Here is a 43,784-nt window from a genome sequence, read left to right as displayed (position 1 = left end):
TGCAATATCGCGAAACCGACCTTGAATTCATTAATCGCCTTGCCGCCGAAGAAGGCATGGTGTATCACATTGAACATTCAAAAGGGAAACACAGTGTACTGTTCACCGATGATTCTCAAGTGATTAGCGCGCTAGATTCACCTGTGCCTTATAACGTGATGGCAAGCGGTATCAGCTCAACGCCGTATATAAAAGCATTCAGCAAGACTACTCAGTTTGAAGTCAGTGAAGCACACAGCGGTGACAACAGTTTTAAAAAACCGCAGTACACTTTTAGCCAACAAGCGGTCGCTAACGACATGGACTATCAGCGTGATACCTATCAACACTTTGACGCGCCGGGACGCTTTAAAGATGACGCTACCGGTAAAGAATTCAACCAACTGAGCCTAGATAGTTTGCGTCGCCATGCTCACACGGCCAAAGGCAAAAGTAATGAGCCGCAACTGCAAACCGGCGCGAAGTTCGAGCTAAGCGAACACACCGATGATAGCTTCAATAAACAATGGTTAGTCATTGCGAGTACTCATCAAGGCGAGCAACCACAAGCGTTAGAAGAATCCGCCGGTGGTAAACCGACCACTTACGCTAATCAATTTGAAGCCATTCCAGTCGATAAAACCTGGCGCATGCCACAAATGACCCGCCCACAAGTCGATGGCCCCATGACCGCTTACGTTGTCGGCCCTGATGGCGAAGAAATCTTTTGTGATGAATATGGATGCGTAAAACTGCATTTCCCGTGGGATCGATATTCAAATGGTGATGAGCATAGTTCATGTTGGGTGCAAGTGTCGCAAGGCTGGGCGGGTAGCCAATATGGCATGATTGCTGTTCCACGTATTGGCCAAGAAGTCATCGTGTCATTTTTAAACGGCGACCCAGACCAACCTATTGTGACCGGTCGCGCCTTTAATGCCCAAAACCTACCGCCTTACCCACTGCCAGATAATAAGACCAAAACTGTGTGGCGCAGTGAAACCCACCAAGGTGAAGGGTTTAACGAAATCAGTTTTGAAGACCAATCTGGCTCGGAGCAAGTGTATGTTCATGCGCAAAAAGATTTTAAATCGGAAACTCTCAATGACCACATTACCGATGTAAATCACGACCAGCATCTAACCGTAGAAAACAATCAATTCACTCAGATCAAAAACAATCACAATTTGACGGTAGAAGGTGAAAGCCGTAGCAAAATCGCTAAAGATCAAAACTTTGTGGTTGACGGTAATCTACAAATCAAATCTGGCTCAGTGATCGTCAATCAAGCAGCCAATGAAATCCACATAAAATCGGGCAACAAAGTCGTAATAGAAGCCGGTGCAGAAATCACCGTTAAGGTAGGTGGTAGTTTTGTAAAAGTCGATGCAGCTGGTGTTCATGTTGTCGGTGCTGGCGTGAACATTAATTCTGGTGGTAGTGCGGGAAGTGGTAGTGGCTTTAGTGGCGCAATGCCAGCCTTACCGAATGGGATAGAGGCACCGATTGTAGAAAGCACACCGCCCGCTTCAATTACTCCGAGCATGCACGCTGAAATGGTCGATTCTGGCAGTTTAATGATGGAACTTTGCAACTGTGGCATGGGGGGAATATGCAAAATTCATGGTTAAATCCTGAATGGAAAATCCAAGTATTGGACAAGGTTCCATTAATCGATATTTCCTCAAATACATCGAAGATCTACGCATTAATTGAATCATCATTAATGCCTAATTGGAAAATGGAACTCTACCAACACATCAATCAGCACCAACTCAGTGAGCCTTATAGCGATCTACTTTTCCATGGTACTCACTATCAACACTTAGAGCTCGGCCCTGTTGTCGTCGATATTACCTCCTACCCTGAGCTACAAGCCAAATGGCTAACTCAATTTGAGCAAGCCCCTTTAGGTTGCATACTTGTCGCACCTGCAAATGTTCAACAAAGTAATATTGTTGATTTGTTACGCAATAGATTAACCATCTATAAAAATGCCGCCCCCACCTTTCTTCGATACTACGAACCAAGAACCATGTTGGCATTTATCGGTGCTTTGAGTGACGAAGAAAGGCAGCACTTCTTCTATCCAATTCATGCGGTTTATTGGCATCACAACCAATGGTTTCAAGCGCAATGGTCCACACCAGAGTTCGCCCCTAAACAGCTAGATTCATGGAAAATGACACCAACTCAGATCGATAAAATGGCAGATATTATGCAACAAATTCAATCTCATGAGGCATTAGCATGAGCCAAACTTATACCGTCCAAGCAGGTGATACCTTACTGGCTATCGCAATTCAACAACAAGTCGATTTTAACCAAATATTGGCGCTTAACCCTAAATATCAGCCCAATCCAGATTTGATTTTTCCGGGAGATGTCATTGTATTACCTAGTGACCCAGAGCCTGAACCACAAGCACCACTACCAGACGTCGAACCACCACAGGTTAAACGTCCGGTATCAGACCAAGGCAGCCTAATCCACCCTCCAGCTTGTCAGGGCAAAGATATTAAAGATGTGTTGTTTTTCACTCAAGATAAAGGCTCACAATATTATTGCTTAGATGAACAAGCTATTGCGCTGTTAAACGAAGAAATCCAAGCCACTGAACAATTAATCGCCAATTTGAAAGCTGTGCAAGATAGTGCGCCCGATCCAAAAACTGCCACCGATGAAGACCACTTAGCCCATATAAAGAAGAAACAACAATGGGCTGAACAAGCGGTCAATGCAGGAGCCATTGCGATCGAAGAAACCAAAGATCAAACCTCGAAGGAGGAGACAAAGAGTAACCAACAATTGGTGAAAGCTAAGCTCAAAGAGTTAGAAAAAAGACGTCGAATAGTAGACGGTTATAACCCTATTTTTAACAATGAAAGCGCCACTCAAATATTAAAACAACGAGTGTTAGCCGATATACAAGCAACCATTGAATACAATCAAGCGCTGCAAACCAAAGCGGAAACCAAAGACCAAAAACCCAATAACTTGGGCGTTAATTTGCAAAACTTTACCAAAAATAAAACGCTTACCACCCATCCAGCTAGTCAGCATGTATTAGAAGCCTACTCGGTATCTCGTAATCAATTTGTTTATGTGCGTATCACTTATGTTGAGCGTGAACGTATTGCTTGGGATCGCCGTCCAACCAATTCGACGATGTTATCAGCATTGCGTGAGGGCAATGTGGCAGGGTTTAAAGAGGCGCTACTTAATAACATTAAAGAAACCGTCACCAAAACCATTGAAAACCCATCAATTGAAATGGTCTTTAAAGAGTGGAAAGCGGAAGGAGGTAACAGCGGTGAATGGAAAGCCAGCCACTATATTTTAAATCAAGACGGTAACACCAGATTTGCTGCCAGCTCTGAAGCACAATTATTACGCTGGGGAGCCACGGCTGCGCTAAAATCTACCTTTGAACCCACTCAAGGTAAGGTTGATATTGGTATTAAAGCGGAAGCTGCCATTGCTCTGGCTGAGGCTTCGGTCGAGTTTAAAAGTTACCTGCCTTATGAAAGTGGTTTTCCGCTGTCGCTGAGCTATAAAGATGCCAATGGTGACACCCAACACTATTCTTTTGGTCGTTTTCGAACCAATTGCACCACCAAATTAAGTTGCTTTGCTGGGGCGATGGTAACGGGCTCAGCAGGGGTAACCAACCAACCCCAAGAGCAAGAAGCCGGTCACAGTATGTTGTTGTCCCCTTCGGTAGGTATGGCAGTTAAACCTAATGGTGAAGTCGGGGTAAAAGCAGAAGGATTTGCTGGCGTACAGGCGGGCGGTCAAATCACTGGTGCGCTAGAATGGCAAGATCCAGACAAAGAAACCACCCTTAATTTTGAGCCCTTAGCGGAATTGAAGGCTGAGGGGAATTTAAATTTAGGTGTAGGCTTTGGAGGTGATTTTCAGCTTATTTTAGATACGGGTAAATTGTACCTATATTGCAATGGTCGCATTGTTTGGGGTGCAGGTGGCAGTGGTGGCTTTGGTGCCAATATTAATTTTGAAAATATTTGGAAACTGGCGCAAGTGGTGTGGCAAGGGTTGCAATATGTCGATTATCGTCAGCTAGAAAATATCAACAAAGATATGTATGAATATCTGACTCGCACCAGTTATATGGCGTTTGCCTTTAATGCTTATGAAGCCATTAGCGATCCAGCACAAGCATGGGAAAACGCTGTCAAATTGGGGACGAGAGAAGTGGATGAATGGTGGAAAAATCGGCAATATCAAAAAAATGAAGCCGACTTATTAACCCGCCGCATCCTCAACAAACAAGCCTGGTTAGAGGTTAAACCCGACAAACTGCCGCCCGAGACCATAGGTATGATGCTTGATACCTTAACTGAAACCTTTTTTGAACGCTGGGAAGAACCACAAGAGCAGGCGATTTGTTACCTGTTAGCCAGCAGCATTTCTAGCTGGCGTAAATTTGAAGAAGTATTGGCGCACATGAGCCCAGATGGCAGTAAACAAGAAGGTGAGAAAGTGTTATTTGATAACCTCGCTCGCATTAATGCGATACTCGACTGGCAACAACAAGACGACTTTAATGACTGGGTATTCAAACTGGCCCAAAAAGATAAGTTCACCAAGCTCGTTACAATTCGCTCACCATTACCCTTCACACCAAGAAAAGGGAATTCATGGAGCGATAAACGTGAGGCGGTTGAGCAACAGTTAGCAAAAATTGGCCGAGCGCCACAAGGTAGCCGCTACGTATAATCATCGACGATAAAGCAATAAGCCAACCAACTTCACGGTTGGCTTATTCATGTTTAACGCTTAACTGGCGTGCTTTGTTGCAATGCGCAACGAAAGCTAACGGATGAGTAATATCTTTTCTCTCCCGCTGAATGGAGGCGAGAAAACGTCATGGTAGTTCCCATGCCATCACGCATGACTTTTTCCGTGCCAGTTTCTGGCCCTTGAGGGTTATGCTCTGGCGAGTGCAAATAATAATCTTTAGCATACCAATCATTGACCCACTCGCTGACTTGGTTGCTCATGCCATACACCCCTAATGGATTAGGTGGAAAAGTATTTATATTCTTAGTATCAGTTGATGCATTAACCTCATCATCTTGATAATCAATATTGGTACCCAGCTCAGGGTCGTAATAATAGCCTCCTTGCAACTGGCGGTAACCATTATTGGTGGCAAAATAGTAATGTTGCCCACGGCTGCGTGCGGCATATTCCCATTGCGCTTCGGTGGGTAAATCAAACGGTAAAGCCGTCACTTGACCTAACCAGAGACAATAATCTTTGGCTTCTTGCCAGTATTGTGTAGAAGCGGCAGACATTGTTTTCTTTTTTAAGCGAGCTTTGAATTCATCCGTACCACGTTGATAGTAAGTACGATCTAATCTTTGATCGGCAACAGGAAGCCCTTCGACTTTGCGCATCACTTCCATATCTGGAAACGTGGTTTCAAACTTAGCTATTGAGTAAGAATCCAGCGTGACTTTATGAAGATAACGACCACCAGTTAAGCCACTGGTGAGCGTACTAAAACACTTGCCATCTGGTGACCAATCAATACGTTCGTAAGTTTTACTTGGAATTTCACAGGGTGCTTTAAAGTCGCCCATATCAAAACTGCCCCCTTCGACAAAAACCAAATTTTCAATGGCTTTAACTGCAACATCGGCAATTTGTTGTTTTTCTTCCGCGCTCGCGTTGGGGTATTGAGAAGCAATATTTTGCTTAATGGTATTGGCTTGCTGTCTGCTAATTTGGGTGCTGTTGATGGTAATATCTGAACGGGCATCACAGGCGGTTAACAAGGGTAATAATAGCGTTATCCCTAACCAAGTCGATTTCATAAAAATTCCATATGCTTCAATTATTTCCAATGAAAAAATTATAAATAAAAGGGCATTGAGCGGCTATAAAAACAACCGTTTATTAATTGATTTTCAGAGATAATCTTGGAAATGATGCAACAAATATCACCCCTTTCATTTTTCTTCTATCACTTTTGGTTTTAGACTTACACCGCTTCTCGCCTGTAACCACAGACCGCTCGCTTTCATGATGTAACCGAATACTCCGCCAATTAACAGTGAAGGGATAACCAACTGCCAATTTCCATCGGCGGCAAAAGTAGCACATGCGCCAATGAAGGTTCCGGGAATAAAACTCAACCAGTGTTTCTGCGCTTGAATACACATAAAAAAGGAAACCAATGCTGTCAGGATATAACCAATCACATCGCTGCCTAGCCATTGAGAACCATGAATAATAACCAGCGCCCAAAACACCCCAGAAAGGTTGGTCAGTAAGCTCACACCTAAACCTTTTAGCCCTTGAATCGGCGAGGCAAAGTAACTGGTGCAACCGAGAAAACCAGCCCAAGACAATAATCCCAAAGAAATGGCGACCCAACCCCAAATACCCGAAAGCAGTCCAGTGGTCAGTGAAATGGCAAATAATGTCGACATAAGCAGATCTTCAGTTAAAAAATGAAGAAGGGAGAGTAAAGAAGGAATAGGCTAAAAGAAGAGATTTTGATCACAGATAATATGAATGAAAAATTGCTATTACATATAAATGATAACGCAAGCGATTAACTACCATTACTTGCGTTATCGACCACTTAAGGTAGGTTAACTTACTTACGTCTCTCCCACTGAGTAATAAACACGATCGAAGCCATCATAATTGCAGCGCCTACCCATAAATTGCCTGTCGGGATCCAACCAAAAACAAGCCAACCTAAAAAGACATTAAACGGCAATTTTGCTAAATCAAATGGTTGCACAAAAGAGGCATCTGCCACGGCATAAGCTTTAACAATCGCCCATTGTGCTAACGCTGTCATTACGCCAGCACCAATCAATAATCCCCAAACACTCCAACCGGTTGGGGTAGACCACTCCGGTAATGCCAATAAGATATTAAAAGGCGTGAGTAAGATCAGCAGGTAAACCACCATGGTAGAAGGTGAATCGTTAACCGACATTTTCTTCACCATCAATGAATAACAGGCCCAGAAAAAAGCCGCACCGACAGGTAATAATGTTGCCCAACTAAACGCATCTGACCATGGCTCTAAGATAATCATCGCCCCGCCAAAGCCGGCTAAGGTTGCCATCCAACGCGCCCAGCCCACATTTTCTTTTAGTAATAACCCAGAGCCGACAGTCGCAAACAATGGTGAAGTCATTAACAATGCAATGCCTTGCCAAATTGGTACCGGATACGCCAACGCCCAAAACCAAAGTTGAATGCCGATTACTGATAAAAAGACTCGAAACGCATGCCAGCCAAAGTGTTTGGTATACAAAGAACGACGAATACCTAATGTTTTTAAGTAAGGTATGATCGCCACCAGCGCAATCGCATATTGAAGCAGAGCAACTGTGGTAGAAGGAATAGAAAAAGTGATGCTAATGTACTGGGCAGCACTGTTAACTACAGCAAAAGACAAGCCAGCAATTAGCATCCACGAGGCACCAAGCACTGGTGAGTGGTTAGGCATATTGAAAAGTTCTCATACAAAGAAATAAATTAAGCTGGGATAATAAATCACACAGATGGGAATAACTAGACCAAACCGCATTATCCCTACCGTGTGGCCTTAATTAATCTGACTGCGGATAGCTAAGGTGCTTAGTTGCTTAGTTGCTTAGTTGCTTGATATTACTGCTCATTAAACCAACGTGGTACCATCACATTCAATGAGCGAGGTTGAGTACGAATGCTAAGTTGTTCAGTCTCATACAGCTCACCATCAATCACATATTTAAAAGCGACTTCACTGGATATAGTGACGTCTTTGGCTTGCTTATGCACAAACCCCATCGGCTCTGCGGTAGGGAGCAAACCTGAGATGGCTAATTCAGATAGCGATAATAAGCGCCCCGCAACACTTTGATGACTAGGCATGTAGGTAATATCCAAAATACCATCTTGTAAATCCGGCTCTCCGCCACCTTGTGCCAGTAGTGTCGTAAAAGGAGCGGCATTGGCGACCACTAAACTACTCACGTCTAATTCTTGCGGCGTTTGTTTATCTAAAGCAATTCGAATCATTAACGTTTCATTATTGGCAATTGCACCCCATAAACCTTTTAAGTAAGCCAATTGGCCATCATTATTTTTCTCTTCACGCTCAGCGTATTCAATCATTTGTTGTTCAAAACCAATCCCAGACACCAACAGCATTAAATCGCTATTACATAAAGCGGTATCAATTTGAGTCACTTCACCATTTAAAATAGCGCCACATGCTGCTTCCACTGGAATGATTTTATTCTCAATACCATAAAGCACATGGCATAAGGCATTCGCAGTACCCAATGGTAGGATGCCAAGAACAATATCGGTATGGACTAATTGACTTGCCACTTCCGTTACAGTGCCGTCACCACCACCCGCAACAATCAAAGAAGCCCCTGAGTTAATCGCCTCTTTCGTCAGTTCGCTTGCCGATATTTCAGGTATGGTTTCTCGCACTTCTACCTGATATTTAGCTTTAAAGTTTTCTAGAATTTCATCTTTATAGGTGTCCCACTTTCCCCCACCAGAAACCGGGTTCACAATTAGCCACACGGTCTGTTCAGAAACTAATGCTCGCTGCTTATCAAGTTGCTTTAACATTTTCATTTGTTCCTTATTCAAATTGGCGGTGCTGCGAATTGATTGAATTTTTTTCATCACATCTTCAATACTCATTCTTGGGTAACGACGCAATAAATAAGCAGCCAATACAAACACCGAACGCCCACGACCTAATGCACAATGCACCACTATTTTCTTGGAGTCCGCGAGTTGAACATCCATCCAATCTAATGCTTTTAATAACTTCCGCTTTGATGGCACTTTGTGATCAAGCACTGGCAGATTGAAATACTCAAAATCACGACTGGCTTTACGGCTTTGTAATCCATGAAATTCAGCGGTGATATCTAAAATGCTGGTAATACCTTGAGCTTTTAACTCTTTTAGATCTTTGGTAAATAAGCGTCGAGCTAAGTACAACTGAGGATCAATACGTTGAATAGGCGCAACCGAATCATGAGTTCGCGCCCAATAATTATAGTAATGCGCACCAATCAAAAAAGGCGCAAGTACTAACTGGATACCATTTGGGATCACCCCGTTAGGCTTTTTACGAAATAAATGAGGGAAGTTGCATAGATAAGCGATGCTGACAATCGACAAGGATAAAGCAATCCAAGCAAGCGGAATCGACAGCCAAAAATTAGGGCATAACAAGGCCAAAACATAAAATAGAATACTGCCCGCAATATAGTATTTGGTGACTAACATTGTCTCTCCCTATATACCCAAGTGACTTCAAGATGTGCAGAATTCAGAACTCTCATTTTGAAGTTACTTGGGTATATACTTCTATCATTACAATAATAAAACCATAACATTACTTTACTAAGGGTGCCTATCATATCGTAGCCGAATTCCAGCATCGTTAAATTAAGTTTATTCTTTAAATAAATAATCACACTCGCAGCCTTAACGTTTTCATCAAAACCGGCTGAAAAAACAGAAGAAACACCGTTAATCCCACAACAAATAAATCTCATCGAAACCATAAAATTATTCTGATTTACTATTTGAAAATTCGTTTTATTATCGCCCCTGTTCTTCGCAAGAAAGTACCAACCGCCACACTCAACTGTTAACATTTACAGTGTAAACAGCCTATTTAGTGTCGCTATTCGTTAACGCAAGGTTAATGGGCGCAGGTTGCAAATCTACGAGTTTGGATGATTTCTCCCTTCATACATCCAACTCAGAAAACGTCATATTGAATAAATTAACTTATGTTCAACCTGACTCAAATCAGTGATCTCCCAAGGCTAAAATCAAAAGGAATGCTGGCTATAAGCTAGGTTGGTGAGCTAACCATTGGATCAACTGATCCATTATTTGGGACCTACTATGTTTATTAAAACTTCAGTGTCTTTCAAAAAGACGGTGTTCGCTGCATCTATGACTGTCACCACTTTGTTATCGTCTGCGGCTTTATTTACTTCAAGTAAAACTTACGCTCAAGATGAGCAAGTGCTACACGTTTATAACTGGAGCAGCTACATCGCGCCGAACACGATTAGCGATTTTGAAAAGCAAACCGGCATTAAAGTGGTATACGACGTATTTGATAGTAACGAAGTACTGGAAGCTAAACTGCTTGCAGGTCGTTCTGGTTATGACGTGGTGGTGCCATCAAATAACTTTTTAGCCAAACAGATTCGCGCGGGTGTTTTCCAAAAATTAGATCGCACTCAACTGCCTAATTGGAAAAACCTCAACCCAGAATTATTGAATGCACTATCACCAAGCGATCCAGGTAATTTATACGCGATGCCTTATTTATGGGGCACGATCGGCTTTGCTTACAACATCGATAAAGTGAAAAAAGCACTCGGTGAAGATATGCCAACCGATTCATGGGATTTGGTGTTTAACCCGCAGTACATGGAAAAACTGAAAACCTGTGGAGTGTCATTTTTGGATTCACCATCCGAAATGTTACCCGCGGCATTAAATTATTTAGGGCTCGCTACAGGCACACAAAAGCCGGAAGACATCAAACAAGCGGAAGCATTGTTCTTGTCTATTCGCGAAAACATCAGCTACTTCCACTCGTCTAAGTACATTTCAGATTTAGCGAATGGCGATATTTGTGTTGCGGTGGGTTATTCCAATGACTTATTCATTGCTCGTGACCGTGCCAATGAAGCGAATAATGGCAACAAAATTGAATACGTGATCCCAAAAGAAGGTGCAGGCAGTTACTTTGACATGATGGCGATTCCAGCCGATGCCAAAAATGTACAAGCCGCTCATGTATTTTTGAACTACTTAATGACACCAGAAGTGATTGCCAACATTACCAATGAAGTCAGTGCTGCCAATGGTAACCAAGCGGCAACACCTTTTGTAAACCAAGACATTAGTAGTAATACTGGAATTTACCCAGATGAAGCAATACTGAAAAACATATACACGATCAGCGATCTACCCGCCAAGACTCAACGTGTTATGACACGTGCTTGGACCAAGATAAAAACAGGTCGATAGCGCCGAAAGCACATACTTGAGTTGAAGTGTGATTAAGGCGTCCAGATTAGGACGCCTTTTTATTTTAAGAATAATTTAAAAGAGAGTTGAAATGGCCATCACTTCCAGTGCCTACAAAAAAGCATTAGAGCGTCAATCTAAATCAAAAGAAATCTTGGTGAAAATTGATCGTGTAAGCAAACAATTTGACGACACTCTTGCGGTCGACAACGTGTCGCTCACCATAAATAAAGGTGAAATCTTTGCTCTACTCGGTGGTTCAGGTTCAGGTAAATCAACCTTACTTCGTATGCTAGCGGGTTTCGAGAAGCCAACTGAAGGACGCATCATTTTAGATGGTGTCGATATTACTGACATGGCGCCTTATGATCGGCCGATTAATATGATGTTTCAGTCTTATGCGCTATTTCCACACATGAGTGTTGAGCAAAATATTGCCTTTGGTTTGAAACAAGATTCACTGCCAAAAGAAGAAATTAACGCACGCGTGGCGGAGATGTTGAAACTGGTGCATATGACGCAATACGCCAAACGTAAGCCACATCAATTATCTGGTGGTCAACGTCAACGTGTCGCATTGGCTCGCTCACTCGCCAAACGTCCAAAACTGTTGTTACTAGATGAACCAATGGGCGCGCTGGATAAGAAACTACGCTCACAAATGCAGTTAGAGCTGGTTGAAATTATCGAGCGTGTGGGCGTGACCTGCGTCATGGTGACTCACGATCAAGAAGAAGCGATGACCATGGCACAACGTGTCGCCATCATGCACCTAGGTTGTATTGAGCAAATTGGTAGCCCGATGGATATTTACGAAACGCCAGTTAACCGTTTGGTGTGTGAGTTCATTGGCAACGTAAACTTATTCGATGGCATGTTGGTCGAAGATGAACAAGATCACGCGACGATTGCCTGTGTCGATTTGCCACAGCCCATCTATATCGGCCACGGTATTAGTACTCAAGCTGAAAACAAAAAAGTGACTTATGCATTACGTCCTGAAAAGTTGTTGATCAGCGCGACATTGCCAGAGGACTTAGTCCACCCTGACTTTAACTGGACAACTGGCAAAGTCTACGACATTGCTTATTTAGGTGGATCTTCGATGTATCACATCCAATTACCGTCAGGAAAGATAGTCCAAGCGTTTATTGCTAACGCCGTGCGTCACGTCAAACGCCCAACCTGGGAAGATGATGTGTATTTATATTGGGAAGATGATAGTGGTGTGGTTCTGCAATGAATAAATGCATCCAACAACTAGGACGTAAACTGGTCATTGGTATTCCATTCTTTTGGCTGTTTATTTTCTTTTTATTGCCGTTTGTGATCGTACTTAAAATTAGCTTTTCACAAGCCGATGTCGCCATACCGCCCTACACTGAACTGGTCAGTTGGGCCGATGAACAGCTGGCCATTTTTCTCAACATGGGTAACTACTTGCTACTCAGTGCTGATGAATTGTATTTAGCCGCTTATCTCAGCTCGCTAAAAATGGCGCTGATCAGCACCTTGGCTTGTTTGATGATTGGCTACCCAATGGCGTATGCGATTTCTAAAGCAAAAAAAGAAACGCAAACTATTTTGTTGTTACTGATCATGTTGCCAACTTGGACAGCCATTTTGATCCGTGTGTATGCGTGGATGGGCATTTTAAGTAACAACGGATTATTAAATGGCTTCTTACTCCACTTAGGGGTAATTAATGAGCCACTACGGATTTTGAATACGGATCTCGCGGTCTACATTGGCATTGTGTACTCATACTTGCCGTTTATGGTGTTACCACTGTACGCCAACCTAGCAAAGCATGACCAAAGCTTACTAGAAGCGGCGTCAGATTTAGGTTGTCGTCATGTCTCGACCTTCTGGCAGATCACCGTACCACTGTCAAAAGGCGGGATGATTGCAGGCTGTATGTTGGTGTTTATTCCCGTCGTCGGTGAGTTTGTGATACCGGAACTGCTAGGTGGCCCAGATACCTTGATGATAGGTAAAGTCTTGTGGCAAGAGTTCTTCAACAACCGAGATTGGCCTGTGGCAGCGGCGTTAGCGGTCATTATGTTGGTGGTTCTTATGATCCCAATCATGTTCTTTAATCGTACTCAAGCCAAAGAACTTCAAGGCTAATTTAAGTACGAATTGTTTAGGAATAACGATGAAACGTTTTGGTTTTGCAAATCTAATGTTGGTGCTCGGCTTGGTATTTATTTACTTGCCGTTAGTCATCATGGTGATTTACTCATTTAACGCTTCCAAACTGGTAACAGTATGGGGCGGCTGGTCAACTCAATGGTATGGCTCGTTATGGGAAAATACTCAGCTAATGGGCTCGGTATTTCGTTCATTAGAAATTGCTTTTTACACTGCTATTTCTGCAGTTGCACTAGGCACTATGGCAGCTTTTGTATTGACGCGAATCCCTCGCTTCCACGGAAAAGTATTACTAGGAGGCATGGTTACCGCGCCATTAGTGATGCCAGAGGTGATCACCGGTCTTTCATTGCTACTGCTATTTGTGGCAATGAATAATCTAATTGGTTGGCCGGTAGAGCGCGGCATGATGACGATTTGGATAGCTCATACCACATTTACTAGCTCGTATGTGGCCATCTTAGTCTCATCTCGCCTGCGTGAGCTAGATATCTCAATGGAAGAAGCGGCGATGGATTTAGGCGCTAAACCTTGGAAGGTATTTATGCAAATTACCATTCCAATGATCGCGCCATCACTTGTTGCGGGTGGCATGATGGCATTTGCTTTATCACTCGATGATCTAGTGTTGGCAAGCTTTGTGTCAGGCCCAGGCTCAACGACACTACCAATGGAAATTTTTTCCTCGGTACGCCTAGGGGTGAAACCAGAGATTAATGCAATTGCTAGCTTGATCTTACTGTGTGTATCCCTATTTACCTTTAGCATATGGTTCATTATGGTAAGAGCAGACAAGCGCCGTAAAAAAGAAATTTACCAAAGCAAAAAAGCATTAGTGATGGTCTAAAATTAAAGCGAGATAGTTAATGCTATACTCAAGTCACTTGGGCATAACAAAATGGAACAAAGCTCTTTGCCTATTGTCTTAAAGTTTGATAGCTTGAAAGAATAGTGACGAACTTCGAAAGTAATTAGGCTTTTGAATAACAATCACTTATGGATATGAAATCCGCATTTTTGCCTTGTATTTTCAAGGTGCTTCAACAGGAAGGTATTGTGTATGAAAATAAACATCCAAACGCACCATGTTTCTCTCAGTGAAGACTCACGTACTGAGATTGAAGGAAAATTCGATAAAATATCTTCACACTTCCCCGACTTAATCAGCTGCGATATTATTATCACTAAACAACATAATGAACACCAAGTTGAAACCTTCACCAACTACGAAGGCGTTCGTATCTCAGCTAAATCTGAAGACAAAGTGATGTACCCAGCTATTGCCGCTGCGGTTAAAAAATTAGAAACCGGACTTAAAAACCGTAAAGGCCAACTTAAAGCCGAACTTCATGCAACACCGACCAGCACTAAGCCGGAAATTGCCTCTGATATTATTCAAGAAATGAAGTTAGTCGATTAATTACTTAGTGTAGCAAAAAACAAAAGGAGCTCATTTGAGCTCCTTTTTTCATTTCATATGCCCCAAATAATTGAGCACAATGGATATAAAGTTAATTACGAGTCATCATCAACTTAATACCTAGTGCCACCATCGCACCACCAAGTATTCGATCAATCCAATGACCACATTGCTTAAACTTCTTATTAATCGTTGGTCGAGACAATAACGTCACAATCAAAGAGAACCATGCAAACTGTAAAATCATGATCCATACACCATAAATCGCAATTTGATAGATTGGCATATCCGCTGACAGAACTAAGGTAAATAACGATACAAAATAAATCGGCGCTTTAGGGTTTAGAGCATTACACAAGAACCCCATACCAATCATTTTTTTCGCCGACTGTACTTTCGCGACCGGCAATTCAACCTCATCAGGCATTGCTGCTTTCGCTTTTAATCCCTGCCAACCTAGATAAATTAAATAACCTCCACCGAGTACTTTAATCACCCAAAGTAAACTGGCTGAATTAGCGATAATTGCCGCTAAACCAAAAGCAGAATAGAGAATATGAATTGATAAACCCAGTGCAATACCGACACTACACAGCAGCCCTGCTTTTTTACCATTCGAGATGGTTTGTTGTGAAACCAGTATAAAATCTGGCCCAGGCGAAGCAGCGGCCAATAAGTGAATAGAGGTAATTAAAACTAATCCGTGCCACAAATCCATTGAAAACTCCTTTCTCATCAATACTTTGAATATAAAAACATCAATTCATCTTCTATTCAATTGTTATTTTGTGCCTTTATTTAACCTCGCTTGAACTGGCTTCACTTTTTGAAAGCAATACACTGCGATCACTACCACGACAATGCCAACCATAGTCATGCCACTCAACTGTTCACCAAAGATCAAATAATCAAACATAATGGCCAAAATCGGTATGCAATAAAACAGCACGCTTACTTGGCTGGCACTACCTCGCTTAAGCATGTAAAGCAGCAACATCACCGCACCAACCGAGACCACAATACTCATCCAAAATAATGAAATAAACAGTTCATTGGTCCATTCAACTTGCCAGTCAGTACATAAGGCCACCACGCTAAATAGCAATAAGGTGAATAAGTTTTGGTAAACCACCATGCTTTCAATATTCATATTGATGCCTTTTTGCTTAATGGTGCCAAAAGTTAGCGACATCAAAGCCAGCGCGGCAAACAACAGGCCTATTACATGTGAAGCATCGATCCCTTTTGCGCCCAAAACCGCAATACATAAGCCGATAAAGCCAAGCGCTAACAGAGCATAACCTTGTTTCGACATACTCTCTTTCGCAAGAAATGGTGTAATGAGCGGCTGAAAACCTAATATCATGGTAATCAACCCTGGCGATATTCCGGCGTCAATCGACAAAATATACGTACTCAGGTAGGCAAACTGCAAAAAGAAACCGACTTTTAGCACCGCAATAATTGACGCTTTATCATGGCGAAATAATTCAAACTTTAATTTAGGTTTTACCACCAGCAGCACCAGAGTTGAAAATAGGAAAGTCGCCACTGCTCGTAGGAATAAAAAGGTCCAAGGTGACGCATCTATTAGTCCCATTTTCACCATTACCGCCCCACTACTCCACATCAGCAAGAACAGCAAAGGGGCGGCCGTTTCAAAGCGAATAGGTGAACGTAAATTTTCAATCCTTTGCATTTTTAACCTTTAAAACCATAACTGTACCCAAGTGAGTTTTCAGTATAAGAATCATTGGTAACGAAAATGTGCTGATCAGACGGTCTTTATGACTAAAGTGATGATTATCGATATGATTTAGGAGACAGACCAAAAAATTGACTAAAGCGGCGAGTAAATGCTGATGGGTTAGAAAAACCGACTTTTTCCCCGATCAATTGCACAGGAAGATCGGTATGCGTTAATAGCGCTTTGGCTTTTTCCATTCGAAGTTGTAAAACAAACTGCTGGCTGGTTTGACCTAAGTTCGATTTGAATACGGTTTTAAATTGAGTAGGGCTTAAAAAGGATAGTTTGGCTAATCGTTCAACCGACCAATTTTGACTAATATCTTGTTGAATTTCACTTATGACACTCGCAATACGAGGATCGATTCTAAGCTGCTGGCCTTGCTGTTCTAATAGCTGCAATAGCATAGCGCACATCGCATTTTCTAAATGGGCATTAGTTTTGCTCATCAATTGCAACCCGGCAAATTGCACATAAGCTAGAGTCGCTGGAGATAACAAAAACTTTTTCGTTTCAGCATGGCATAAGTTAAGTGGAAGTTGGTTGAGATCGACTACTAAAAAGCGTGCGGCTTGATCAGCGGAAAAAACATGGTTCAAGCCTGCGTGAATAACGATAGCGTCACCAACACTCACTTTGCCATCAAATTCTCCGACTTGCATCTCAATCACGCCCTGTAGTGGCAGCACAATTTGATGATAATCATGCTTATGCTGACGTGATTGACTAATGTAAGAACGAATCGATAACCGATCGTTAATCATAACCGTTTATACCCAAGTAACTTCAAGATGCGAGTTTCAGCAAGAATAAAACAAGCTTTAGGCAAGACAAATTGAATATGATCATAGTTATTCTATCTCTGTTCAATTTAACGCAGGATAAAGCTTGTTTTAACTTGCCCTCCGGGAGCTTCATTCAAACCTTTATGCTGTGTCAGATCGGTTTGAAAGGTGCCTACATTCCTTCGCCCACCTTCCTTGCCTAAAGGTTTGGATGATAGCTCTGAATTCTGCATCTTGAAGTCACTTGGGTATATATTCATTATTTTTTAAGTAAATCTTTTAGGTTTGCAAACGGGTTATGGGTTGCGGTTTGGTGCTCCTCTTCTTTGGGTGTGGAGTCAGCCGAACCATACAAATCATGCTCTAAGTATTTAGAGTGTTCATGGTCGTGACAATACAGACAAAGCAACTCCCAATTACTGCCATCTTCTGGGTTATTAGTATGATCATGGTCTTTGTGGTGTACCGTCAATTCACGTAAATTAGAATACACAAACTCGCGAGCACAGTTACCACAAATCCAAGGATAAAGCTTTAACGCCTTTTCACGGTAACCACTTTCTTTGCGCGCGTAGCTAGCACTAGAGCCATAAAAATCAGACGACATATTAGTTCCTAATCATTGTTTTTATTAATTTAATTTACACTGTAAACTGTTTATACCCAAGTAACTTCAAGGTGTAGAATTCACTTGGGTATATAACCTAATCTGGAATGGTGATCACACCTAAATGTTCAAGCAGCATTTCTTGTTGCCATTGACAAATCATCGTGCCTTTTAAGTTCACGCTACGAATGTCTAGCCCTTCAAGTTCAACATGTGCGAGGTTACAGCTTTTCCAATTTGCTTGGCTCCATTGTTCGTTAGAGAACTCCCCGCGACTAAGGTCAGAGCCTTCAAATGAAGTACCTTGTAGATTAGCACCACGCCAACGGTTTTCAAACAAATCACATTTTTCAAGGCACTGATTTTCTAAATTTGCGTAAGTTAAATCACACTGCGTAATATAAGCAGAACAGAAATAGGTATTGTGCGTGATGTGATTCGCAAACAAGGTTCGAACAAAGCTTGCCCCTTTCAGGGTGCTATTGCGTATTTCAATGCCAAACGCTAAAGCCCCATCAAAATTAGCCATACTCAAATTACAGTGTTTAAAACTGGCATCATTCAGTTTGGCGTAAGCAAAGTTGCAGCCTATGACGTCACCGGATTCAATAAAAACACAATCAATAAACTGCGTATCAGACAGATCACAACGAGAAAAGTCACACTGATAGAAGTGGCAACCTTGATACGTATGTTGACTCAAATCTTGTTGAGAGAAATCGTGTTGTTTAAAGTGTTTTTGATTATATTTGGTCATCGTTGCTCGTTGCTCGTTGCTCGTTGCTCGTTGCTCGTTGCTCGTTGCTCGTTGCTCGTTGCTCGAGAAGATTATTTTTATAAATTCGATTTCAATAGAAACAAAAAAGCCGCAACAAGTGCGGCTTTTTTTAATTCGTTATAAGTACTTAATTATAGTACTTCAACGTTTGCAGCTTGAGGGCCTTTTTGACCTTGCTCAACTTCAAACGCTACTTTTTGGCCTTCAGCTAGAGTGCGGAAACCTTCACCTGTGATAGCACGGAAGTGAACAAATACGTCTGCGCCGCCATTCTCTTGAGTGATAAAACCGAAACCTTTCTCTTCGTTAAACCACTTAACTGTACCAGTTGTCTTAGACATGGGTAAATCCTATAAATATTTTTTACTAATCAATTACGCTTGTTGCGTGTTATAGCCGGGAATAGAGTTACTTAAGTGAGGATACTTAAAAGGAGGCACTTCATGACACTTAACTGGTATATCAGGTGTTGCGAAGACTTCTAAAGCAAATTTCAAATAAATAGGTCCGTTACAGGCCGTGTTTAAAGATACTCGGGTTTTTCATCCTTGTATAGGGTTATTTTTAAAAACTTGATCTAAGTAGTTCAAAATTTTTTTATTGTTATTGTCGGATTACCTATGTGATTATTTTTATTACTAAAATCACGATAGACATCTAAACGTAAAAGCCCCCATTATTTAAATAATGAGGGCTAAATAACCGTCAAATTATCAGAGGAATATTAATCTAATTCTTCTAGTTGACGCTGATATTTTTTGTATTGTTGAGTGACTTCTTCATTTGGACCGCCAGTTAATAAACTGACTGCAACAATCGAAATGGTAGAGAAAATGACACCTGGTACGATTTCATAAACATCAAACCAACCACCCGTTAATTGTTTCCAGATAACGATAGTCACACCACCGACAATAATTCCAGCTAGTGCACCGTTACGGTTCATTTTCGACCAATACAAACTCAATACGATTGCTGGACCAAATGCTGCACCAAACCCTGCCCATGCATACGATACTAGTCCTAAGACTGAACTTTCAGGGTTCATTGCTAGTAACAACGCAAACATAGAAACGCCGACTACAGCAAGACGACCAACCACAACCACTTGCTCTGGTGTCGCATCTTTTTTAAACACTTGCTTATAAAAGTCTTCCGCTAGCGCAGATGATGAAACTAATAATTGTGAATCAGCAGTACTCATAATCGCAGCTAAAATCGCAGCCAGTAAAATGCCTGCCATCACAGGATGAAATACAGCATTAACCAAGATCATGAAGATTTTCTCACCATCTTGGATATTAAGCATCGGATGTCCATTTACATAAATCAGACCAACTAAGCCGACCATGATAGCACCAGCCATAGATAACGCCGTCCAAATAACCGCAATACGGCGTGCTGTAGTTAAGTCTTTGTTGCTACGAGTTGCTTTAAAACGTGCCAAAATATGCGGTTGACCAAAATACCCAAGTCCCCAAGCAACCAATGAAATAATAGCGATTGCTGTTAATGGCTCACCGATAGCAGATGTCCAAACATTCATCAATTCAGGATTAATGTTATTGAGGTCGATATCGACTTGAGTAAAACCACCACTCATGGCAGCAATAGGAACAATCAATAGCGCAGCTGACATTAACAAACCTTGTACTAAGTCAGTCCACGCAACAGCAAGGAAACCACCAAATAAGGTATAAGAGATCACACAAATGGTACCTATCACGACTGCAATTTTATAATCAAGACCAAACACTGTTTCAAATAATTTACCGCCTGCCACTAAACCAGAACTGGTGTAGAACAAGAAAAACAATAGAATAAAGAAAGCGGAAATGGTTTGAATGAGTTTTGAATTATCAAGGAAACGACGAGACAAGAAATCAGGAATAGTTATCGCATCCGTAGTAATACTATAAGTACGAAGACGTTTAGCACTTATCAACCAGTTAAGCCAAGTCCCGACAAGTAAGCCACCACAAATCCACGTCGCTTCTAACCCCGAAGCATAAGCATAACCAGGAACACCCAGTAATAGCCAACCACTCATGTCTGATGCACCTGCTGATAAGGCAGCAGGCCAAGGACCAAGAGTTCTTCCACCTAGAAAGTAATCGGTTGAACTTGAAGTTCGTTTATAAGCAACATAGCCAATGATAAGCATTAAGGCTAGATATCCGACAAATGTGCTAGTAATAGCAAAACTATTTTCTATCATAATTATACCTTTTATATGATTAGCCCCTCTATCCTGAGGGGCTTTTTATTGTGTTGTAGATCGTTATGATACTAAATTATTGATAGTTCGAATAATAAGAATCAATCTTAATTTAAGTATCACATATATTTAATGTTGATTTCCTAACTCTAGCAGAGTCGCGTTCCCCCCGACGGCAGTTATGTTAATAGTGCGAGTTCGCTCAGTAATAAAGCGTAGTACAAGGCTAGGATCATGAGCCTGTACTAAACTGAGTGAATCATATCTATCTTGTGTGTTTTCAGCGGCAATCGTTTCTGCAATAAAAGGAACAATTGCACCTCTCTTTTGAGCTAAATCTGCGTTTATGGATCTTTGTGTTTTAACATTTCCTATAAAAGCAGCCATTCGAATATCAGCTTCAATCACCGCTTGATAAGCATCATATGCCACGATATGGACTAAATGTGCCGGCAGTGCGCTACTTATCGCACTTTCCAGGCATTGATTCAGATCTTTATCATCACTGCAAATAAGTACTGCATTACCTGCAATTAATGCGGCGGTTAATGGTGCTATAACCGCCACCCAAGGCATTGCTGGCTCTACAATTAATGCACAAACCCCTCTACCAGCCGTATATAACTCATTAGTTTCACCGGTTGGCCCTGGCATTAATTTAGGTTCAGATAAACGCTCATCTGCTTGTTGAAGGTGAAAATTCATCACAGCACTTAATGTAGGTTGCGTGCCTTCTAAGTTACGACAAACCGAACGTAAGCATTCACTTTTAAACGTGTATTCGGTCAAATTCCATTGTTCCCAAGCGGTATTTGCATCAAAGAACGTCACTTCAGAAAAACGAGTAATAGTTTGCATAATACTCTCCTAAACAGATTCAGTTTCAGTGGTCATCGCCACTTGAGAAAAACGATATAGATAGTGCGGCCCGCCAGCTTTAGGGCCAGTACCAGATAGCCCTTGCCCACCAAATGGCTGAACTCCAACCACCGCGCCAACTTGGTCGCGGTTGATATAACAGTTACCGACACGTGCTTGTTTTTCAATCCAGCGATAGGTAGTTTCATTACGACTATGCACGCCCATCGTTAAGCCAAATCCGGTTTGATTAATATCTTTAACCACTTGTGGCAATTTATCGGCTTTAAAACGGATGATATGTAACAACGGCCCGAATTTTTCTTCCGTTAACACACGAATATCATCAATTTCAAATGCGGTTGGTGGAACAAAATCGCCGGCCTGGCACTCTGCTGATAAGGCAAGTTCTGTCACCAACTTTTGGGTTTTCTTCATTTCATCGATGTGGGCAATCAGTTTTTCTTTTGCCGCGGTATCTATCACTGGCCCAACATCGGTTTTATGTAAGTAAGGTAGACCAACTGATAACTCTTTCATTGCACCTTTGATTAACTCAATAATGCGATCTGCAATATCTTCTTGCACATAGAGCACACGTAAAGCCGAACAACGCTGCCCTGCCGAAGCAAAAGCAGAGCGTAGTACATCACGCACCACTTGCTCAGGTAACGCAGTACTATCGACTATCATGGCATTTTGACCGCCTGTTTCAGCAATAAATGGCACTGGCTCTGCATCACGTTGAGCAAGCGTGGCATTAATTCGCTGCGCTGTTGGTGTTGAGCCTGTAAATGCCACACCGGCAATCGCAGGGTGAGATGTTAATGCAGGACCAATTTCAGAACCTTGCCCGGTTAACAATTGAATCGCACCAGATGGGATCCCCGCTTCAAGCATTAACTCAATGGCTCGTGTTGCGATTAAGCTAGTTTGCTCTGCTGGTTTGGCAATAACGGTATTACCACTGGCAAGCGCAGCAGTAATTTGCCCTAAGAAAATAGCTAAAGGAAAATTCCATGGGCTAATACACACGAATACTCCACAACCTTCGCGATAAATCGTGCGCTCTACCCCATCAAATCCTAGCTGTTTTTTAGGTTCGAAGATGGCATCTTGCTTACTGTAAAAACGACAAAAATCGACAGCTTCACGTACTTCATCAATAGAGTCATGAATCGTTTTACCGGCTTCCTTATGACAAATCGCCACTAACTCTGGCAAATGATCCTCTAAAAGATCCGCCAAACGGTCTAATTTTTCGCCACGGGCTTGATAACTAACCTTGTTCCATTCATGGAAGCATGATTGAGCAACCTCAATTGCCTCGGAAACATGATCAAGGTTGGCATGAACAATAGATCCAACTGGGATCTTTCTGTCATAAGGTGCGGTGATTGCTTGAACCTGCGCATCGGCATTTTCTGTATCCTTGATCATGCTTTCGAAATATTTTTTGCCAGCAATGATAGGCCCACCTTGCCAAGTTTGAGTCAGCCAATGTTCAACTTGTGCTTCAAATGGCTCTAGCTCACTTTGGATATCAATATTGACGCCATAAGAGTTTTGTCTTTCATTAAATATCGCTGGTGGTAGTGGAATCGCCGTATTGTTGTAATGCTCATGCGCGGTCAAGGTATCAACCGGATGTTGATTGAGAGTTTCAATTGGACAGCGGGCGTCAACCAAACGGTGAACAAACGAACTATTGGCACCGTTTTCAAGTAAACGACGCACTAGGTAAGGTAATAAGTCTTTGTGGCTACCCACTGGCGCGTAAATACGTACAGATTGACCAAACGCTTTCATCGCATGTTCATATAGGGAATCTCCCATGCCATGCAAACGCTGGAACTCATAATCTTGATGGTTGGCCATATTGGCAATCGCCGTCACCGTATGAGCATTGTGGCTAGCAAATTGTGGGAAAATATTGCCATGCACGTGTTCACTTAATAAGAAACGTGCACATGCTAAATAAGCCACATCAGTCGCTTCTTTGCGAGTATAAACTGGGTAGTTTGTGTAACCAGCCTGCTGAGACCACTTGATTTCACTATCCCAATATGCACCTTTAACTAAACGTAGTGGAATAAGATCACCTTGCTCTTTAGCAAGTGCATTTAACCAAACCAAAACAGGTAGTGCACGTTTAGAGTAAGCTTGAATTACCAATCCAAACTGACCCCATCCTTTCGCTGCTTCACTACGATAAAGTTTTTCAAATAGTTCCAAGGACATTTCAAGTCGGTCGGCTTCTTCCGCATCAATGGTTAAAGCAACACCAAGTTGTCGAGCTTGTAAAATCAATTGCTCAACCGTATTGTATAGCTCGCTCATCACACGCTCTTTATTGGCCACTTCGTAACGAGGATGTAACGCTGATAGCTTAATTGAAACCGAAGGTGCTGGGCTGATGGAAGGATCAAACTTATCATTACCAACCGATTGAATAGCCATTAAGTAATCATTAAAGTATTTTTGAGCATCTTGAGTGGTTAACGCCGCTTCACCTAGCATGTCATACGAATAGGTGTAGCCCTTTTCACGCATGTTTTTACCATTCTTTTGCGCTTCAGCAATACTACGACCTAGCACAAATTGATGACCCATGATTTTCATCGCTTGGTGCATCGCTTTGCGAATAACTGGCTCAGACATCTTATTGACAAGACGATTCAAACCTTGAGTTGGGCTTTGCGCTTCTGATTCTTTTAAACCGACAACTTTACCAGTCAACATTAACCCCCAAGTCGAAGCATTAACAAACACAGAATCCGAATTTTTAAGGTGAGATTTCCAATCAGCAACACTTAATTTGTCACGAATCAATGCATCTGCTGTTGCGGAATCAGGAATTCGCATAAGCGCTTCAGCTAAACACATTAATAAAATACCTTCATGGGTATCTAGACTGTATTCAAGCAATAAAGCATCGATCATTTGAACGGCTTTTTTATCCGCGCGAATAGATTTGATCAGATCTGTGGTTTGATTTTCAATGGCAAGTTTTTCTTCATCACTTGGTTGCGCTAAAGGTAATAACTCTTTGAGCCAAGTTGATTCATCAACCATATATAAAGGAGAAATCAAAGACCATAGTTGGTTTAAAGGCTGATCATTAAATTCCGCGTTCAATACATCTGCAGCAGTAAACATACATTTTCCTCATACAAATTCGGAACTATCATTGAAAGTAGATCTGAAGTGTAAGAGGAAAAATCCGTTTATAATTGTTTTAAGCTCCGTTTATTTTTATAAAAAGCATTTTATGCAACAAAAAACTAACACGATCACAAAAATTCGATAAATGTATTGGTGAAGGGAAAGCTGGGGAAATTGGTGAGCGTTTGTTTATCACGCAAAAAATTAGTAATTTTGTCGGTACTGAGAAGGAGACATTCCAACTATTCGTGTAAAGCTATGGGTAAAAACACTTTGCGCAGAAAAACCAACCACTTCTGCAATATGGCCAAAACTATACTGACCTTCTTTAATTAACCGTTTAGATTCTTCAATCCGTTTAGTGAGAACATATTGATGTGGGGTCATTCCAACTTGCGCTTTAAATAATAAATGAAATTGGCTTTCTCCCAAAAACGCACACGCCGACAAATCAGCTACCGTTATTTTGCTCGATAGGTGCTGCAAGATATACCGATCAAGCAAATCCATATTCAATCGATGCCCTTTTTTGTACATTTCGAATTTCTTAATATGACGGTGCAATAAAGCAATAATGGTATCTTGGCAGGCTCGGCACAATAACATATCTTCAGGGCTTGCTTTAATTTCTCGAACCAACATTTGAATCAATTGCTGAATTTCAAAATCAAGTTGAAAATAGACTTCTTCCGATAATAAATCTTCTAATAGATGGGCAACTTGAGAATCAATATTCAGTGTCTCTAAAAAGTTGAGAACTAAAATATCAGAATCGCCAATACCACCAAAACGATGCTCTGAAGAAGCACGAACAATACAACCTTGTCCTGGGCCAATTAAATTCACTTCACCTTCAACATCAAATTCAGCTCTACCGGAAAGCCCTATCACTATCTGCGTGTAATCATGATGATGGTGCGCCATATGGCTTGGCAAGGTGATGACTTGTGCAGGTCGAGGTGGCGCTTGGTAAAATTCATCATAAGTAGGCATAACAAACCTTAATCCTTGAATCGTCGTCATTAAACAGGAAACCTCTTGATCATTGTTCCGAAACGATGATCAAGAGCGTCTGTTTTACGGTCAGATGTCGTTCAATATAAAGTAATCATATTAAGTCATTAAGGCGCTAAACGAGATATATCCCAGTTAGTCTCGGAGGTATCTTGTTTACTATACACAAAGCGGTCATGCAAACGATGCTCGCCACCTTGCCAAAATTCAATGGTATCTACTTTGACTCGGAATCCGCCCCAGAAAGTCGGAACGGGTATTTTCCCTTCCGAAAACTTAGCTTTTAGTTCCATATATTTGCCTTCTAAAACACTACGGGCAGAAATACGACTGCTTTGCTTACTCGCCCAAGCGGCTAGTTGACTCTCTTTTGGTCGTGAAGTGAAGTACTTCATATTTTCCATTGTAGTAAGTTTTTCCACGTGACCAGTAATATGAACTTGTCTTTCCATCGGATGCCATGGGAAATGTAAACTGATTTTTTGATTGTGTTCTAAATGCTGAGCTTTGCGGCTACCTAGGTTGGTATAAAAAACGAAACCATCATCATCAACATTTTTTAATAATACGATTCGTTGAAAAGGCTGACCATGTTCATCAACCGTTGCAACTGTCATTGCGGTAGGATCGGTCAATTCAGCTTTTATCGCCTGCTCTAGCCATAAATTAAATTGATCAACGGGATTGTCGGCCAAGTCAGAACGTTTTAAAGCATCCATCACATACTCACGACGCATATCAGAAAGTTTCATATATTTTCCCTAATTCTATTTTTTATTATTTTGCGCTTTACATCAGGTGAATTCAAGGCTAGTGATAAACCTCGATTAATCGTATCCGAGTCTATTTAACAAGTCGGTTTACAGTGTAAATCGAGGTTATACCCAAGTGATTTCAAAATACAAAATTCAGATCTATCATCCAATCCTTTAGACATAAAAGATTGGAAAAGAAATGTAATCACTTTTCAAACTCACAAATTTACACTGTAAATTGCTTCAACCATTCTCTTAATTGTTTCTCAACTTGTTTTCTACCCGCCAATTTATATTTAGTCGCTACTACTTGCCATGAATGGAAAAGCAGTACCTTATCAATCACAACTGATATGACATTTCTATCCACGCTACTTTGTTGCGAAGCTAATTCTGAAAACAGATTTACTTGTGATAAGTATTCGATGACAAACTGACTATACCAAGGCACAACCGATTCAAAACTGTTTCCCCCTAAAGCAAAGTTAGACAGTATAGGAGAAAGTGAACATTTCTTAGAATCCTGATTCGAATGAAACAATAAACTCGCTAATGTCTCATGTTCGATATCTTGATATTGCAGAGGCAAAACGCGTTGAAAGTTATCGAGGCAACTGAAAGCGGCAGATTCAACCCAGCGTTTAGCACGCTCAGATAATGCTTGTACCATAAAAGCAGAATAACAACCGCTAACGTGATCTCGACGAGTCCCCATTGAAACTAACTGAAAAGACTTTTTCCAGAAATGGATCAGCTCAGCCGTTGCACCAAAACTCACTGAAATAAAATCAACGGACCTTACGACATCAACCGATGTTAATTGCTGCTGTAATTTCTGTAGAGCAAAACGCCCTACCCCATACCCTTGGCAAGTGGGATCAACCGCAATTCGCATAATGCGAGCCGATGTCTGTTCAGCAGGTTGATTCATTGCTAGATGATTAGTTAAGTAGGCTGCGGCTAGATGCCCTTTTGGTCGACGCACTCCTAGCTGAATATCAGTAATCGATTGACTATCTAATCCACCTTCCATGCTTACCAGCAAGCAACCAATCACGTTAGGACTTTCTAGAGAATCTTTGTTCATATAAGAAATCTGATAAACGTGAATTTCATCAGACGCTAAAACTTGCATCATATCATTAGGTGTTGTTTGATAATGTGCAGTCACAAGCAAACCAAAAATAGAACGAAACCGTTCAGAGTTTTTAACCAAATCTTGCTTGGATACCAAACTCAATTCTATTTGTGATAGCTCTAATGACTCGGCATTAGTCTCAGAGGTATTGAGATTAAAAGCGCCAACACAATCATCGGTATTAAGTAAAAACGTCTCAAATGACCAGTTTTCTAATGGGTCATGTTCAGCCCAACGAATCGGTTGAGTTAACTCAATATGCTTCCAGCCAGGACGATGCTGATTCAGCCATTGCATAAACTTAATCGAAAACCCTCGACCAGAGCCTTCATAACCATGAATTGTGGAACTAAAAACTAAACGATGAAAACGATTCACGAAATTTTTTAGTATAGGTAAAGGTATGGCTGCCGCTTCATCGACTAATACAAGATCGGCATCAATTTCCGAAATATTCAATTCATCCGGTGCAATAAAGCATAACTGCGAACCATTCGAAAGATGCCATTCTGTGCGTGTTTGAGATAGCCAAGTTAATTGATCAACTGTTTTATCAGCGAATTCAAACAAGGGATTTAACGCGTTGATAGACGGTGCGGTAATAACTATCTTCATCACACGTTGCGACATCAATTTTGCCGCCGCGATACCTAGACTGGCCGTTTTACCTCGACCACGGTTAGCGTTTAAAACCAATGGTCGGCGACGATGACCTGTCACCACTTTTTCAATTGCAGCAACCGCCTCTTCTTGTTGATCATGTCGATTAAGGGTTGCAGAAGCCTGACTAAGCTCCACATTAGCAAGCGATAAATCATCAACCGAAAGGTTATCAATACATGGCCAATGCTTAATATGTTGTGCCAGCCACTGGGTTTGATATGAATTATCTACCGATTCAAAATTGATAATAAAAAGAATGCCACCACCGACCAAAGCACCCAGCGCAGCATTAAAGCTATTTGCATCAAAATTGTTGTCATCAAAATCAACAACCAACAACTCTACCTCTTGTCCAAGTAATCGCTGGCCTTGTTTACTCGTATAGTGTGGACAGCCTAACAGAGGTTGAGTACCACCAAGCCAAGCAGTTTTGGTGATATCAATATTCTGTTGATCGATAAACTGAGATAGCAATTGATGAGCATCGGCATCATTTAACTGTAATTGCACCGCAACTCGCTGATTAACAAGACGCAGATTAGAGGATAAGGTAGTAAGATAGTTAAGTGCTGACATACTTATTTCTAAATTTAAAAATCGATAGTGTATACCCAAGTGACTCCAAGATGCAGAATTCAGAGCTATCATCCAGAACTTTAAGCAAGGAAAATTGGCAAAGGAATGTAAGCACCTTTCAAACTAATACGACACTGTATAAAGGTTTGAATGAAGCTCCCGAAGGGCAAGTTAAAACAAGCTTTATGCTACGTTAAATTGCAAAGAGATAGAATCACTATGATCATATTCAATTTGCCTTGCCTAAAACTTGTTTTATTCTTGCTGAAACTCGCATCTTGAGGGTACTTGGGTATAAGCATATCACAGAGACAAAAAAAGCCGCACAAATGGCGGCTTAATTAAGGAGAACAGTGATAACCCAAATTACTTGGATATAAGTTTACTAGGCTAATTTACCTTGCACATAGGCCAAGATATCCTGCATCACTTCATCATCCACTTTTTTCAGAGAAAGCGATAAATTAGCACCTTTGCGAGTATAACTAACACGCCCTTTCACTAAATCAACTTTATCTGAAGCTGTTTCTTTTTTGCTTGGTAGCAACTCTTCAATCCACTCTTCTAACTTGTTTGATACTTCTTTCGTCAAGCGAGCAACACCTTGAGATTGTGATTGTTGCCAAATCGCACCATGCCCTTTTCGACACTTCTCAAGTAACCTTTCTTGTGATTGTTGAGATAATGAAAAGTACTGTTTATGCAGTTTAACGATAGTCGGACGGCCCACATCACTCACATTAGGGTAAGCTTGCAGTAATTCTAATGGTAGCGCGGCGGCTTTAAGTGCCCCACTCACCAAGGCTTCACTGCATTGGAACATTTGCGCTAATGCTTTTTGATCTGCAGCGGCACCAGAATCGAGCTTAGCTTGCATCTCACGGCCACGTTCATATAACGATAGCGGCTTATGTGCATTCGCCACATCAGATAAAAATTTAGCGTGGTCAGATTGAATATCGTCAGCTACATAGATCAGAAAATCTTTCTGCGCCAAAATACACGACATACGACGACGGCTACCGTCTAGTACTTCAATTTTACCTTCAGCATTACGTCGACCAACAGCTGGATACTGCTGTCCACGCTCTTTTAAAGTAACTAAAATATCAGATAAAGCGTGCTCATTTAAAAATGATTGTTCACGTGAATTCTCAGCGAACACCACAGTTTGGCTTTCGATTTCTGAGGCAGGCACAGACATCAACTCAAAAGCCACCAAATCTTGGCCAGCGATCGCCAATTCAATCACTTGTGCTTTTTCTTTTACTGCTGCTTGAGCTTCGACAGGAGAAGTCGCACGGCGTTTATTCGCCTTACCAAATAATTTAGCATTCAATTCAGAAGTTTTAATCGCCATTATTTATCCCCCTGGTTTAATGACGCCCAATGACTATGCATCACACGCTCTAATTCTAGCGCGCTTTTTTGAATAGCATCTTGTGCTGTAGCTAAGGTTTTCTTACCACCTTCAAAATCACCGGCAGTTAAATCAAATACTGTACTGTAAGTATCAGCACAAGTTTCAAATGCACGACTACGTGGAATGGTTGCCATCATTACTTGTTCGGCAAGCAGATAATTCATTTCCGTTAATACTGAAACTTGTTTTTTATTGTCATCTTCAAACATGGTAGGCATTAAACGAACAAACTCTAAACCTTGCCAATCTTCCGGGAACATTTCATACACCGTTGGTAAATGTTGGAAAAAGTTCACTGTTGATGCCCAGTCTAAGCGCTTAGCAGCACAAGGAATTAGTAAGGCATTAGAGGCATACATTGCATTCCAAACTAATGGATCGACGTGCGGACCGGTATCCATCATGATGATGTCAAAATCATCGGCAATCTTATCAATCAGCTTTTCTTTTAGTAGCTTCACAATATCTAATGACTGATTTTGTGATAAATGCTGCCAAGCTTCCGCGTTGAACATGGCATCTTCAGGAAATGCCGAAATGGTTTTTAAGTTCGGATATTGAGTCGGCAATAACACATTTTTACGTAAAAACTCCGTATCGACCTCTACCCCCTCCGGCACATTATCCAGCATGACATCTACTGCTGAATAGATTTCTTCGTGATCATCAACACTAATTTGTGGATTAAGGAACAAACGTAACGAACCTTGCGGATCTAAATCGATTAAGCAAATACGGTAACGCTTATCCAAATTCAATGCTAAACAAGCAGCAAGATGCACTGCCGACATAGATTTACCTGTGCCACCTTTTTGGTTCTGTACATTGACGATCCATGGTTTATTACCCGTATTCTTCTTACGCTGATAGAACATATCAACACCAGCCGCATCCATTAACTGATGCGCTTCACTCAGTGTAATGGAATAATGGTTCGCATTGTTTTTGGTAAATTGATGACCAGTCGCTTCCATTTTAGCAATCGCTTCATCTAACTTACGACGCGTCAAGCCTGAACGAGTTTCCATCAAAGCTTTGGACATAGCAGGGAAGTGGTCATCTTTACGTTCTTCTAAAACAATCTCGATACGATCTGCTTGAACTTGCTTTGTTTGTTCAGCAAGGCGCTCAAGATTTTGAATCGTCTGTTCTCTTTTCATAAGTTCATCCAGTTAACTTTACTTAAAATCATTGTACAACAAAAAACCACAAAAACAATGATTAGCTGCACATTTAGTGTAATGATAAATTCAAAGCAAAATTGTCATTTATTTGCAATAATGGATAAAAATGTATATTTACTCACATGTTTCTCACCATTATTATCAGGAAAGTGCAAAACTTTTTAACAGTTACAATGTCACTTATTTACAATGTAAATACCGTTTTATTCGGAACGATTAATTAAGTAGATAAAATTACGGTCATTGTCGAATCAACATAAAAATAACGATAAATCAAGTAAATCTATTAAAATCAACCTATCAATAAGAGGGTAGGGGAGCAAGATAAAACAAAAGAGTCGTATAGGCTAAAGCAGCAACTACACTTAATAATAGAATTACTTTGTATATAAACCGTTATATCCACTCATAGGTAACGACAATACACCAGTTTCAGCTTGTAAACATATAGATAAATGACTTCAAGATGCAGAATTCAAAGCTATCATCCGAACCTTTTGGCAAATAATTATTGCCTAAGTGTTCTAAAAATTAAATGAATAGTACAGATTTAACCTAAGCTAGATTGATGAAATAGCCTTGATCATCGTTCCGTAATTAATATAGAAAGAGTCCCAAATTCCAATATAAAAGCTGAGAGATTGAAAAACAGTGATAATTTTTATTTTAATCGCTCATTTATCTAATAAAGATAAATATAGAAGGAAGCATGATCAAGGATTAAAGTGTCAATTCAATTTGATTGATATAAAGATCACTTTCGGATCGATGATCAAGTGTAAATATACATCGGAAGCATGAAAAGCCTTGTATAGATTACATTGAATGTGAATTGAATTGATATTTTATATCGAAAAACACGCTTTAGTATCTCCAATCAACAACTAATAGCCTTGATCATTCTTTCTAACACCAGGATAAGCTCATCAATAATTAAGGAACGATGAATAACAGAGCCTCACCTTGATCATCGTTTCATAGAGTTACATAAGTGAGGAATATTCATTTTTTCAGCTTTTACACAAATCCGCACGGTTTAACTGTGGATAACATGTAAATAATAGATGATCATCGTTTCATTATTTGTTTGATCATGCTTCATTAAATTAATGATCATGCTTCTGTTTCAAATTGATCATGCTTTCTATTAGATAATGATCATCGTTCTGGGTACTCTATGATCATGCTTTCAAACAAGAAAAAAATAACTTATTTATATTCAGATACTTAAAAGAGAAATCGCAGCCAGATCATAAGATCATATAACCATTTAAGATCAAATAAACATAAAGATCAGTTATTTAAAGAAAAGCATTTTTTTTCTTTCTTTTTTGATCTTTTTTATTTATTCTTTTGGAACTATATGAAATTTACACCCAATGACAAATGGAATTGATATGCCAACTCAAGAAAAGATCTTGATCAAACTCCCTCGAAACCACAAAGATGGACACTTATTTCAGATCTCAGAACACACTATCGATTGGATTGAGCAATATCAACATTTTAAAGGTGTCACCAAAAGTATTGTAGAACTACTAAATTTAATTTCTCTTAAAGGTTTATCCAGTAAAGATGGTTTAGTCTCTACAACTGAATTAATTGAAGCCACTGATGGACAATTGACTCGCGCTGCAATTCAGCAACGATTAAGAGCTGCCGTATCTATCGGTTTATTTAGCCAAACCCCAGTTCGATTTGAAGAAGGTCTGGCTGGCAAAACAATGCTTCATACTTTCATAAATCCAAATCAATTAATTTCTGTACTTGGTTCTACTAGTTTAAAAACCGATTCTACTCGCCAAACCGAAAAGCAAAAACGTTCTAAAGCATTGGCTCAAACTCAAGTAAATCGTCAATTACTCAACGAACACGGTTTATATACACCACCAGCAATGCGTGATGAAGCGGATCAATTCGTGGTTTCACCAACCAATTGGGCCGGTATTATTGATCAAGCTTTGGCTCCACCAAGAACAAGAAAAAATTATCAAAAATCAATGGTTTCTATTTCAGGAACCCGAGCGATTATTGAAACTCGATCATCAAAAAATATCATGACGGTTGATGATCTCATGACCTTGTTTGCTCTGTTTACACTCACCGTTCAATACCATGATCATCATCAGGATGATTATCATATGAATGCTAAACAGATGCCAAATAAAACCCCTTTGTATATCACTGATATTTTATCTTTACGAGGTAAAAAAGACAGCGGCCCTGCACGAGATTCAATCCGAGATAGTATTGATCGTATTGAATTTACCGATTTTCAATTGCATGAATTAACAGGTCGTTGGCTTAGTGAAAATATGCCAGAAGGTTTTAAGAGTGATCGTTTCCGCTTTATTGCTCGTACGATCACCGCTTCAGATGAAGCACCAACAGAAAATGCCTCGGGTGAAATTAGGATCAAACCAAACTTATATATTTTAGTTTGGGAGCCTTCGTTCTTTGAAGAGCTGCTAACCAAAGATTACTTTTTCTTATTCCCACCTGAAATTCTGAAACAGCATACACTCGTGTTTCAACTGTATACCTTCTTTAGAAGCCGCTTGGTGCGCCGTTTAACTGAATCTATGCTGCTCAGCGAGATTAATCAGAAACTCGCTCGTAACATCGAATGGCGTCGTTTTTCGATGGATCTTATCCGTGAATTAAGAAAATTATCGGAAGGCAAAACCACTGAAGATCTTTTTGTGGTGAATTTATGGGGTTATCATTTAACGATCACGACCATAAAGGATAAAGGAAAAGTTCAAGATTATCAGATCAATATCCGTTGCGATGCTGAAGAGGTATTAAGATTTTCTCGTGCTCGCACCACCAATGCAGGCAAGCGAAATATGGCACCAACCTTGCCAAACCCACTACGTCATGAACTGGTGTCTCAGCAAAAGCTGCAAGAATTGGCGGAAATTATTGATGGTGAGTTTGAACCGATTCAACGTAAAGATCCTTCACCAAGAGGCCGTCTAGGTCGTAGAGTGAAGCTTAAAAAACACCTTGTAGAGATCAATGCGGATGAGTTAACGATCACTCTATCTAAATATACCTCACCACAAGCCTTGGAACGCAGTATAACAGCTTTATCAGCCATGACAGGACATCCGTTCAATTCTATCAAAGAAGAGTGCGAGGAGCTGATGAGTAAGCTGGATTGGTTACGAGTTGGTGAAGAGGTGTTGCCTTATGAGACATTAAGCAAAACTATTGAATTATTTAATCAGGAAACCAAATCTAAGCACCTTTCCATTGAAAGATTAATTGCAGGGTTAGCTGTACGACGCAAAGTTTGCAAGCAAGTGTTTGATGGTCATCTCGATGAAACTGTGATACGTGCATTAGATGATATGGCGAATGTTTATTAATTATTTAAATTCAATTAGTTATAATTAAATATGAAAGCATGATCAAGGGGGAAGGTTATTCATGCTTTCGGAACGATGATCAAGTGCGATAGATCAAGTTGTATGCTTAAAAACGACGTTGTTCTCTATTTCTCATATTTAATTCACCTAATGGTGCCATAAAAGCAATATGCAGCTCTATAAGTTGATTACTTTCTTGTTGCCACTCTGGTTGTCTTTGGCAAAATTCCAACATCATTACCGTTAATTGGTCGAGATACGCCGCTCCCCAATATCTTAGTTCAATTTGAGTGTGTGGGTTGGCAGTTATGCTTTGTAAGCGTGCATAAGCCAATTGAATATATTGATAAGCTATCTGATGATGTTCGAGACCATTAAAATAATGAAATAACAACAAACAGCCATCAAGCCAAGACTTGATCGCTTTAATATGCGTTTCCGATAATGGTTCCGATTCCGACCAAAGCTGCGGAGGCGGAGAGTGGATAAGGGAAACCAACTCCGAAATATTATGATTACCAGTATCTTGTTGGTGGCATTGAAGGCGAAATAACCAAGTGCTGAGTTCCATTGCGAGCCTCTTTCTTGAGTCTTCGAGCTATAAATTGATTGTAGTTGTTTTACTCTAAGGCTGCTTGTGTTGAAGGCATAAATTTTTGATTTTGAACTTGCCAGCAAAAAAAATTTACCTAAAATGCGTCAATCTGCTATTTATTATTGAGTGAAGGTTTAATTGCTAATTGTGACAGTTGAAATTGTCGCTTTTAGAATGGCGAGCCTTTGACGCTACACCCAGTTAAATAGAAACAAAAGCGGTAAATGGAATGGAAAACGCAACTTGTTTCTGAACTCTGAGTTTAGTCACACTCTGTATTTTATTTACTTAACAAGTGGACATTAGTTTGCTTAATATCCACTTTGTTTCCGCATGGTTTTCTGGAGGTACTTATGTCGATTAATTCAATTGATCATGATGACATGACTGGAATTGCAACAAGTTGGGATAATAATGATGATTCGAATTCTCAAGCGACGCCGAAGCAAATGAAAAGCGCTGAAGCGAGACGTCGAATCGAAATGTTAAAAGAGATTCGTGAAAGCGGTCTAACGTTAGAAGAAGCGAGAGATCTTGGCTTACTTCATTGAGATACTTAGCTAACCTCAGTTAAGAGGAATAGTTTATAAAGACAGGGTGTTTATTCATTCTGTCTTTTTATTTTCTATTTTTGCCATTACTTGGATATATACCCAAAGTAATTGGAGTTGCAGTGAGCGGCAAGTGAGTGAGGCCCCATGAGCATAGCTTGTCTATGTGATTGGGGCGAGTGAACGCTGAGAAAAAAGCTGCAGCTTTAAGTACGAAGGGTATAGCAATATGGTTTGTTTACTAAGCTCGTTGAATTGCTTGCTACTAAATATCCTAAATTTACACTGTAAACCGATGAATATCTTTTTATCATTTGCCCTCTGCTATGGTATATTCCTGTGACTAACGACTCTTGAGCATAGGCCATTTTAATGTCTATAAATTTATCTTTGTTGTCACCAACTGAGAAAAATAAAATTGAATTGGATAAGCAAGCTTCATATGCAGTTTGGCAGTTAAAGCAAGCAAAAGCTGGACCTGAACTATTGCTAACCGAAGCTGAAAAAATTCGTAATGAAGATGAACGTAGATTCTTCGAACAAGCAGTCCAAAAATACAAACGGATAATGGGTGTCGCTTAAATCGCGAATTCGTTATCGGTATTCATAAGAGACATATTGCCAATTTGCTTGAATGGTAATAGTGATACGCAAACTTTTATGATAAATATAACGCGTTAAATTGAATCAGAGAGAACATTCCCATGGGAAGAAGTTTTGAAGTGCGCAAGGCCTCAATGGCAAAAACAGCTGGCGCAAAAATTAAAGTTTATTCTAAATACGGTAAAGAAATTTACGTTACCGCTAAAAATGGTGGTTCAGACCCTGATATGAACCTTTCGCTAAAGCACCTTATTGCTAAGGCGAAAAAAGACAACGTACCGGCTCACGTTATCGAAAAAGCATTAGATAAAGCGAATGGCGGTGGTGGTGAAGATTTCCAGCCAGCACGCTATGAAGGATTTGCACCAGGTGGTGCAAGTGTGATCGTTGACTGTTTAACAGATAACGGTAACCGTACTTTCCAAGATGTTCGCCAATGCTTTGTGAAAACGGGCGCTAAAATTGGTAGCCCTGGTACAGTCGCTCACATGTTTGATCACCAAGCGGTATTCCAGTTTAAAGGTGAAGACGAAGAAGCCGTATTAGAAGCACTAATGATGCAAGATGTGGATGTAACCGATATTGAGCTAGAAGATGGTGTGATTACTGTCTTTGCTCCTCATACTGAGTTCTTCAAAGCGAAAACAGCACTAAATGAAGAATACCCAGATCTTGTTGTGGATGTTGAAGAAATCACTTTTGTTCCGCAAAATCATACACCAGTAACGGGTGATGATGCCGTTAAATTCCAGAAGTTCTTAGATATGCTAGATGACTGTGACGACGTTCAACAGGTCTACCACAATGCTGAATTAGAAGGCTAATAAGCTAACCGCGTTGTCTGATAATTTAAGAAAGTTAAAAACAAACACCGAACTTTAATTGTTCGGTGTTTTTGCTTTTGAAGTGTGGTGAAAAAGAATTCTTATTGATGTTAATCGAAGAACTTACCACAAGGTGTGCCATCACTATCGACTTGTAATTGTTGATTCGAGCAGTGTTGGTAGAAGTAGGCCGCTTCTGCTTGAGTGGACATTTCATTACACATTTTTCGACTATCGCAAGCGAAACCTTGTTGTGAAGGTTTGTTTGATGACGCTGTGCTACCCATACCAAAAAATTCCGCTATTTGAGGTTTATAATCGGCATTATTTTGGGGGCGGCTTTGGTAAAAAAATTGCCAAATAGCTAATCCAACTAAGATGATGAGGGCGATTTTTTTCATAGTGAGTTTGCGTAGGTTTTTGTTTGATTATTGAACACACCATGGCGCAGTTAAATTATAAAGCCAAGGCGCAATAGAATACGTCTTGGCTTTTTGCGATTTAATTCTCAATTTAGTGGTCAGTATTCATCACTGACAGAAACATATGCGGTATTTTCAATAACTTCATCTGAGGTTAAATAGTCTGAATGGTTAAATTATTCAGCCATTTTCGTTTTAAATAACGGGTAAAACACAGACTTAACTTGACGATTTCTTCTGATATCATCAATAAGTATACCCAAGCAAAGCTTAATTCTTCGACAAAAGCGCCATAAGCGGTGAGTGGAATACCGACCATCCACATGGCAATAAAATCCATGCGTAAGCAGAAATGATTCTCTCCACCGGCGCGTAATATGCCGTTGATGATAAGCATATTAAGCATGCGGATGATAATAGCAAAACTCATCACCACAAAAGCCGGATCGGCAATACCGCTGAAGTTAGGACTATCGAGATCTAAAAAGGCGATCACATGGTTTCGCTGTAATAGCATGATACCGCAAGCAATCACTCCCATGACTAAAATGCACTTTATGAAAAATTTAGACATGGCTTGCGCTTGTAGATATTCATCTCGACCTAAAGATTGGCCAAGTAATACCGAACAAGCCACCGATATTCCCATAAAAATCGCATAACATAAGCCTTCAAACGGCCCTATCATGCTATAAACTGCTAGCTCTGTGGTTCCCATGTGGCCATAAATAACCTGATAAGTGAGCGTACCAAAGGCCCACAGTACAGCATTACACGCATTCGGTATCGCGAGTCGTTTATAAGATTGCCATAGGCGAGTGTTTTGCTTTTGGTAATCGCTCATGATTAACCAATGTTGCTGAAATTTTAACACACCATAAATAAGCAGTACCTGTACTACACGTGCAATAGTGGTTGAAAGTGCCGCCCCCGCCACGCCCATAGCCGGAACTCCGAAGCCACCGTGAATTAACCAAAAGTTAAGGGCTATATTAATCGCGATGGTAATGGCGGCTAAAATCAAAGGTAGCACTGCGTTACCACTTGAGCGTAAACTGGCTTCTGCGGTGATTACCCAATGAGTTAACATAAGCAAAGGCAGGCTATACAGCAAGTAGTCGGCACCTTGTTGGATCACTTGCATATCTTCAGTTTGCAGTCGCATAATTTGTGAACCGAAGCCCACCATTAAAATGGTTACTGGGATCATGATAATTGACCCAAACTTCAGCGATTGCATCGTGACGGTTTTAGCGGTTTCTTTATCATCACGCCCCCAGTATTGAGAAACAAGGGTTCCAGTGGCAGTGGCTAAGGCGGCCATGATCATGATTGCCACGAAATGCCAGCGAGATGCGATGCCTACCGCTGCGGTAGCGGTTTGTCCAAAATCACTGACCATCAATACATCAGCCAGCGCTAAAATTGCAACTAAAGCACTTTGTAGCGCCACAGGAAACGCCAGTTTCACTACCTTAGAAAATAACTTAGGTGGCAAGTATGACGTTGGTGGATTGGTTTGTATGCAAGAGTGTGGTTGAATGGACATGGTACATTTCCTAAAAGAACGGACTCTGTGATTACTGTAATTAGACTGCGAATATAGAAGAGCTTGGAATAAACCAACATGTTTGAAACCTCGAAAAACCTGTGCAAATCCGTCATTGAACAAGAGTTGCTCAATCGTCATTGGCAAGATGATGTTTATCTCGCTGAAGCATGTAAAGAGCGCTTTATTGTATCTTCAGAGATTCCTGAATTGAGTAATGAAGAAATTTCAATGGCAGGACTAGGGGAGTTTTCGCAGGGGTATTCTGTTGAGCGTCGTGAACCTGAAATCCATACGATTTTGTTTACTTTAGAAGGGGGAGGTTGCTTATCTACTCGTCATGGCGTTCATTATATTCAACCTAATAGTGTGACTGTTTTACCGCAAGGTCTCCCTTTTCGTTTTGAATTAGGCGAAAGTCCTTATTGGAAGATGGCGTGGATTTTATTACCTCCGACTGAAAAATGGCAACAAATCCAACAAAGCAAACAAAAGGTAGAGCAGACCCATCTTAGCGAATCAGTCTGGTCACTACTTAATTTAACCCATCAAGAAATTCATGGACGAGCAACTTTTCGTCAGTTGCTATTAAGCGAATTATCTAGAGTGTTAATGGGATCAACAGAGCTTAATCCATCGAATGCCGCGATGCGGGTGCACAGCGTGTTTAATCAAGTTGAAGCGCAGTTACATTTACCTTGGACAGTCAAAGAAATTGCTCAAAAAAGCTATTTAAGTGAAGAACAACTGAATCGAATTTCAAAACAGTTATATCAATGTTCACCGAGCCAAAAATTGATCCAATTGAGAATGGAAAAAGCACTTGATCTACTGCACCACAGAGATTGGAGTATTACCATGATCGCCCACCGTCTAGGCTATCCCGATCCGTATAATTTCACGCATCGCTTTCGAAAGATATATGGCATGTCACCAAGGGATTATCGTAAAACCAAATTATGAATATTTGTAGAGAATCGTGAGCAACATGAATTTTATTCATCTTCATTAGTAAATAAATGACATATCTATGCTGCGCTTAAAAGGTTATAAATTATACCAATCACACTAATTAGGTGGTCAGAAATTACGCCGAAAAAAGACTTGAGAACAAGGCGGAAATTTTCGATAAGTAGTTATTCTATAATCAAAATTTCTAACGAAGTTATCGAGTCTTTTAGCAAGCAAGGATGATCAGATAATTAGTACGATTGGTATTAAGCACGTTATCTTTTCGGATATAGGGACAGTCATCGATATGAGCCACGAATTTTCATTTAGTATTAAAAGCATCAGTTTTGATGAAAACTACCAGCCAACGCAAAGCACTCGCGCCACGACTAATTTCGCCAATTTAGCGCGAGGTGAAAACCGTCAAAACAATCTTCGTAATACTCTGAATATGATCACCGATCGCTTCAATACACTTGCGCATTGGGATAACCCAACCAGCGATCGCTACACCGTTGAGCTCGACATCATTTCTGTAGATATGCTCATTCAAAGCCATTCTGATCCTTTTCCATCAATTGAAGTGCTAAAAACTAGCATTGTTGATAACAAAACTGGTCAGCGTCATCAAGGTATTGTAGGTAATAACTTTTCATCGTATGTAAGAGATTACGATTTTAGTATCCGGTTACGTGAGCATAATAAAGATAAAGATCAATTTACGGTTCCCGATGATTTTGGCGATCTCCATGGCAACATATTTAAAGCCTTTGTCGAGTCTGATCTTTACCGCGACCACTTCAGCAAACGCCCAGTGATTTGCCTGAGCGTGTCAGAAAATAAAGTTTATCGAAAAACTACCAATCAACACCCTGTGCTTGGCGATGAATATCTCCCTAATGAATCCTCACTCACAGAACAATACTTTCAGAAAATGGGCCTGCAAGTACGCTACTTCATGCCGCCACAAAGCCGTGCGCCACTTGCCTTTTTCTTCTTTGGCGATTTGCTCAATGATTACACCAATCTTGAGCTGATTAGCACCATCAGCACGATGGAGACATTCCAAAAGATTTATCGCCCAGAGATTTACAACGCGAATGCAACCGCTGGTGAGCACTACCAACCTAGTTTGAAAAGCTCAAATCATTCGTTCACACAAATTACGTATGACCGTGAAGAACGCAGCCGCCTTGCTATTGAACAAGGAAAGTTTGCCCAAGAACATTTTATTAAGCCGTATCAATCTAGCCTCAAGCAATGTTTTAAAAACGTCGCGGCTTAATCAAGTAAAGGATCGAATCATGAAAACACTTTTACCGACTTCAACCGCAGGAAGCTTGCCGAAACCATCATGGCTAGCAGAACCAGAAACCCTTTGGTCACCATGGAAGCTAGAAGAGCAAGCACTTATCGATGGCAAGCATGATGCCTTACGTATTGCTCTGCATGAACAAGCTCAAGCGGGTGTCGATATTGTCAGCGATGGCGAACAAACACGACAACACTTTGTGACTACCTTTATCGAACATTTAAATGGCGTGGATTTTATCAACCGCAAAACCGTGACTATTCGTAATCGTTATGAGGCGAGTGTCCCAATGGTTGTCGGTCCTGTAAGTCGTAAAAGTTCAGTGTTTGTTGATGATGCAAAATTCCTCAGACAACAAACGACTCAGCCTATCAAGTGGGCATTGCCTGGCCCTATGACCATGATTGATACCTTATATGATGATCATTATGGTAGCCGTGAGAAATTAGCATGGGAATTTGCCAAGATCTTAAATCAAGAAGCCAAAGAGTTAGAAGCGGCAGGCGTGGATATTATTCAATTTGATGAGCCAGCTTTTAACGTGTTTTTTGATGATGTGAATGATTGGGGAATCGCCTGTTTAGAGCGAGCGATTGAAGGGCTAAAATGCGAAACTGCTGTTCATATTTGCTATGGCTATGGCATTAAAGCGAATACCGATTGGAAGAAAACGCTCGGTTCAGAATGGCGTCAATACGAGGCGGTGTTCCCTAAATTACAACAATCCAATATCGATATCATTTCACTGGAGTGTCATAACTCACACGTGCCGATTGAACTACTTGAATTGATCCGAGGCAAGAAGGTCATGGTTGGTGCAATTGATGTCGCCACCGATACCATTGAATCGCCTGAGGAAGTCGCTAATACACTACGAAAAGCACTACAATACGTGGATGCGGATAAGCTCTACCCTTGCACCAACTGCGGCATGGCTCCACTTTCCCGCGATATCGCCTCAGCAAAATTGCGTGCTTTGAGTGCGGGTGCAAAAATTGTGCGTGATGAATTGGCTTTGAGTTAATTAACGCCACAATTGATAGAGCAGTTAACGCGCTCTGATCCATTAAATCTGACACATATAAAAAATCCGATAAACACTGAGCTGTTTATCGGATTTTATGGTTTTAGTCTATGCGGGTAATAAAGGTTTGCTCGTCATCCACAAAAGCGACAAAACCGCCGTGATAGATAAACACCCGACCACGCCCCTCAACGAGGCAAGCAAGCTGTGGATTCAAATCTTCTTCATTGTCCGGGCTTTGAAAAGTGCCGGTATCGGTGATGGTGCCTCGGAATGTAGGCAAATATCCATAAGTGCGCTTGGCTTGATCAATCAGGCTCAATTCGCTGGTGGTAGAAAAGCAAGATGGAATCGCCCCAGCTTCTTCAATAAATAGTGTTTTCAGTTCTTCAAAAGCGGTAATCACCAGCCAGTTGATGTCGTTAACATGATGGATAAACATAGAGTCTCTCGATAATTCTGATGTGGAGATTCTATCATTATCAGGGGGAAAGCATAGTAGGGATTGAGTGATTAAAGGCGGCGATTTGGATTCTCAAACATTATTAGAGCGTCATTCCAGCCGAGCCTAAGCGAGAGCAGGAATCTACTTAACATGTGCTGAGTATATTAAGTATCCTTCTGTAAGGTAAATCTCTTTCTGTATGTCTATACAGTTATAATTCAATTTTTTGGATAATAAGCGGTTTTGTGTGAAAGCGAGAACTTATGCTTAGATGTGATTTGATAAATTTAATTATAAGTCATTGTTAATTAATAATAATGTGTAAGTATTGAAAATCCCCCCCTGTCACAACTGGCTCGCTAAACCCAATTCTCGCTTTCTCCATCGCATAAAATCGGCTAAATGCTTTTAAAAAACCATTATGAGGGTATCTTATGGCAATAAATGAATTGATTAGCAACGATCGTGTATAAAATCCATTCGGGTTTATCCGAGTTTCTTGCTAATACACTTATGTAGACTCCCTCATGTCAACACCCCATTATTTGATACTTGCGAACTTATGTACGAGTTCAATCTTAAATGATCGACTCAATGATAATT

37 protein-coding genes are annotated in these 43,784 nt (G+C 40.7%); 15 read left to right on the top strand and 22 right to left on the bottom strand.

Translation table 11 applies throughout. The annotated features are described in order from the left end of the window. From ACE3G9_RS14460 to ACE3G9_RS14450, 3 genes are all read left to right on the top strand, one after another. The coding region (locus ACE3G9_RS14460) for a type VI secretion system Vgr family protein (protein WP_449219524.1) at window positions 1-1,610 on the top strand (1,610 nt) is incomplete at its 5' end. After that, window positions 1,592-2,233: a DUF4123 domain-containing protein gene (locus tag ACE3G9_RS14455; RefSeq protein WP_417879756.1), complete on the top strand. Its 642-nt coding sequence runs from the start codon at window positions 1,592-1,594 to the stop codon at window positions 2,231-2,233. The genes ACE3G9_RS14460 and ACE3G9_RS14455, both read left to right, overlap by 19 nt. After that, window positions 2,230-4,719, top strand: a complete 2,490-nt coding sequence (locus tag ACE3G9_RS14450; protein ID WP_449219523.1) for a LysM peptidoglycan-binding domain-containing protein — start codon at window positions 2,230-2,232, stop codon at window positions 4,717-4,719. Before ACE3G9_RS14455 ends, ACE3G9_RS14450 begins: the two co-directional genes overlap by 4 nt. 53 nt (window positions 4,720-4,772) lie before the next feature. Here ACE3G9_RS14450 and ACE3G9_RS14445 read toward each other — a convergent pair whose 3' ends face one another. The 4 genes from ACE3G9_RS14445 to ACE3G9_RS14430 all read right to left on the bottom strand — a co-directional run bounded on the left by ACE3G9_RS14445 (window position 4,773) and on the right by ACE3G9_RS14430 (window position 9,273). Continuing rightward, window positions 4,773-5,822, bottom strand: a complete 1,050-nt coding sequence (locus ACE3G9_RS14445) for a formylglycine-generating enzyme family protein (RefSeq protein ID WP_449219522.1) — start codon at window positions 5,820-5,822, stop codon at window positions 4,773-4,775. A gap of 135 nt (window positions 5,823-5,957) precedes the next feature. Continuing rightward, the gene (locus ACE3G9_RS14440) at window positions 5,958-6,440 is read right to left on the bottom strand and encodes a DUF1097 domain-containing protein (protein WP_449219521.1); all 483 of its coding nucleotides are present in this window, start codon (window positions 6,438-6,440) and stop codon (window positions 5,958-5,960) included. A 170-nt stretch (window positions 6,441-6,610) separates the two neighbouring features. Continuing rightward, window positions 6,611-7,480, bottom strand: coding sequence for a DMT family transporter (locus tag ACE3G9_RS14435; protein ID WP_417879752.1), 870 nt, complete (start codon window positions 7,478-7,480; stop codon window positions 6,611-6,613). 161 nt (window positions 7,481-7,641) lie between these two features. Next, on the bottom strand, window positions 7,642-9,273 hold the full coding sequence (locus ACE3G9_RS14430) for a diacylglycerol kinase family protein (protein ID WP_449219520.1): 1,632 nt from the start codon (window positions 9,271-9,273) through the stop codon (window positions 7,642-7,644). A gap of 630 nt (window positions 9,274-9,903) precedes the next feature. Here ACE3G9_RS14430 and ACE3G9_RS14425 point away from each other — a divergent pair. From ACE3G9_RS14425 to hpf, 5 genes are all read left to right on the top strand, one after another. Then, window positions 9,904-11,046: a polyamine ABC transporter substrate-binding protein gene (locus ACE3G9_RS14425; protein WP_417879749.1), complete on the top strand. Its 1,143-nt coding sequence runs from the start codon at window positions 9,904-9,906 to the stop codon at window positions 11,044-11,046. Between the two features lie 91 nt (window positions 11,047-11,137). Next, window positions 11,138-12,289, top strand: a complete 1,152-nt coding sequence (potA, locus tag ACE3G9_RS14420; protein ID WP_417879748.1) for a polyamine ABC transporter ATP-binding protein — start codon at window positions 11,138-11,140, stop codon at window positions 12,287-12,289. Further along, window positions 12,286-13,176, top strand: coding sequence for an ABC transporter permease subunit (locus ACE3G9_RS14415; RefSeq protein WP_449219519.1), 891 nt, complete (start codon window positions 12,286-12,288; stop codon window positions 13,174-13,176). Before potA ends, ACE3G9_RS14415 begins: the two co-directional genes overlap by 4 nt. Window positions 13,177-13,204: 28 nt before the next feature. Next, the gene (locus tag ACE3G9_RS14410) at window positions 13,205-14,047 is read left to right on the top strand and encodes an ABC transporter permease subunit (protein ID WP_417879746.1); all 843 of its coding nucleotides are present in this window, start codon (window positions 13,205-13,207) and stop codon (window positions 14,045-14,047) included. Between the two features lie 213 nt (window positions 14,048-14,260). Beyond that, window positions 14,261-14,620: a ribosome hibernation-promoting factor, HPF/YfiA family gene (hpf, locus tag ACE3G9_RS14405; RefSeq protein WP_449219518.1), complete on the top strand. Its 360-nt coding sequence runs from the start codon at window positions 14,261-14,263 to the stop codon at window positions 14,618-14,620. 91 nt (window positions 14,621-14,711) lie between these two features. On the opposite strand, the gene ACE3G9_RS14400 is transcribed toward hpf, so the two are convergent. The 14 genes from ACE3G9_RS14400 to ACE3G9_RS14335 form a co-directional block, all read right to left on the bottom strand. Beyond that, a complete protein-coding gene (locus ACE3G9_RS14400; RefSeq protein WP_449219517.1) occupies window positions 14,712-15,338 on the bottom strand; it encodes a LysE family translocator in 627 nt (208 codons plus the stop codon). 63 nt (window positions 15,339-15,401) lie between these two features. Further along, complete coding sequence (locus ACE3G9_RS14395) at window positions 15,402-16,319, bottom strand: DMT family transporter (RefSeq protein WP_449219516.1); 918 nt, start codon at window positions 16,317-16,319, stop codon at window positions 15,402-15,404. A gap of 104 nt (window positions 16,320-16,423) precedes the next feature. After that, entirely contained in the window at window positions 16,424-17,131 is a 708-nt protein-coding gene (locus tag ACE3G9_RS14390; protein ID WP_449219515.1) for a helix-turn-helix domain-containing protein, read from the bottom strand. Window positions 17,132-17,411: 280 nt separating this feature from the next. After that, the gene (locus tag ACE3G9_RS14385) at window positions 17,412-17,759 is read right to left on the bottom strand and encodes a YajD family HNH nuclease (protein WP_417879741.1); all 348 of its coding nucleotides are present in this window, start codon (window positions 17,757-17,759) and stop codon (window positions 17,412-17,414) included. Between the two features lie 97 nt (window positions 17,760-17,856). Then, the gene (locus ACE3G9_RS14380) at window positions 17,857-18,516 is read right to left on the bottom strand and encodes a Qnr family pentapeptide repeat protein (protein WP_417879740.1); all 660 of its coding nucleotides are present in this window, start codon (window positions 18,514-18,516) and stop codon (window positions 17,857-17,859) included. A 152-nt stretch (window positions 18,517-18,668) separates the two neighbouring features. Further along, on the bottom strand, window positions 18,669-18,878 hold the full coding sequence (cspE, locus tag ACE3G9_RS14375; RefSeq protein WP_017025474.1) for a transcription antiterminator/RNA stability regulator CspE: 210 nt from the start codon (window positions 18,876-18,878) through the stop codon (window positions 18,669-18,671). A 383-nt stretch (window positions 18,879-19,261) separates the two neighbouring features. Further along, window positions 19,262-20,755, bottom strand: coding sequence for a sodium/proline symporter PutP (putP, locus tag ACE3G9_RS14370; protein ID WP_449219514.1), 1,494 nt, complete (start codon window positions 20,753-20,755; stop codon window positions 19,262-19,264). A 129-nt stretch (window positions 20,756-20,884) separates the two neighbouring features. Next, window positions 20,885-21,616 (bottom strand): aldehyde dehydrogenase family protein, encoded by a 732-nt coding sequence (locus ACE3G9_RS14365; RefSeq protein WP_417879944.1) that lies wholly within the window; start codon window positions 21,614-21,616, stop codon window positions 20,885-20,887. Between the two features lie 6 nt (window positions 21,617-21,622). Beyond that, window positions 21,623-24,772 (bottom strand): bifunctional proline dehydrogenase/L-glutamate gamma-semialdehyde dehydrogenase PutA, encoded by a 3,150-nt coding sequence (gene putA / locus ACE3G9_RS14360; protein ID WP_449219513.1) that lies wholly within the window; start codon window positions 24,770-24,772, stop codon window positions 21,623-21,625. 210 nt (window positions 24,773-24,982) lie between these two features. Then, window positions 24,983-25,771, bottom strand: a complete 789-nt coding sequence (locus tag ACE3G9_RS14355; RefSeq protein WP_417879737.1) for a helix-turn-helix transcriptional regulator — start codon at window positions 25,769-25,771, stop codon at window positions 24,983-24,985. Between the two features lie 128 nt (window positions 25,772-25,899). Continuing rightward, window positions 25,900-26,544, bottom strand: a complete 645-nt coding sequence (gene pdxH / locus ACE3G9_RS14350; RefSeq protein WP_417879736.1) for a pyridoxamine 5'-phosphate oxidase — start codon at window positions 26,542-26,544, stop codon at window positions 25,900-25,902. Between the two features lie 229 nt (window positions 26,545-26,773). Then, window positions 26,774-28,924: a GNAT family N-acetyltransferase gene (locus ACE3G9_RS14345; protein WP_449219512.1), complete on the bottom strand. Its 2,151-nt coding sequence runs from the start codon at window positions 28,922-28,924 to the stop codon at window positions 26,774-26,776. A gap of 385 nt (window positions 28,925-29,309) precedes the next feature. Next, window positions 29,310-30,284: a ParB/RepB/Spo0J family partition protein gene (locus ACE3G9_RS14340; protein ID WP_417879734.1), complete on the bottom strand. Its 975-nt coding sequence runs from the start codon at window positions 30,282-30,284 to the stop codon at window positions 29,310-29,312. Continuing rightward, a complete protein-coding gene (locus tag ACE3G9_RS14335; RefSeq protein ID WP_417879733.1) occupies window positions 30,284-31,507 on the bottom strand; it encodes an AAA family ATPase in 1,224 nt (407 codons plus the stop codon). The genes ACE3G9_RS14340 and ACE3G9_RS14335 overlap by 1 nt, the downstream gene beginning before the upstream one ends. A 1,421-nt stretch (window positions 31,508-32,928) precedes the next feature. Here ACE3G9_RS14335 and ACE3G9_RS14330 point away from each other — a divergent pair. Continuing rightward, a complete protein-coding gene (locus ACE3G9_RS14330) occupies window positions 32,929-34,905 on the top strand; it encodes a replication initiator protein RctB domain-containing protein (protein ID WP_449219511.1) in 1,977 nt (658 codons plus the stop codon). A 106-nt stretch (window positions 34,906-35,011) separates the two neighbouring features. On the opposite strand, the gene ACE3G9_RS14325 is transcribed toward ACE3G9_RS14330, so the two are convergent. Next, window positions 35,012-35,476 carry a hypothetical protein gene (locus ACE3G9_RS14325; protein ID WP_449219510.1) on the bottom strand — a complete coding sequence of 155 codons (465 nt, stop codon included), beginning with the start codon at window positions 35,474-35,476 and terminating at the stop codon, window positions 35,012-35,014. A gap of 377 nt (window positions 35,477-35,853) precedes the next feature. On the opposite strand from ACE3G9_RS14325, the gene ACE3G9_RS14320 reads away from it, so the two are divergent. From ACE3G9_RS14320 to ACE3G9_RS14310, 3 genes are all read left to right on the top strand, one after another. Further along, complete coding sequence (locus tag ACE3G9_RS14320) at window positions 35,854-36,051, top strand: hypothetical protein (protein ID WP_417879730.1); 198 nt, start codon at window positions 35,854-35,856, stop codon at window positions 36,049-36,051. Between the two features lie 372 nt (window positions 36,052-36,423). Further along, window positions 36,424-36,633: a DUF3283 family protein gene (locus tag ACE3G9_RS14315; RefSeq protein WP_417879729.1), complete on the top strand. Its 210-nt coding sequence runs from the start codon at window positions 36,424-36,426 to the stop codon at window positions 36,631-36,633. Between the two features lie 122 nt (window positions 36,634-36,755). After that, a complete protein-coding gene (locus ACE3G9_RS14310) occupies window positions 36,756-37,478 on the top strand; it encodes a YebC/PmpR family DNA-binding transcriptional regulator (RefSeq protein ID WP_417879728.1) in 723 nt (240 codons plus the stop codon). A 110-nt stretch (window positions 37,479-37,588) separates the two neighbouring features. Here ACE3G9_RS14310 and ACE3G9_RS14305 read toward each other — a convergent pair whose 3' ends face one another. Beyond that, window positions 37,589-37,879 (bottom strand): hypothetical protein, encoded by a 291-nt coding sequence (locus ACE3G9_RS14305; RefSeq protein ID WP_449219509.1) that lies wholly within the window; start codon window positions 37,877-37,879, stop codon window positions 37,589-37,591. 175 nt (window positions 37,880-38,054) lie between these two features. Next, window positions 38,055-39,449: an MATE family efflux transporter gene (locus tag ACE3G9_RS14300; RefSeq protein ID WP_449219508.1), complete on the bottom strand. Its 1,395-nt coding sequence runs from the start codon at window positions 39,447-39,449 to the stop codon at window positions 38,055-38,057. Window positions 39,450-39,527: 78 nt separating this feature from the next. On the opposite strand from ACE3G9_RS14300, the gene ACE3G9_RS14295 reads away from it, so the two are divergent. The 3 genes from ACE3G9_RS14295 (at window position 39,528) to ACE3G9_RS14285 (ending at window position 42,736) form a co-directional block, all read left to right on the top strand. Then, the gene (locus tag ACE3G9_RS14295; protein WP_449219507.1) at window positions 39,528-40,412 is read left to right on the top strand and encodes a helix-turn-helix transcriptional regulator; all 885 of its coding nucleotides are present in this window, start codon (window positions 39,528-39,530) and stop codon (window positions 40,410-40,412) included. A gap of 295 nt (window positions 40,413-40,707) precedes the next feature. Beyond that, complete coding sequence (locus ACE3G9_RS14290) at window positions 40,708-41,685, top strand: DUF1852 domain-containing protein (RefSeq protein WP_449219506.1); 978 nt, start codon at window positions 40,708-40,710, stop codon at window positions 41,683-41,685. Window positions 41,686-41,704: 19 nt separating this feature from the next. Next, window positions 41,705-42,736, top strand: a complete 1,032-nt coding sequence (locus ACE3G9_RS14285) for a methionine synthase (protein ID WP_417879723.1) — start codon at window positions 41,705-41,707, stop codon at window positions 42,734-42,736. Window positions 42,737-42,839: 103 nt separating this feature from the next. Here ACE3G9_RS14285 and ACE3G9_RS14280 read toward each other — a convergent pair whose 3' ends face one another. Beyond that, a complete protein-coding gene (locus ACE3G9_RS14280; protein ID WP_449219505.1) occupies window positions 42,840-43,178 on the bottom strand; it encodes a cytosolic protein in 339 nt (112 codons plus the stop codon). Window positions 43,179-43,784 lie beyond the last annotated feature (606 nt).

This window comes from Vibrio sp. E150_018 (assembly GCF_053544035.1).
Note: the sequence above shows the minus strand (reverse complement) of the source record. Positions and strands in the feature narration are given on the sequence as shown.

What these genes read in the sequence shown, in the direction of transcription:
- ACE3G9_RS14455 (WP_417879756.1), top strand. Translation starts at nt 1,592, where the DNA reads ATGCAAAATTCATGGTTAAATCCTGAATGGAAAATCCAAGTATTGGAC.
- ACE3G9_RS14295 (WP_449219507.1), top strand. Translation starts at nt 39,528, where the DNA reads ATGTTTGAAACCTCGAAAAACCTGTGCAAATCCGTCATTGAACAAGAG.
- ACE3G9_RS14290 (WP_449219506.1), top strand. Translation starts at nt 40,708, where the DNA reads ATGAGCCACGAATTTTCATTTAGTATTAAAAGCATCAGTTTTGATGAA.
- ACE3G9_RS14330 (WP_449219511.1), top strand. Translation starts at nt 32,929, where the DNA reads ATGCCAACTCAAGAAAAGATCTTGATCAAACTCCCTCGAAACCACAAA.
- ACE3G9_RS14280 (WP_449219505.1), bottom strand. Translation starts at nt 43,178, where the DNA reads ATGTTTATCCATCATGTTAACGACATCAACTGGCTGGTGATTACCGCT.
- ACE3G9_RS14385 (WP_417879741.1), bottom strand. Translation starts at nt 17,759, where the DNA reads ATGTCGTCTGATTTTTATGGCTCTAGTGCTAGCTACGCGCGCAAAGAA.
- ACE3G9_RS14415 (WP_449219519.1), top strand. Translation starts at nt 12,286, where the DNA reads ATGAATAAATGCATCCAACAACTAGGACGTAAACTGGTCATTGGTATT.
- ACE3G9_RS14425 (WP_417879749.1), top strand. Translation starts at nt 9,904, where the DNA reads ATGTTTATTAAAACTTCAGTGTCTTTCAAAAAGACGGTGTTCGCTGCA.
- putP (WP_449219514.1), bottom strand. Translation starts at nt 20,755, where the DNA reads ATGATAGAAAATAGTTTTGCTATTACTAGCACATTTGTCGGATATCTA.
- ACE3G9_RS14325 (WP_449219510.1), bottom strand. Translation starts at nt 35,476, where the DNA reads ATGGAACTCAGCACTTGGTTATTTCGCCTTCAATGCCACCAACAAGAT.
- ACE3G9_RS14345 (WP_449219512.1), bottom strand. Translation starts at nt 28,924, where the DNA reads ATGTCAGCACTTAACTATCTTACTACCTTATCCTCTAATCTGCGTCTT.
- ACE3G9_RS14435 (WP_417879752.1), bottom strand. Translation starts at nt 7,480, where the DNA reads ATGCCTAACCACTCACCAGTGCTTGGTGCCTCGTGGATGCTAATTGCT.
- pdxH (WP_417879736.1), bottom strand. Translation starts at nt 26,544, where the DNA reads ATGAAACTTTCTGATATGCGTCGTGAGTATGTGATGGATGCTTTAAAA.
- potA (WP_417879748.1), top strand. Translation starts at nt 11,138, where the DNA reads ATGGCCATCACTTCCAGTGCCTACAAAAAAGCATTAGAGCGTCAATCT.
- ACE3G9_RS14315 (WP_417879729.1), top strand. Translation starts at nt 36,424, where the DNA reads ATGTCTATAAATTTATCTTTGTTGTCACCAACTGAGAAAAATAAAATT.
- ACE3G9_RS14285 (WP_417879723.1), top strand. Translation starts at nt 41,705, where the DNA reads ATGAAAACACTTTTACCGACTTCAACCGCAGGAAGCTTGCCGAAACCA.
- ACE3G9_RS14305 (WP_449219509.1), bottom strand. Translation starts at nt 37,879, where the DNA reads ATGAAAAAAATCGCCCTCATCATCTTAGTTGGATTAGCTATTTGGCAA.
- ACE3G9_RS14320 (WP_417879730.1), top strand. Translation starts at nt 35,854, where the DNA reads ATGTCGATTAATTCAATTGATCATGATGACATGACTGGAATTGCAACA.
- ACE3G9_RS14390 (WP_449219515.1), bottom strand. Translation starts at nt 17,131, where the DNA reads ATGATTAACGATCGGTTATCGATTCGTTCTTACATTAGTCAATCACGT.
- ACE3G9_RS14400 (WP_449219517.1), bottom strand. Translation starts at nt 15,338, where the DNA reads ATGGATTTGTGGCACGGATTAGTTTTAATTACCTCTATTCACTTATTG.
- hpf (WP_449219518.1), top strand. Translation starts at nt 14,261, where the DNA reads ATGAAAATAAACATCCAAACGCACCATGTTTCTCTCAGTGAAGACTCA.
- ACE3G9_RS14300 (WP_449219508.1), bottom strand. Translation starts at nt 39,449, where the DNA reads ATGTCCATTCAACCACACTCTTGCATACAAACCAATCCACCAACGTCA.
- ACE3G9_RS14395 (WP_449219516.1), bottom strand. Translation starts at nt 16,319, where the DNA reads ATGCAAAGGATTGAAAATTTACGTTCACCTATTCGCTTTGAAACGGCC.
- ACE3G9_RS14355 (WP_417879737.1), bottom strand. Translation starts at nt 25,771, where the DNA reads ATGCCTACTTATGATGAATTTTACCAAGCGCCACCTCGACCTGCACAA.
- ACE3G9_RS14430 (WP_449219520.1), bottom strand. Translation starts at nt 9,273, where the DNA reads ATGTTAGTCACCAAATACTATATTGCGGGCAGTATTCTATTTTATGTT.
- cspE (WP_017025474.1), bottom strand. Translation starts at nt 18,878, where the DNA reads ATGTCTAAGACAACTGGTACAGTTAAGTGGTTTAACGAAGAGAAAGGT.
- ACE3G9_RS14445 (WP_449219522.1), bottom strand. Translation starts at nt 5,822, where the DNA reads ATGAAATCGACTTGGTTAGGGATAACGCTATTATTACCCTTGTTAACC.
- ACE3G9_RS14335 (WP_417879733.1), bottom strand. Translation starts at nt 31,507, where the DNA reads ATGAAAAGAGAACAGACGATTCAAAATCTTGAGCGCCTTGCTGAACAA.
- ACE3G9_RS14380 (WP_417879740.1), bottom strand. Translation starts at nt 18,516, where the DNA reads ATGACCAAATATAATCAAAAACACTTTAAACAACACGATTTCTCTCAA.
- ACE3G9_RS14340 (WP_417879734.1), bottom strand. Translation starts at nt 30,284, where the DNA reads ATGGCGATTAAAACTTCTGAATTGAATGCTAAATTATTTGGTAAGGCG.
- putA (WP_449219513.1), bottom strand. Translation starts at nt 24,772, where the DNA reads ATGTTTACTGCTGCAGATGTATTGAACGCGGAATTTAATGATCAGCCT.
- ACE3G9_RS14410 (WP_417879746.1), top strand. Translation starts at nt 13,205, where the DNA reads ATGAAACGTTTTGGTTTTGCAAATCTAATGTTGGTGCTCGGCTTGGTA.
- ACE3G9_RS14440 (WP_449219521.1), bottom strand. Translation starts at nt 6,440, where the DNA reads ATGTCGACATTATTTGCCATTTCACTGACCACTGGACTGCTTTCGGGT.
- ACE3G9_RS14310 (WP_417879728.1), top strand. Translation starts at nt 36,756, where the DNA reads ATGGGAAGAAGTTTTGAAGTGCGCAAGGCCTCAATGGCAAAAACAGCT.
- ACE3G9_RS14450 (WP_449219523.1), top strand. Translation starts at nt 2,230, where the DNA reads ATGAGCCAAACTTATACCGTCCAAGCAGGTGATACCTTACTGGCTATC.